Raw genomic sequence first — 43499 nt, forward strand, 5'->3', positions numbered from 1 at the left:
CAAGCGCACAGCTTCCGCCTTCTCTTCGGCAGTAACGATCCGAAATCCCATGATGCTTCCTTAGGTTGATACTCCTACATCATGGTCCATAAATATTGAGCCACAACAGCTTGCCAGCGAAGAGGCCTTTGAGTCCTACGGTGGTTTTCAGCACGCCTTCGCTCTGTAGGAGCTGGCTTGCCAGCGAAGGGGCCATTGAATCGGGCGGTGTCCTTGAGGACGCCTTCGCTGGCAAGCCAGCGCCTACAGGGGGTTGTGGGTGTCGGTTTGGGGAAGCAGTTGCACGCCCAGGTACAGCGCCAGCATGCCGTCCAATCTTAGTGGATCAACCCCGCTCAGCTCGGCAATGCGCTCCATGCGATAGCGCAGGCTGTTGCGATGGATGCCCAGTGCATCGGCGCAGGCCTGGCTCTGGCCGTCGTGTTCGCACCAGCTGCGCAGGGTTGCCAGCAACTGGCCGTTGTTGTCCTTGGCAATGACCTTGCGCAGCGGATTGAGCAGTTCGTCGAGGGCGTCGTCGTTGCGGTGGCGCCACAGCATCACCGGCAGTCGATAGCGATTGAGCGTCAGCAATCGGGAGCACGGCAACACCTCGCGCCCGTAGGCCAGCAAGTCACCGACCCGGCGATAGCAGCGACGCAAGCCCGAAAGGCCATCGGCCTGCCCGCCCACGGCAATGCGCAGGATGTTCCAGCCCAGGCCGTCGAGTTTGTCCAGCAAGCGCTCGTTCTCCACTGTCTGGCTCGCCGGCCGGCACCAGAGCAACGAGGTCTTGGCCGAGCTCACGCACCAACTGTCCGGGTGACGGCTCGTCAACCAGGCGCTGAGGGCCTCGACAGTTTGCCCCGGAGCGTGTTCCAGGCCCAGTTCGAACAGGTATGGCACCCGGGTCATCTGTGGTTTGAGGCCCAACTGCTGCGCTTCATCGACCAGTCGCGGAGCATCTCCGGCTTCGCTGAGCAACAACGCCAGCAGATCATCGCAGCGCTGGCGCCGCCATTGTTGTTCGGCCTGCTGATTGCGCTGGCCCACCAGCATTTCGGCGGTCATGCGCACCAGCTCGGCGTAGGTGCGCAGTTGCTCGGGTTCGCCGGTGATGCCCAGTACGCCGATCAGGCGCTGGTCGAGCATCAGCGGCAGGTTGATACCCGGCTGCACGCCCTTGAGATGAATCGCCGTCTGCGCATCGATCTCCACCACCCGGCCATTGGCCAAAACCAGTTGCGCGCCTTCATGCCGGGTGTTGACCCGCTCCGGCTCACCGCTGCCCAGGATCAAGCCCTGGCTGTCCATGACGTTAACGTTGTACGGCAGGATAGCCATCGCCCGGTCGACGATGTCCTGGGCCAGGTCGTGATCGAGTTCAAACATGCAAGTGATCCTTGAAGACAGTGATGGAACAGGTTGTTCACCCGCACAGGCCTTGGTAACAAACCCTGTGCTCAGGCACAAAGACAGCCACCCTGAGGGTGGTCGAGACTCTGGGGGCGATCAACGTTACCCTTTGCATCGCAAAAAATCATAATAAAGAGAGAGCCGCCATGACACAGAGCGCCGTAGCGTCCGACGCCATCGCTGACGACAAAAACGCCGTCTACAAGCGCATTACCCTGCGCTTGATCCCCTTCATTTTCATCTGCTACCTGTTCAACTACCTCGACCGGGTAAACGTTGGATTTGCCAAACTGCAGATGCTCGACGCGCTGAAGTTCAGCGAGACCGTGTACGGCCTCGGTGCCGGCATCTTCTTTATCGGTTACGTGTTGTGCGGCGTGCCGAGCAACCTGGCTCTGACCAAATTCGGCCCACGGCGCTGGATTGCGCTGATGATGATCACTTGGGGCACGCTGTCCACCTGCCTGTTGTTCGTCACCACGCCGACCGAGTTCTATACCTTGCGCCTGTTCACCGGCGCGGCCGAAGCCGGATTCTTCCCGGGCGTGGTGTTGTACCTCTCGCAGTGGTTCCCGACCTTCCGCCGTGGCCGCATCATGGCGCTGTTCATGTCGGCGATCCCGGTCTCCGGTTTGCTTGGCAGCCCATTCTCCGGCTGGATTCTCAACCACTTCGCCGCAGGGCAAGGCGGGCTTGCCGGCTGGCAGTGGATGTTCCTGCTGCAAGGCATCCCGACCGTCATCCTCGGCGCCGTGGCTTACTTCCTGCTCAGCGACAGCTTTGCCAACGCCAAGTGGCTGACCTCGCATGAGCGCGCCGTGCTGGAAGCCGACCACGCCTTCGATCTTGCGAACAAGCCGAAAACCACGACCGATTCGCTGCTGGCGGTGTTCAAGAACCCGGCGATCTGGGCCTTCGGCCTGATCTATTTCTGCATCCAGAGTGGCGTGTACGCGATCAACTTCTGGCTGCCGTCGATCATCAAGAACCTGGGCTTCAGCGATAACCTGGTCATCGGCTGGCTCAGTGCGATTCCGTACCTGCTGGCCGCGGTCTTCATGCTGATGGTGGGCCGTTCGGCGGACCTGCGCCAGGAACGTCGCTGGCATTTGGTGGTGCCGATGCTGATGGGCGCGCTGGGGCTGTTGATCGCCGTGAACTTCGCCGCCAACCCGGCCATCGCGATTCTCGGCCTGACCATCGCCACCATGGGCGCCCTCACCGGCCTGCCGATGTTCTGGCCGGTACCGACTGCGCTGCTGAGCGCTGGCGCCGCTGCCGGTGGCCTGGCACTGATCAACTCCATGGGGCAGATGGCCGGTTTCCTCAGCCCGTACCTGGTGGGTTGGGTCAAGGACAGCACCGGTTCGACCGATGCGGCGCTGTACCTGTTGGCGGGTGTGATTGTCTGCGGCAGTTTGCTGGCGTTGCGCATGACCCGTACGTTGCGCAACCAGTAATCCCTCTCACGGACGTCGCGGACCTGTCACCGCGACGTCTTTCGATCTTGCAGGTTCAATATCGCGAACTATGCTGACTCGCGAAGTCACAAAGTCGTATCGGATCGGCTCTTTTATTCTGCTTTTAGCCCCCCGAGTTTGTGTAAGCACCTACACGACAAACAGGGGAATATCATGAGTTTGATCAAAGCCGTCGAAGGCGTCTGCGCACGCTTGGCGACAGATGATGGTTGGCACGCGCTTTTGTTGAAGCACGGGCTCGATATCAAGGCCCAATCCTTGGCTGGCGAGTTGAACAAAACGCTGGCAATAGATCGAACGGTCAAAGGGTTCGAGGATTTTTCATCACTCGGCCAGCGCGGCATTGAAGCGGCAAAACCTTCCCACAGTCTTTTTTACCATGCGCTCGCGTCGCCCAACGTCATCACCGCCCCCAACGGCCAGAAGTTGACGCTGTACCCCAGCGCCGCCGATATAGAGGCGGTCTTGAATTATGTCTATGGCGTCAGTCCGCCCTCGCTTGCTGACCTTCAACAACAGGCCGGGGAAGGCACGCCCCTGGCCCTTGTTGTCTTTGCCACTGAATACCGCCCAAGACCGGACACGGTTCATCGAACACAGGCTGACTTGTGCTTTTCGCGTACCGGTATTGCTCGAGTGGGTACCGCACCTGCGCGATACGATCCGGCGCGCCGCGGGTTTCTGCCATGGATGGCCGACGACCCGCAGGCCATTTGCGTAACACCAGCACGCTACAGCCCTTACATCGCCATGCAGAAAAAAGGCGATGAGGGTTCGTTCGGGCCGCTGTCTTTTCAAGACGGCGATGGCGCGCGGAATTTCTGGGTGCCCCTGCAAAAACTGTTCGAGGGCGCCGAGTGCATTGCCGGACTGGAATTGGCAGTGGACATGGAGTGTTTTCATATCAATGAAAAACTCCGTCAATTTCACCTCAAGTTTCCCAATGCCGGCTGGCATGAGCCGGACATCTCTCGACCACCGTTCGTCATGACCGATGATCTTGTTGAATGGGCCAACGAACAGGAATGCGGAAAAGGCCTGATAAGGCCCATCCACAAGGCACGATTGGTGGAAGAGGCCATTTATGAAGGCGAAAACGTGTTTTTCCATGTCCCGCCAAACCCGAGCTTCGGGGGATACATCATTAATCGACGTTACAAACGGCGTGAAGACGGGACCGTACAGGATTTGAATCTGGAGCCAAATGTCGTGGAGATTGTCAAAGCCGGCGACTATCACGCCTTGCACTTCATCGACTTCACTGCTGAAGGTTGGGTGCGGGCTACCTGCCCGCAACTGGAAGCGACGGGAATGGGCAATGCCGTGGCTTATTCACTGGTGGCTGCCCCCGACTTCTACCCTCTGTACACTCAGCGCCAGTTGCTTGAGTGGACCGATCGACAGGACCTTCCAGAGCGTTTGTATGCGCAAACCCTCAAAGTGCTTTCGGACCGGCGATTGGCCGGCAACCCGGGATTGGAGGGCGGTCACTTCCAGTTGGAGGACAACGGAATCACCGCCATCGTCTCGCACCAGGTGGACGGCCTGGAGCAGGTTATCGCGGCTGACGTCGCGTCAGCGCAACGTCAGACCTGGTTATCTGACGCGGCGGCAGCCACGTTCAGCCCAGGCTGGGAAATCAGTACTGAAAACGGGTTCACGCCTAAATCATTATGCGCGTACGAACTGGGCAGCCCCTTTACCGAAGACGTGCGGATTTGCGCTTCCCAGGGCGGCTATTGGCCCGCTGTTTCGCCAGACAACTCAAAGACGTTTGAACCCAAACTCGACTGGATTCCAATCATCCCGCTGACCGATGATGAAACGGGAAAATGGGACGGCGTCAACGGCCCCCGGCTGATTGACGCCGCCAATGGTAAACAGGTTGTGGAATACATCAATTACGAGTTTACCGACTACACCAAAAACGCCCTCGCTGGCTTGCTTTCAGTGTACCCACTGGCACAAACAACGGCCGAGGATTACCAGGCGCGAATCTTGTCCATGCACCATGCGTTCAAAGCATTAGGGGCAATAGAACGAGATGAAAAATCGGCATGGTCGGTATTGTCGTTCATGACGATCACGCGCCCCAATGCCGAACTGGAACAGGCCGAGTCAGAAACAGGAACATCCTTGCACGTGCCTGTTCACTTCTACCGGATCTATAAAAACAACAGGGCAACCACGACGACACCGCCCGACGACTTCACCAAGCGGCATGCTGAAATAGTGGAAATGGTTGACCTGTTTGCCAGCCCCGCCTGGCTTCTGATCAAGCGCGAGCAAGACGCGTGGAAGGCTGTGGAGATTGAGTAAGCATGATGTCGTGATCATCGGTGCCGGCCCCGCAGGTAGCGCCGCGGCCATTCTTTGCGCGCAACAGGGATTGCGCGTGGCGTTGCTGGAACAATCAACCGTTTGCCGTGAACGGCCCGGGGAAACCTTGCCTCCCGGGATCGAGCCATTGCTGGAACAACTGGGGATCGCCGATGAAGTCCTGCAGGGGAATTTTATTCGGCACGCCGGAAACTGGGTGCAATGGGGTGCAGCGCGTCACTTCAGTGCGTTTGGCGGTGAACCCGGTAAACCATGGCGTGGCTTTCAAATTCCCCGTCGCATCCTGGACAACCTGCTGCTCAAAAAAACCCAGGCGTTGGGCGTCACTGTCGTGCGACCTTGCCGCGCCAGAAAGGTCATTCGAAAAAACACTGTCGTCATGGGCCTGGAAACGGACAACGGCGTGTTCCATTGCTCGCACGTGATAGACGCCAGCGGCGCCAGTGGCTGGCTGGCACGGCGACTGGCACTGCCACGTGCTGTTTTTTCACCACGCCTGCTGGCGATGTATGGCTATGCCAGAGGAGCGTCTGCCGTATGTGATGACGCACCCGGCATCATCGCTGACCAGGATGGCTGGTGCTGGATTGCCAAAATAGGTGATGACTCGTACACCTGGACCCGCTTGAACTTCGACAGTCGACAAGCGACGATAATACGAGCGCCTTCGCTGTTCGAACATTTGCATCACGTCGGTGGCGTACGGGGTGCGGATGTCACCTGGCGCGCCTGTCAGCAATGCGCCGGCCCCGGCTACTTCATTGTTGGCGACGCTGCATCGGTACTTGATCCCGGAACGTCCCATGGCGTGCTGAAGGCCATCATGTCCGGAATGATGGCGGCGCACGCCGTCGTCAATATCAGGGATCATCCGATGTACCACGACACGATCCAGCAGCAGTTCCGACATTGGCTGAACAGCTGGTTTGTGCGCGACCTGGAAAAAATGCGTGAGCTGTACGCCGCCCATCCGGCGTCACCCCGGTGGCTGGCGCTTAACCCCGTGGCTGCGGGTCAATCATTCAGATTGATACAGACAAGGCTTATGGTATTTGATTGAGCCTTTCCCACCGTTAAAAGGATTTTTTCATGAGCTACCGCACGCTGGGTCATTCGGGTCTGCACGTGTCCACCCTGACCCTGGGCACCATGATGTTCGGCGAACAGACCAGCACCGAAAATTCCCTGCGAATCATCGACAAGGCCTGGGACCAGGGCATCAATTTCATCGACACCGCCGACGTCTACACCCACGGCCGTTCCGAGGAAATCGTCGGCGAGGCCATCGCCAGCCGTCGCCATGAATGGGTGCTGGCGACCAAGGTCGGCTTCGGCCCCGTGGACGGCGTCCCCAACCGCAGCGGCCTGAGCCGCAAACACCTGTTCAACGGCATCGATGCCAGCTTGACGCGCCTGGGCACCGATTACCTCGACATCTATTACCTGCATCGCGAAGACCACAACACGCCGCTGGAGGTCACGGTGTCGGCCATTGGCGACCTGATTCGCCAGGGCAAAATCCGTTATTGGGGTTTGTCCAACTACCGTGGCTGGCGCATTGCCGAAGTGATTCGCGTGGCCGACCAGCTCGGTGTGGACCGCCCGGTGATCAGCCAACCTCTGTACAACATCGTCAATCGCCAGGCCGAAACCGAGCAGATCACCGCGGCGCAAAATTACGGTCTGGGCGTGGTGCCTTACAGCCCCTTGGCCCGTGGCGTGCTCAGCGGCAAATACGCACCGGACGTCAAACCGGACGCCAACAGCCGGGCCGGGCGTGCGGACAAACGCATCCTGGAAACCGAATGGCGTGTCGAGTCCCTGCGTATCGCCCAGCAAATCCAGGCGTACACCCGGCAGCGCGGCGTCGGCATCGTCGAGTTCGCCATCGCCTGGGTGCTGAACAACAGCGCCGTCACCTCCGCCATCGTCGGTCCGCGCACCGAAGCGCAATGGGATGCCTACACTAAGGCGCAGGCAGTGAAGATTACGGCCGAGGACGAGGCTTTCATCGATTCGCTGGTAACACCGGGCCATGCCTCGACACCGGGGTTCAATGATGTGAGCCATTTTGTGTCCGGGCGTAAACCGTACACCACCTGACACAACCGCACTCTGCGTAGGAGCTGGCTTGCCAGCGAAGGCGTCATCTCAGACAACGCTTCGCTGACTGGAAGACCGCCTTCGCTGGCGAGCCAGCTCCTACGGAGGCCAGTGTTGATCAGTTGGACAGTAATCACCGCCAAAACCACGTATCCTGCGCGCCCTGTTTCACCTCAACCTCGCGAGGACAGCTTGTCTAAAGGTATCGCTCTATCGGTTTCAGCTTCGGTGCTGTTTGCCGTCATGTATTACTACACGTCGCTGCTCACCCCCCTGAGCGGCGTGGAAATATTCGGTTGGCGCATGCTGCTGACCGTGCCGTGCATGACCGTGTTCATGGTGGTGTCCGGCGAATGGAAACGCGTGCTGGAGATCGTTCGGCGCGCCAAGGACAATCCGAAATTGATGGGCGCGTTGATCGCCTCCTCCGCCCTGCTCGGCGTGCAACTGTGGCTGTTCATGTGGGCGCCGCTCAACGGCTACAGCCTGGACGTGTCCCTCGGTTACTTCCTGCTGCCGCTGACCATGGTCCTGACCGGGCGCATCGCCTACGGCGAACGCCTGTCCTACCTGCAAAAAGTCGCCGTGGTGTTTGCCTGCCTGGGCGTGATCAACGAGGTGTATCAGGTCGGCGGTTTTTCCTGGGCGACCTTGCTGGTGTGCATTGGCTACCCGACCTATTTCGTGCTGCGCAAACGCCTGAAGGCGGACAACCTCGGTGGGCTGTGGCTGGACATGGCGTTGACGCTGCCGGTGGCGTTCTGGTTCGTCCAGAGTGGCGCGCAAGGTTTTGGTGTGTTCGACCAGCATCCATGGCTGTCGCTGTTGATCCCGCTGCTCGGCGTGATCAGTGCGTCGGCGCTGGTGGTCTATATCATCGCCAGTCGCCTGCTGCCGTTCAGCCTGTTCGGCTTGTTGAGCTACGTCGAACCGGTGCTGTTGCTGGGCGTGGCGTTGTTGCTCGGGGAAAGTATCAAGGCCGGGGAATGGCTGACCTACATCCCGATCTGGATGGCGGTGCTGGTGCTGGTGTTTGAGGGGTTCAAGCATTTGGTCCGCCAGCGCAGACCTTAACCTCACGCAGAAACAATTGTAGGAGCGAGCCTGCTCGCGATGGTGGGTCAGCTACATAGTTGCCAACTGACACACCATCGCGAGCAGGCTCGCTCCGACAGGTTTAACGTTTTGTTCGATCAGTCCGTGGACAACACACCACGACGCACCTGATCACGCTCGATGGATTCGAACAGTGCCTTGAAGTTGCCTTCGCCGAAACCGTCGTCGCCCTTGCGCTGGATGAACTCAAAGAATACCGGCCCCATCAGGGTTTCAGAGAAGATCTGCAATAGCAGGCGTTTGTCACCTGACTCGGACGAACCGTCCAGCAGAATGCCCCGCGCCTGCAACTCGCCCACGGGCTCGCCATGGTTCGGCAAACGGCCTTCAAGCATTTCGTAGTAGGTGTCCGGCGGCGCGGTCATGAAGCGCATGCCGATGCTTTTCAGGTGATCCCAGGTCTTGAGCAGGTCATCGGCCAGGAAGGCAACGTGCTGGATGCCCTCACCGTTGAACTGCATCAGGAACTCTTCGATCTGCCCGGCGCCCTTGGATGACTCTTCGTTGAGCGGGATGCGGATCATCCCATCCGGCGCGGTCATCGCCTTGGAAGTCAGGCCGGTGTACTCGCCCTTGATGTCGAAGTAGCGGATCTCGCGGAAGTTGAACAGCTTCTCGTAGAAATTGGCCCAGTAGGCCATGCGACCGCGATACACGTTGTGGGTCAGGTGATCGATGATCTTCAGGCCCGCACCGACCGGGTGACGATCAACGCCTTCAAGAAATACGAAGTCGATGTCATAGATCGAGCTGCCTTCGCCGAAACGGTCGATCAGGTACAGCGGCGCGCCGCCGATGCCTTTGATCGCCGGCAGGTTCAGTTCCATCGGGCCGGTTTCGATGTGGATCGGCTGGGCACCGAGTTCGAGGGCGCGATTGTAGGCTTGTTGCGAATCCTTGACGCGAAACGCCATGCCGCACACCGACGGGCCATGCTCGGCGGCAAAGTACGAAGCCACGCTGTGGGGTTCGTTGTTGAGGATCAGGTTGATCGCGCCCTGGCGATACAGGTGCACGTTCTTGGAACGGTGGGTCGCGACCTTGGTGAAGCCCATGATCTCGAAGATCGGCTCCAGGGTGTTCGGGGTCGGCGATGCGAGCTCGATGAATTCAAAGCCCATCAGGCCCATTGGGTTTTCGTATAGATCGGCCATGGTTGGCGCCTCATCATTCTGGTCAATTAACTAAAGGTTAGTTGCTGGCAATGCGGAGGCCGGAGGGAGGCGCACAGGAGATGCCCCGCACGCTGCGGGCGAGGAAGTCACCGTAGATCAGTTGAAACCCGAATATCTTCATTGTCGACCCAAGGCTCTGACGGGCGAGGCTTCTGCTGCCAGAAGACGATTATTATTGTATGCGTAACCAGATTCTACACAGCGTAAAACGGTTTGTCCGCCCTCAGTATCAAATCCCCTTTTCAATGACCCGTGCAAGGGCTTTCAGACACACCGCCCACACCGCAGGTTTTGACAGAGTCAGGCGGCCGATCACATCGATCCAGCGCCTGCGATTGGCAGATGACGTATCACTGGCGCCCCTCCATTCACCCTGCCACAGCATTGGCTTCGATCAATTCGGCCGAAAGTCTCGATCTGCGTTGTGCGGCATAACTGCCCACGGCCAACTATCATGGCCCTTACCTGAACTCTTTATGGGAGGCGTATTGCCCTGCCAGTATTAGAGAGCCTTACTTCTTCGTGACAGGACTCGCGAATGCCACTGAAAGCCAAAATCCGCAGTCGCAGAGCAAAAGTGGCGGTCACCTTGCTCAGTGGCTTGCTCCCGGTGGTGCTGGGTGCCGCGATCCTCTATGTGCAAGCGGGGCGCGCGCTCAAGCACAGCACCGAAGTCATTGCCGAGGAAGCGATTCTTCAGTTCGACCTGATGCTCGATAACACCGCACAGGCTGCCCGCGAATTACTGCCGCTGGCCGGCCAGAAATGCGCCGAGGTCAACCTGGCCTTGCGCGAACAGGTCACCCGCCGACCGTTCGTGCGGTCAACCAATCTGGTGTGGGACAACAACCTCTATTGCAGCTCGCTGTTCGGCAAGTTCGAGGAGAAGGTCAACCCCGGTGACTACACGCAAGGCGCCTTGTGGCTGATGAACGGCAACCCGGTGACCCCCAATACCGCGTTGCTGGTGTACCGCCTGAGCGAAGGGAAAAAAGGCGCACTGACGACCCTGGATGGTTATCACTTGAGCAACGTCCTGCGCCTGATCGGTCGCAAGACCTTGCTGTTGTTGCAGGTGGGCCCGGACTGGATGTCCGCCGATGGCATGGTCCACACCGGCGCCCCGCCGGTGCCGCCAATTGCGTCGACCCGATTGACCTCCGAACACTATGCGTTCGCCGTGGAAGCCGGGTTTCCCAGAGGTGAGATCTGGCGCTACATGAGCAGCGAGTACCCACCACTGTTCAGTTTGCTGTTGTTCTTCGGGGTGATCGCCGGCTCTATTGGGCACTTCCTGCAAAAGCGCTCATTGGCACCCACCCAGGAAATGCAACGTGCGTTGCACGCTTCAGAGTTCATTCCGTATTTCCAACCCGTGGTGCACGGCAATGATGAAAGCTGGTCAGGCGCTGAAGTGTTGATGCGCTGGAAACACCCGAAGGAAGGCCTGGTGCGCCCGGACCTGTTCATCCCGTTTGCCGAGCACTCGGGGCTGATCGTGCCGATGACTCGCTCCTTGATGCGCCAGACCGCCGCCCTGCTCGGACCGCAATCAGCGACTTTGCGCAAGCCGTTTCACATTGGCATTAACATCACCGCCAGCCATTGCCGCGATCTGGCATTGATCAAGGATTGTCGCGAGTTTCTCGACGCCTTCGAACCGGGCTCGATCCATCTGGTGCTGGAGCTGACCGAGCGCGAACTGATCGAGCCCACGCCCATTACCTTGCAATTGTTCGAGCAATTGCGTGAACTGGGGGTGAAAATCGCCATCGACGACTTTGGTACGGGCCACTCCAGCCTTGGCTACCTGCGCCAGTTCAATGTCGACTTCCTGAAGATCGACCAGAGCTTTGTCGCGATGATTGGCGTCGACACCCTTTCCAGCCACATTCTCGACAGCATCATCGAGCTGGCGGTCAAACTCGACCTCGCCCTCGTTGCAGAAGGTGTCGAAACCCGCGAGCAAAGTGAATACCTGCGCGCGCACCAGGTTAACTTCCTGCAAGGTTATCTGTTCGGCAAACCCATGCCTGGTGCGGAATTCATTAGTGCATTAAGCGACCATTAACTAGCCGATTTAACCGACAAAACAACGATCAAACGCACCAATTTGAATCAAAATACTACATTAGTTACATGATGAAAAAGACAGGATTTACTCTTAGCCAATTAACTACTACAATTTTTCATGCCTGCGCTAAATTGGCAGGCGAGCCACTATCACCGAGTCGCTTCAAGGCTCTTGGCTTATAGCTTTGTTTGCGGTTGGTATCAGCCAAACACACTATTGGAGTAAAGATATTGTCCAGACTCGCTGAATTCCGTGCAGCCGAAAAGGCCCTTCAAGAACAGCTCAAGCAGCTGGAGTCCTTGAAGAACGACGCCGGGCTCAAGAAAGAAATCGAATTCGAAGAGAAGCTCCAGGGTTTGATGAAAACCTATGGCAAGAGTCTGCGCGACATCATTGCCATTCTCGATCCGAACCCGGCAAAATCCGGCCTGCAGCAGGCTGCAGCACCTAAAACCCGCCGCGCCCGTGTGGTCAAGGTTTACCAGAACCCGCACACCGGCGAACTGATTGAAACCAAGGGCGGCAACCACCGCGGCCTGAAAGCCTGGAAGGAACAATACGGTGCAGCCACCGTGGATTCCTGGCTACGCGGCTAACTCTTGCAGCACCTCAAAAAAGCCCTGCGTATGCAGGGTTTTTTCGTTTGCGCATCTAAATACCGAGTGGGTACAAGCAATTTTTAACGACCCATCAACTTTGTGCTTAATCCATTTGGGTATCTAAAAATTTCTTCATGCATCGAAAAAGCACTGACCCATATTAAAGTTTCAAGCTGTTTCGGGCCGCGTCTATTTCTGCCTGGCTCGCTTTATAAACCTCAGCCTGCCCGGCATAGGAAAGAACATAGGCTTTATCGGCATCCACCGCGGCCACCAATGTTTGAGAGAGTACGTGCGTTCCGTTTTGCGTGACGGTGCAGGTTGTTTCCAGTGCAGCCAAACCACTCAAGGTAGTCGAATGAATTCGCGTGCAGACACTTTGATACCCGCCCTGAAAGAAGTCCTTTTGCACTGACTTTCGCATTTCCAGGAGTACGCCTTCGAGGTTGACCTGATGATCGCTTTGCACAGGACTCATCGTCAGTTCCATCACCATGACCGGCGTTCCATTCTGATCATTTTTCACCGCCCGCTGACGACTGACGCCAGACGTTGCTTCGGGCACCACCTCGACTTGCCAGCCTTCGGGCCAGCTCACCACGGGCGCATCGGCGCGGGCAACGCCAACCGCCGAACACACGCCGAGCAGGATCAACAGCACTTTAAAAGATCGAATCATTGCAATGGGCACTCACGGATCAAGCCGTAAAGTCTGGGCCCAGGCCGGCTGTCAGGCAATAGCCGTCTGTTTCGGTTTGGTGATGTCAGAACCCTTGCGTATCATTGTCGCCATTCGTTAGCCCACATATTGACCGGAGGGCCCCATGAGCCTGCACGAATTGAACACCTTTCCCGGCGTCACCGCCCAACCGGACGCTGCGACGAAGAATTTCGTCTTCAACCACACCATGTTGCGTGTGAAGGACATCACCAAGTCCCTGGATTTCTACACCCGCATCTTGGGCTTCACGCTGGTGGAAAAACGCGATTTCCCGGAAGCCGAGTTCAGCCTGTACTTCCTGGCACTGGTGGACAAGAACCAGATTCCGGCCGATGCCGCCGCACGCACCGAGTGGATGAAATCGATCCCCGGCATCCTCGAACTGACCCACAACCACGGCACCGAAAACGACGCCGATTTCGCCTACCACAATGGCAACACCGACCCACGCGGTTTCGGCCACATCTGCATTTCGGTCCCGGACATCGTCGCCGCCTGCGAGCGCTTTGAAGCGCTGGGCTGCGATTTCCAAAAACGCCTGAGTGATGGCCGCATGAAGAGCCTGGCGTTCATCAAGGATCCGGATGCTTATTGGGTCGAGATCATTCAGCCAGCGCCGCTGTAAGCTTCACCGCAAGTCCCCTGTAGGAACCGGCTTGCTGGCGAAGGCGGCGGCACATCCAGCATCGTTGGTGACTGGAATACCGCTTTCGCCGACAATCCGGCTCCTACAAAGATTGCGTACACAAAAAACCCCATGACCATTCATGGGTTTTTTTGTGTTTCAAGCGTCGGGATTTATGCCGGGGCAGACGTGCGGATCAAGTGATCGAAGGCACTCAGCGAGGCCTTGGCGCCCTCACCTACTGCAATCACGATCTGCTTGTAAGGCACGGTGGTCACGTCGCCGGCGGCGAACACGCCCGGCACCGAGGTTTCACCGCGAGCATCGACGATGATCTCGCCACGCGGCGACAACTCGATGGTGCCTTTGAGCCAATCGGTGTTAGGCAGCAGACCGATTTGCACGAAGATCCCTTCCAGTTCCACGCTGCGCAGTTCGTCACTCTGACGGTCCTTGTAGCGCAGCCCGTTGACCTTCTGACCGTCGCCGGTGACTTCAGTGGTTTGTGCACTGGTGATCACGGTGACGTTCGGCAGGCTGTGCAACTTGCGTTGCAATACCGCATCGGCGCGCAACTGTACGTCGAACTCCAGCAGGGTAACGTGGGACACGATACCGGCCAGGTCGATGGCTGCCTCGACGCCGGAGTTACCGCCGCCTATCACCGCCACGCGCTTGCCCTTGAACAGCGGACCGTCACAGTGCGGGCAGTACGCCACGCCCTTGTTGCGGTATTGCTGCTCGCCCGGCACGTTCATTTCTCGCCACCGAGCGCCGGTCGCGAGAATCACGGTCTTGGCCTTGAGCGTCGCGCCGCTGGCGAAGTGAACTTCGTGCAGCTCGCCGTTCTTGCCGGTCACGAGTTTGTCGGCACGTTGCAGGTTCATGATGTCCACGTCGTATTGCTTGACGTGCTCTTCCAGCGCCACGGCCAGCTTCGGTCCTTCGGTTTCCTGCACCGAGATGAAGTTCTCGATGGCCATGGTGTCCAGCACCTGCCCACCAAAACGCTCGGCTGCGACACCGGTGCGGATGCCTTTGCGAGCGGCATAGATCGCCGCAGAAGCACCGGCCGGGCCACCGCCGACCACCAGCACATCAAAGGCTTCCTTGGCGCTGATTTTCTCGGCCTGGCGCTCGATACCGCTGGTGTCGATCCTGGCAAGGATTTCTTCCAGGCCCATACGGCCCTGACCGAAGTTCACGCCATTGAGGTAGATGCTTGGCACGGCCATGATCTGACGCTCATCGACTTCGGCCTGGAACAGCGCGCCGTCGATGGCGACGTGGCGGATGTTCGGGTTCAGGACCGCCATCAGGTTCAGTGCCTGGACCACGTCCGGGCAGTTCTGGCACGACAACGAGAAGTAGGTCTCGAAGTTGAACTCGCCTTTGAGCGAGCGAATCTGCTCGATCACCTCGACACTGGCTTTCGACGGGTGACCGCCGACTTGCAGCAAGGCCAGCACCAGGGACGTAAATTCATGGCCCATGGGGATACCGGCGAAGCGCAGGCTGATGTCGGCGTCCGGGCGATTGATCGAGAACGACGGCTTGCGTGCATCGTCGCCGTTGTCGAGCAGGGTAATCTGGGTGGAAAGACTGGCAACGTCTTTCAACAATTCGAGCATTTCCTGGGATTTCGCACCGTCGTCGAGGGAGGCAACGATCTCGATCGGCTGGGTGACCCGTTCCAGGTACGATTTCAACTGGGCTTTAAGATTGGCGTCCAACATACGGGCGATTTCCTTTTACTGATTCATTTAGAGCAGGCAAAAAAACGCCCGAGCGAATCTCGCCCGGGCGTTTTATTGGGCGGTGCAGCTTACCGAGTCGGTGCGGTGTCCCGCCCTGATACAGCGATCACAGTCTTAGATCTTGCCGACCAGGTCCAGGGACGGAGCCAGCGTGGCCTCGCCTTCTTTCCACTTGGCTGGGCAAACCTGGCCTGGGTGAGCAGCAACGTACTGAGCAGCCTTGATCTTGCGCAGCAGCTCGGAAGCGTCACGACCTACACCGCCATCGTTCAGTTCAACGATCTTGATCTGGCCTTCAGGGTTGATCACGAAGGTGCCACGGTCAGCCAGGCCAGCGTCTTCGATCAGCACGTCGAAGTTGCGGGAGATGGCGTGGGTTGGGTCGCCGATCATGGTGTACTGGATCTTGCCGATGGCTGGCGACGTGTTGTGCCAGGCAGCGTGGGCAAAGTGAGTGTCGGTGGAAACGCTGTAGATCTCGACGCCCAGTTTCTGGAAAGCGTCGTAGTTGTCAGCCAGGTCTTCCAGTTCGGTCGGGCAGACGAAGGTGAAGTCGGCTGGGTAGAAGAACACCACCGACCACTTGCCTTTGAGGTCAGCGTCCGAGACTTTTACGAAGTCGCCATTTTTGAATGCGTCAGCTTTAAACGGTTTAACTTGGCTGTTGATGATAGGCATCGTTGACTCTCCGTCAGGGGTTAAGAAGTTGATGGAAAGAACTTTACCTATCCGCTCGCTCGATAGCTCATTGGCAAACCTGATGCCGCTGATTGGCTTTCGCTATTAGCCGACAGTATTAATAGAAGAAAACGATCTCTAGAGGCCCACAGACTTTTCTGCGAGACGCGCCATGCCGGGAAATGGATGGGTCTCGACGTAGCGCATGGCTGACTTCATGTCCTTCCAACCCACATACGTCATCAAGGACTTCAAATCCCAGCCACTCTGATGTGCCCAGGTCGCAAAGCCACGGCGCAAGGAATGGCTGGTGTAGAGATCGGCCGCAATGCCCGCGCGCTGCAATGCCTGGCGCAACAGTGGAATCACGCTGTTGGCGTGCAACCCCTCCTCACCCAGATTGCCCCAGCGGTCGATGCCACGAAACACCGGCCCGCGCACGAGTGCAGCCTCAGTAATCCAGTCGATATAAGCCTGTACCGGACACAAACGCTGCAATGCCGGTGTCTGGTAAGTCTTGCCCAGATTATCGCGATCACTCTTGCTGCGTGGCAGATAGAGGCTGATGCCAGAATTGGCATTGGCTTGTACGTGCTCAACCTGTAGCCGGCACAACTCGTCGCTGCGAAAGCCGCGCCAGAAACCCACCAGGATCAGCGCCATGTCGCGCCTGGCACGCAGCAAGACCGGGCGGTCATCTTCGGCCCTGGCGGTTTGCACTTCCAGCGCCAGACGACTGACCACTTGCTCCAGATGCTGGAGTTGCAGGGGCACGGCTTGTTTCTCCTGCACCGGATGCAGCGCACGGATGCCCTTGAACACTTTGCGCACCACCGGCGCCTTGGTGGGGTCGGCAAAACCCTGGCTATTGTGCCATTGCGCCAACGCCGACAAGCGCAGTTTCAGTGTATTGATCGACAACACGCCGGCATGGGCCACCAGATAGCGCGCCACGCTGTCGCTGGTGGCCGGGAGAAACCCTCCCCAGGTGACCTCAAAGTGCTCGATGGCCGCACGATAACTGCGGCGCGTGTTGTCGCGCGTCGCCGCTTGCAGGTAACGATCCAGCTCAGTCATGGTCATGAACCTGTTTTGACAGTCAGTTGTAGGAGCAAGCTTGATCGCGAAGGTCGTTAACGATGACGCGTATAGGCAGGTGGCACACGGCGCTATCGGGTTTTCGCGAGCAGGCTCGCTCCTACAGGGTTTGTGTACCGAATGAGCCGGCGGAATACCTTTAAACGGCTATCACACGGGGTAATACCAGTATATCCCGTGTTAATTACATTCAGTATTTAACTTTTTTTATCAAATGGTACAATGTTTATTTTCGTGGTACGTACCACTATTCAAAATCCCTGGAGATCTCATGGCACGCGGCGGTGTAAATAAAGCGGTGGTTCAAGCCGCACGATTGGCAATCCTCGCTCGCGGCGAAAACCCCAGCATCGATGCCGTACGCATCGAAATGGGCAATACCGGCTCGAAAACCACGATTCATCGTTACCTCAAGGAACTCGATGACCGGAACGAACCCAGCGAAGCGCCAGCAGCGCCCATCGACGACGAACTGATGGCGCTGGTGGCGCGGCTCGCCCAAAGGCTCAAGGAACAGGCGCAAGAGCCCATCGACCAGGCGCGCTCGCAATATGAAGAGCAACGCAAGGCGCTGGAAATCCAGTTCACTGAGGCACAAGAAGCCAATAGCGAACTTCACCAGCAATATGAATTTCAGAGCCTGGCGCTGACGCAGGAATCCGAGGCCCTGCAAGACACCCGCGCCATGCTGCAAACGGAGCAGACCCGCAATGCGGGGCTGAATCAGGCGCTGGCCGATTTTGAATTGCGCCTGAAGGACAAGGACGAGCAGATCCGCTCCCTTGAAGAGAAGCACCTGCACGCGCGCGACGCATTGGAGCACTACCGCAATGCAGTCAAGGAGCAGCGCGAACAGGAAATCAGTCGCCACGAAGGCCAGGTTCAGCAACTGCAGATGGAACTGCGCCAGGCACAACAAAGCGCACTGGTACGCCAGGACGAAATCACCCAACTGCACCGCGACAACGAACGCCTGCTGACTGAAAACCGCGGCACCCTGCGCGAGTTGAGCCTGCTGCAAGAACAACTCAAGCAAAGCCATGTGCGCCAGGACCAGTTACTGGAGCAAACCACCCGCGTCGACGGCGAGCGCACCCTCCTCCAGGAACGCTTGCGCGTTGCCCTGCTGGAAAGTCAGGCGCTCAAGCAGAACGTCGATGAGCAGTCGCTGATCAACAAGTCACTGGAAATCGATTTGGCCAAGACCCGGACGGACCTGGAAGAACGCGTACGTCTGGCCGCCACCCTGGCGGCAGCGGCAGACGCAGCGAAGGAAGGTTAACGAGCGACCGGTGTACGCAGGGTGACGAACTCTTCGGCGGCCGTCGGGTGCACACCGATGGTTTCGTCGAAGTCGCGCTTGGTGGCGCCAGCCTTCAAGGCAATCGCCAGGCCCTGGACGATTTCACCGGCGTCCGGACCGACCATGTGGCAACCCAGAACCTTGTCGGTCTTGGCGTCCACCACCAGTTTCATCAGCGTGCGCTCCTGGCATTCGGTCAGGGTCAGCTTCATCGGCCGGAAGCGGCTTTCGAAGATCTGCACCTCGTGGCCGGCTTCACGTGCCTCTTCCTCAGTCAAACCGACGGTGCCGATATTCGGCAGGCTGAACACCGCCGTCGGGATCATCTTGTAGTCCACCGCACGATACTGCTCTGGCTTGAACAGGCGTCGCGCCACCGCCATGCCTTCTGCCAGCGCAACCGGCGTCAACTGCACACGACCAATCACATCGCCCAGCGCCAGGATCGATGGCTCAGCGGTCTGGTACAGTTCATCGACTTCGACAAAGCCTTTCTTATCGAGTTTGACCCCAGTATTTTCCAACCCGAGATTGTCCAGCATCGGACGACGACCCGTGGCATAGAACACGCAATCGGCTTCCAGTTGGCGACCATCCTTGAGGGTGACTTTCAGGCTGCCGTCAGCTTGCTTGTCGATGCGCTCGATATCGGAATTGAATTGCAGGTCCATGCCGCGCTTGGTCAACTCTTCCTGCAGATGCTTGCGCACGGCAGCATCGAAGCCACGCAGGAACAGTTCGCCGCGATACAACAAAGTGGTCTCGGCGCCCAAACCGTGGAAGATCCCGGCGAACTCGACCGCGATGTAGCCCCCGCCCACCACTAGCACCCGCTTGGGCAGCGCTTTGAGGAAGAACGCCTGGTTGGAGCTGATGGCATGTTCGTGTCCCGCAATCTCCGGAATCTGCGGCCAGCCGCCGGTGGCGATCAGGATGTTTTTAGCGCTATGGCGCTCGCCATTGATCTCGACCGTGTGCGGATCGACGATCTTCGCGTGCCCCTCATGCAAGGTCACGCCGCTGTTGACCAGCAGGGTGCGATAAATGCCATTCAGGCGGTTGATCTCGCGGTCCTTGTTGGCTATCAGCGTCGGCCAGTCGAACTGCGCCTCGTCCAGGGTCCAGCCAAAACCGGAGGCTTGCTCGAAGTCTTCAGCGAAGTGCGCACCGTAGACCAACAGTTTTTTCGGCACGCAGCCGACGTTCACACAGGTGCCACCCAGGTAGCGGCTCTCGGCCACAGCCACTTTCGCGCCAAACCCGGCTGCAAATCGCGCCGCCCGCACACCGCCGGAACCGGCGCCAATCACATAAAGGTCAAAATCGTAGGCCATTTTCAATCTCCTCGGCAGGCCACCAGCATACCCGCAGACATTTGTGGGGCAAGCGCTGCAATCGATATGGGGCCGGAAAATGAAAAAGCCACCCGAAGGTGGCTTTTCAGTACAACCCGGGTGATTGGCTATCAGTAAGCCTTGCCGGTCTTGTAGAAGTTCTCGAAGCAGAAGTTGGTCGCGTCGATGTAGCCTTCGGCGCCACCGCAGTCGAAACGCTTGCCCTTGAACTTGTACGCCATCACGCAGCCGTTCTGGGCTTGCTTCATCAGGGCGTCGGTGATCTGGATTTCGCCGCCCTTGCCTGGCTCGGTCTGTTCGATCAGGTCGAAGATGTCCGGGGTCAGGATGTAGCGACCGATGATCGCCAGGTTCGACGGTGCATCTTCCGGCTTTGGCTTCTCAACCATGCTGTGTACGCGGTAGATGTCGTCGCGGATCATCTCGCCGGCAATGACGCCGTACTTGTTGGTCTCTTGCGGGTCGACTTCCTGGATGGCCACGATCGAGCAGCGGAACTGCTTGTACAGCTTGACCATCTGGGTCAGTACGCCGTCGCCTTCGAGGTTGACGCACAGGTCGTCCGCCAGTACCACGGCGAACGGTTCGTCACCGATCAGTGGGCGACCGGTAAGGATCGCGTGGCCCAGGCCTTTCATTTCGGTCTGGCGGGTGTAGGAGAACGAGCACTCATCCAGCAGCTTGCGGATGCCGACCAGGTATTTTTCCTTGTCGGTGCCTTTGATCTGGTTTTCCAGCTCGTAGCTGATGTCGAAGTGGTCTTCCAGGGCGCGCTTGCCACGACCGGTGACGATCGAGATTTCGGTCAAGCCGGCATCCAGGGCTTCTTCGACGCCGTACTGGATCAGTGGCTTGTTCACCACCGGCAGCATTTCTTTGGGCATGGCTTTAGTCGCTGGCAGGAAGCGAGTACCGTAACCGGCTGCTGGGAACAAGCATTTCTTGATCATATAAGTCCTTGAAAGGGCTGTGTGTACGAGTTTCGGCGCAGTCTAATCAGGCCGCGAGCACCTTACAATGCCCCGCGCTGGCTAACTGATGCCAACATAGAGAATTATTCTTGCCGATAGTTCCCTGCCGGTTGCACAGGTGAGTACGCAACCCCTTATGCATAGCAGAGACTTGCACAAATGCACGGTTTTCTAATGCGTTCAATGAACCACCCTATACCCATCGGCACCCGTTGAGTACGTTTGGCGGTATCATGGCGCGATTGAACCAGACAACGAGGCAAATAGATGTCGGAAGCAAAAAGCGTCAACGGTTTCCTGATCAACAAGGTCAAGGACGGTCAATGGTGGGTGGCCAGTGTTGCCGGTGAAAACATCGCTGGCCCGTTCCCGTCCGAAGCCCTGGCCATCGAAGTGGCTTCTGTGCTGGAACTGGAGCACCCGGAACCCAAGCGACGCGGCAAGGACAAGAACTGACCGACGCCCGTTTCGAACAGCCCTGTCATTGCACAGGGCTTTTTTATGCTTGCCTGAAAAGAAGTGGCCCATGGCTATAACCTTTTCAATCCGGCGCTGTCACAGCCTTTGCCCTCCCCCTGACGATGATCAAGCCATGAAAAAGATTTTGCCTTTGCTAGCGGTATTGGCCCTGAGCGGCTGTGCAACGTCGGAAGAAACCTACCTGAACAACGGCGAGCAAGGCCTGACCATCGATTGCTCCGGCGAAGCGAACTCCTGGGCCGATTGCTACGAAAAAGCCGACGCCTCTTGCGCAGGCACCGGCTACCGGATTGTTGGCACCGATCGCACGCCGCCCCTCAAGGAAAGCGACAAGACCCTGGGCGCCGATGTTGGCAACTACAAGGGCCGCAGCGTGGTGGTGGTCTGTAAGTAAGGCGCCCGACGCTACAGGTGAATTTCGGCGAATTTGATCCCGAGCCCGCGTAGCGTTTCGATCAATTCGTCAAGTTTGCCGAAAGACTCGACTTCGTCGTTGTCATCCACCAGGAAGTAGCTGCGCCCGGCGCTTTTCTTGAAAAAAACGATCCACTCTCCCCGGTCCGCCGGGTTCTGAATCACGTGCGTCGCACAGATTTGTCCCTCTGCATGGCGCTCTCGGACCTGCTCTCGCTTCATGTTCGACTCCAGAAATGACGACGCCGCCCAGGCAAGGCCAGGGCGGCGTCGGTGCTGATGGTCGACAGTCTATCAGCCGGAAATGCACTCATTGGCAGCATTCTGTACGTCCTTCGGCCGCACCGGGACGTTGGACATGCTCTCGTGCAGCTTGATGCTGCTACCGCCAGAACGCTCTTCAATGTCGAACACCGCAGACGGCCCCGAGGAAAACTTCAGCGGCACGATCACACGCAAGCCATCCTTGTGCGGTTCAATCTGCAAGGGGCCGCGACTTTCCGCCAGTTTGTCGCTGAGGCATTGCGCATATTCGTGGGGTTTCTTGCCAGAAATCACGTTCATTGTCGGCAAGGTCTCGTTGATTTGCGTGACGTTCGCGCAACCATTCATCGCCAATGCCATCGCCAGTACCCAAAAACCCCACTTCATACGAAACCTCCAATAAAGACCCTCGGACAGCGCTGGGTCGATTTTTCTCCGAGACAATGGCTTTATCGCTCATCAAGAGTGAAATAAGCGTTGAAAATTGCCAAAGCGGGCCTTCACAGCCGGATAATAAGGCGTTCGGGCTGATAAACTGCGCCAATCGCCCATGCCATCGTTTTGATTTTGTAGAAAAAGCCCTTCTGGAGGCGCCTCATGAAATTTATTCACCAGCGCGAGCACCTCAATGAAGACGACATCGTCGTCATTCAATGCTCGCAAATGTGCAACATCCGTTTGATGAATGACGCCAACTTTCGCAGCTTTAAAAATGGCGGTCGTCACACCTATCACGGCGGCGCATTCGACACCTTTCCGGCCCGCATTACCGCGCCGAGCACCGGGTTCTGGAACATCACGATCGACACGGTCAACCGCCGCGCCATCAGCGTGACCCGCAAACCGACCCTGACACATTCGATCAAGATCATTCGCCGCTCCAGCACCAAACTCAGCTGAGCAACGCACCCGACGCAACAGACAGGCAGATACAACCGTGGCCCAAACGACCAAGTACGTCATCAAATACAAACTCAACGGCGAGCGCCGCTTCGAATTTGCCCAGCTTGAAAACGGCACCGCTGAAGAAGCCAAGGCCGCATTGGATGCCATTCATGGGCAGGACGACGTGATTAGCGAAATCAGCGTCAGCAAAGCGCTGTAACGCCAGCCGATATGACAATGGACGTCGCCAGGCGCTCAAAATTCCACAGCAAGCACCGGAGTGCTTGCCTGATGGTTGCCCTCTAGACTGCCACCTCGAAGACAAGAGGCCCGGCAATGAGCGAGCACTATCTGGACAGGCTGGACTGGCTGCAACTGGAACAACAGCTGGATCAGGACGGTTACACCGTGATCCCGTCGTTACTGAGCCACAACGCCTGCGGCCGGGTCAGCGCCTGGTATCCCCAGGCGGAGCTGTTTCGCTCGCAGGTGATCATGGCGCGCCACGGGTTCGGTCGGGGCGAGTACAAGTACTTCGGCTATCCCTTGCCGGATCTTGTGGGCCTGTTGCGCAGTACGCTCTATCCGCGGCTGGTGCCGATCGCCAATCGCTGGCAAAAACAGATGGGCACGCCGGTTCAATTTCCTGAAACCCACCAGGCGTTCCTCAACCGTTGCCATGCCGCCGGTCAGAACCGTCCTACTCCGTTGTTGCTGCAATATGGTCCGCAGGACTACAACTGCTTGCATCAGGATCTATACGGTGAGCATGTTTTCCCACTGCAAGTGGCGATTTTGCTGTCAGACCCGGGAGAAGATTTCACGGGGGGTGAATTTGTCCTCACCGAACAGCGCCCGCGGATGCAGTCACGCCCGATGGTCATCGGCCTGAAGAAAGGTGACGGGCTGATCTTTGCCGTCAACCAGCGGCCGGTCAAAGGTGTTCGCGGCTACTACCGCGTGACCCTGCGCCACGGCGTCAGTCGCCTGCACAGCGGCAAACGGCATACCCTTGGAATCATTTTTCACGATGCGTCTTGAACCCATGAATCCACTGACCTTCGATCTGTTTGCCGATGCTGAGCCCGAGCAGCAACCCCGGTGCGAACAGATCGGCGAACAGTCCTACGTACTGCGAGGCTTCGCCCTGCCCTGGCTGGAACGTTTGCTACCTGCCCTGGAGGTTGTGTTGGCAGCCGCGCCGTTTCGGCAGATGGTCACGCCCGGCGGCTTCACCATGTCGGTCGCCCTGAGCAGTTGCGGTGAACTCGGCTGGACCACCGACCGTCGCGGTTATCGATACACCCGCCACGACCCCCAGACCGGCCAGCCCTGGCCGGCGATGCCCGAAGTATTTTTCCTGCTGGCTCAAGCGGCGGCGCAGGCGGCGGGATTCAGTGACTTTGTGCCTGACTCCTGCCTGATCAATCGCTATATCCCTGGGGCAAAAATGTCTTTGCATCAGGATAAAGACGAACATTCCTACGCCGCGCCCATCGTTTCGGTATCGCTGGGTTTGCCCGCGATGTTCCTGTTCGGCGGTTTCGAACGCAGCGACAAGAGCCAGCACATTCCCCTGCTGCATGGCGACATTGTGGTCTGGGGTGGCGTCGATCGCCTGCGTTATCACGGCGTGTTGCCGATCAAGGACGGCCATCACCCGAAACTGGGCGAGCAGCGCATCAATTTCACCTTCCGTACGGCCGGACAATTAACCTGAATTTGACCGCAAGCACCGGAGTGTATGGGAACTGCTCCGTGGTTAATGTGCAGGCACCCCCTCAAAGGACATGACGCCATGACCCCCCAATCGAGCAAGATCACCATCGAAAACGATCCCCGCTGGGCCGCAGTCGTCGCCCGCGATCCCAGGGCTGACGGGCAGTTTGTCTATGCGGTTAAAACCACTGGCATCTACTGCAATCCCAGCAGCCTGGCGCGCTTGCCCAAGCCACAGAATGTCGAATTCTTCGACAGCGCCGAACAGGCCCAGGCGGCGGGTTATCGGCCGAGCAAACGGGCCACCAAAGACCAGAGCGAACTCGCCGCGCAACATGCCGCGACCGTGGCCGCCGCGTGCCGCCAGATCGAAAGTGCAGAGTCGTTGCCTGCCTTGGCGAAATTGGCCGAGGCCGCCGGTATGAGCAGCTTCCACTTCCACCGCGTGTTCAAAGCCGTCACCGGCCTGACACCCAAGGGCTACGCCGATGCGCATCGTTCACGCAAGGTCCGCGAGCGGTTGGCGGATGGTGGTTCAGTGACCGATGCCCTGTATGACGCCGGGTTCAACTCCAACAGCCGGTTTTACGAAGCGGCAGACCAACTGCTGGGCATGAAACCTACGGACTACCGCGCCGCCGGGCAAAACAACGACATACGTTTTGCCGTCGGCCAGTGTTCGTTGGGGGCGATTCTGGTGGCGCAGAGTGAGCGCGGGGTTTGTGCGATCTTGCTGGGCGATGATCCGCACCAACTGGTCCAGGACCTGCAAGACAAGTTTCGCCGCGCCAACCTGATCGGTGCCGACCATGAGTTCGAGCAACTGATTGCCCGAGTGGTCGGTTTTATCGAAGCACCGGCGATTGGCCTGGATTTGCCGCTGGACGTACGTGGCACAGCGTTTCAGGAGCGTGTCTGGCAAGCCCTGCGGGAAATTCCGGTGGGCAGCACCGCCAGTTACGCCGACATCGCCCAGCGCATCGGTGCGCCAAAAGCTGTTCGTGCCGTGGCCCAAGCCTGCGGCGCGAACAGCCTGGCGGTGGCGATCCCGTGCCATCGGGTGGTGCGCAGCGATGGCAATCTGTCGGGCTATCGCTGGGGTGTCGAGCGTAAACGCCAGTTGCTGGAACGCGAAGCGCCGTGATCAGCGATTCACATCCACCACCACGCGCCCGCGCAATTGCCCGGCCAGCAAGCGCGGCGCGGCTTCGATGGCATCGATCAAGCCGATTTCATGACTGATCAGTGGCAACAGGTTGATGTCCAGGTCCTGCGCCAGGCGGTTCCAGGCCTCCACGCGCTTGGCCTTGGGCTGAGTCACGCTGTTGATGCCGGCCAGGGTAATGCCGCGCAAAATGAACGGTGCTACCGAGGCCGGGAAGTCCATGCCTTGGGCCAAGCCGCAGGCGGCGACGGTACCATTGGCCTTGGTGCTGGCACAGGCGTTGGCCAGGGTGTGGCTGCCGACCGAATCGATGACCGCCGCCCAGCGTTCTTTCGCCAACGGCTTGCCTGGCTCGGACAGCGTGGCTCGATCGATGATGTCGCTGGCACCCAGTTGCTTGAGGTAGTCGTGCTCCGAGGTACGCCCGGTGGAGGCGACCACCCGGTAACCGAGTCGGCTCAACAAGGCGATGGCGAAACTGCCGACGCCGCCGTTGGCGCCGGTCACCAGAATCTCACCCTGCTCGGGCTTCACGCCGTTGTGTTCCAGCGCCTGGATGCACAGCATCGCCGTGTAACCCGCGGTGCCAATGGCCATCGCCTGGGCTGCGGTAAAAGCCTTGGGCAGCGGAATCAACCACTCACCGTTCAGGCGTGCCTTTTGCGCCAGACCGCCCCAATGCCCTTCCCCAACGCCCCAGCCATTGAGCAGCACTTGGTCGCCAACCTTGTAGTCCGGATGCTCGCTGACTTCGACGACACCGGCCAGGTCGATGCCGGGTACCATCGGAAATTTACGCACCACCGGGCTGCTGCCGGTGATCGCCAGGCCATCCTTGAAGTTCAGCGTGCTGTACGCCACGCGCACCGTGACATCGCCGTCAGGCAGCTGATCGTCCTCAATCTCTTGCAGGGTGGCCCGGTAACCGCTGTCGTCTTTGTCGATCAAAATGCCCTTGAACATTACGGCCTCTCAATGGAATCAGTCTGGTGGTGGTACGATTGAAATAACACATGGCAACCGTTTGCCGTACTCGACTTTAAGCCAATCGGGCAAAGCGCCGTGCGTTTTGATTGACGGTGGCTATGCTTTTTTCGCAGCCCTGAAGCACCGCAATACACTGCCTTGTCGAGGGAGCCGACGGGGACGGTGGCGGAAAAGACGACTGGCCTTGCGCCAGTCGTTTGCGTTACAAAGCCAGTTCTACCGTCCCTGCCCGGACAATGTCGGAGAGCACAGCACATGAACCCATGGCCAGATACCCGCATTCTCGACCTGCTCGGCATAGAGTTGCCGATCATTCAGGCGCCGATGGCCGGTGCTACCCATTCGTCCATGGTCATTGCTGCGTGCAATGCCGGCGGGTTGGGCTCGATGCCGGCGGCGATGCTCAGCACCGATCAACTGCGCGACGAACTGAACACCATCCGCCAGCACACCCGGCACCCGATCAACGTCAATTTCTTCTGCCATCAACCGCCAGCCGCGGATGAGCAACGCGCTCAGGCCTGGAAACACCTGCTGCAACCCTACTACCAGGAACTCAGCGTCGATTTTGATGCGCCAACCCCGGTATCCAACCGCGCGCCGTTCGATAACGCGGCTTGCGAAGTGGTCGAAGCGTTTCGCCCCGAAGTCGTGAGTTTTCACTTTGGCCTGCCGGAAAAAGCCCTGCTCGATCGAGTCAAGGCCACCGGTGCAAAAGTGCTGTCCTCGGCCACCACCGTCGCCGAAGCCGTGTGGCTGGAGCAGCATGGCTGCGATGCAATTATCGCCATGGGTTCCGAGGCTGGGGGCCATCGCGGGATGTTTCTCAGCGATGACCTGAACAGTCAGGTGGGCACGTTCGCCCTGGTGCCGCAAATTGTCGATGCGGTCAGCGTGCCGGTGATTGCCGCCGGCGGCATCGCAGACGCACGCGGCGTCGCTGCGGCGTTCATGCTGGGGGCTTCGGCGGTGCAAGTGGGGACGGCGTATCTGTTCACGCCGCAGGCCAAGGTCAGCGCGTCTCATCACGCAGCGTTGCGCACTGCCAAAGAAAGCGAGACGGCGATCACCAACGTATTCACCGGCCGCCCGGCCCGGGGCATTCTCAATCGGGTGATGCGCGAACTCGGGCCGATGAGCGCTCAGGCACCAGCGTTTCCCTTGGCCGGTGGTGCACTGATGCCATTGCGAGCCAAGGATGAAGCGGATTTCAGCAACCTCTGGGCCGGCCAGGCGTTCACCCTCGGGGTCGAATTGAGCACCGCAGCCCTCACTCGGCAATTAGCCGAGGATGGCTTGGCGAGGCTGCTGCGTCGCACCTGAGCGCCACCAGCGTTAAAGTTGTATACAATTTTGTGACAGCACATTCCGTTTAAGGGCAAATCGCTATATATTTCGGTACATAACGAATCACCCCCTGCTGCATTTGCCTTTAACGGAGCCGTTTCATGACCATTCGTGCCTCACGTTTTGCCCCCACTTGCCTGGTGAGCCTTCTCGCTGTCTTCACCTTCGGCTCGGCCCAGGCGGACGAAGTCCAGGTGGCGGTCGCTGCCAACTTCACCGCGCCGATCCAGGCCATCGCCGCTGATTTCGAAAAAGACACCGGGCACAAACTGGTCACCTCCTTGGGTGCCACCGGCCAGTTCTACACCCAGATCAAAAACGGCGCGCCGTTCGACGTGTTCCTGTCCGCCGACGACAGCACCCCGAAAAAACTCGAGGCTGAAGGCGACACCGTGAAGGGTTCGCGCTTCACCTACGCGGTCGGCACCCTGGCACTGTGGTCGGCCAAGGAAGGCTACGTCGATGCGAAGGGCGACGTGCTGAAAAAGAATGAGTACCAGCACCTGTCGATCGCCAACCCCAAAGCCGCACCTTATGGCATGGCAGCCACCCAGGTGCTGGCCAAGGAAGGTCTGACCGACAAGGTCAAGGACAAGATCGTTGAAGGCCAGAACATCACCCAGGCCTATCAGTTCGTTTCCACTGGCAACGCCGAACTGGGTTTCGTCGCCCTGTCGCAGATCTACAAGGACGGCAAGATCACCAGCGGTTCGGCCTGGATCGTTCCAGCCAGCCTGCACGACCCGATCAAGCAAGACGCCGTGATTCTAAACAAGGGCAAAGACAACCCGGCCGCCAAAGCATTGGTTGACTACCTCAAGGGGCCGAAAGCGGCAGCCGTTATCAAGTCCTACGGCTACGAAATCTAAATGTCGCTATCAAGTGCCGATTTTTCCGCCATTTGGCTGACCCTGAAACTGGCGTCCCTGACGACCGTCATCCTGCTGATTGTCGGCACTCCGATTGCGTTATGGCTGTCGCGCACCCGCTCCTGGTTGCGCGGCCCGGTCGGGGCGATTGTCGCCCTGCCCCTGGTCCTGCCACCGACAGTGATTGGCTTTTATCTGTTGCTGGCGCTCGGCCCTCACGGGTTCATTGGCCAGTTCACCCAATCGCTCGGTCTTGGCACCCTCACGTTCAGTTTTGCCGGGTTGGTCATCGGCTCGGTTTTGTATTCGATGCCGTTTGTTGTCCAGCCGCTGCAAAACGCATTTTCCGCCATCGGCACGCGCCCGCTTGAAGTGGCCGCGACGCTGCGGGCCAATCCCTGGGACACGTTTTTCAGTGTAACCCTGCCCCTGGCCCGCCCCGGTTTCACCACCGCCGCCATTCTCGGCTTCGCCCACACCGTCGGCGAATTCGGGGTGGTGCTGATGATCGGTGGCAACATCCCCGAGAAAACCCGCGTGGTCTCGGTGCAGATCTACGATCACGTCGAAGCCATGGAATACGCCCAGGCCCATTGGCTGGCCGGGGCGATGCTGGTGTTCTCGTTTGTCGTGTTGCTGGCGCTGTACTCCAGCCGAAAAACCAAAGCAGACTGGAGCTGACCGATGATTCTTACGCGCCTGAAACTGGACTACCCAGGCTTTGCGCTGGACGTCGACCTGCAACTGCCAGGCCGCGGCGTCACGGCGCTGTACGGTCATTCCGGCTCGGGCAAGACCACTTGCCTGCGTTGCATCGCGGGCCTGGAGCGGGCCGATCAGGGCTTTATCCAGGTCAACGACGAAGTCTGGCAAGACAGCGAAAACGGCGTGTTCGTCGCGCCGCACAAGCGCGCACTGGGCTACGTGTTCCAGGAGGCCAGCCTGTTTCCCCATTTGTCAGTGCTGGCCAACCTTGAGTTTGGACTCAAGCGTATCCCCAAGTCGCAGCGTCGGGTCGACATGGCCCACGCCACCGAGTTGTTGGGCATCAGCCATCTGCTCGACCGGCACCCACAACACCTTTCGGGTGGCGAACGGCAGCGCGTCGGCATGGCCCGCGCCTTGCTCACCAGCCCGAAACTGTTGTTGATGGACGAGCCACTGGCCGCGCTGGACGCCCAGCGCAAAAGTGAAATCCTGCCGTACTTGCAACGCTTGCACGACGAACTCGACATCCCGGTGCTGTACGTCAGCCATTCCCAGGATGAAGTCGCGCGATTGGCCGACCATATCGTATTGCTCAGCAGCGGCAAGGCCCTGGCCAGCGGCCCGATCGGCCAGACCCTGGCACGCCTCGACTTGCCCCTGGCGATGGGCGATGACGCCGGCGTGGTGATTGAAGGGCAAGTCAGCGCCTATGACGCTGACTATCAATTGTTGAGCCTGCGGTTACCCGACACCCACCTCGACATTCGTGTTCCACACACACTCATGGAGATAGGTCAGGCACTGCGTTGCAAAGTCCAGGCGCGGGACGTGAGCTTGAGCCTGCACAATGCCGAACACAGCAGCATTCTCAATCGCCTGCCGGTCACCGTTGTCAGTGAAATGAATGCTGACAACGCCGCCCACGTGCTGATTCGCCTGGACGCCGCGGGCACGCCTTTGCTGGCGCGGATCACGCGTTACTCCCGCGACCAATTGAACATCCATCCTGGCCAGCCACTCTGGGCACAAATCAAAGCGGTCGCGGTGCTGGCATAAATCCGGCGGCACGACTGCACCGGCACGGGGTCAATGGCTGTAATGACCCTTGTCCGGGATGATCGCCATGTCCGAAGTTTTGCCGCGTGATCTGCATTATGTCGATGACACCCAGCCGGGAATCAGCCGTCGGAAGCTACGCGGAAAATTCGCCTATTTCGAGCCCAACGGCCAGCGCATTACCGACCCGGACGAAATCAAACGCCTCAACGCACTGGCGGTGCCGCCGGCCTATACCGAGGTGTGGATCTGTGCTGATCCACGCGGGCATTTGCAGGCTACCGGCCGCGATGCCCGAGGGCGCAAACAATACCGGTACCACGTGCGCTGGCGAGAAGTACGCGACGCCGACAAATACCTGCGCCTGCGTGACTTCGGGCTGGCCTTGCCGAAGCTGCGCAAACAGCTGGAAGCGATCCTGGCGGCACCGGGCTTCAGTCGCGACAAAGTCATGGCCACGATCATCACCCTGCTCGATTCGACACTGATCCGTATCGGCAACAGCCAGTATGCCCGGGACAACCGCTCCTATGGCCTGACGACCTTGCGCAGCCGTCATGTCGAAATCAACGGCAGCGCCATCCTGTTCCAGTTCCGCGGCAAAAGCGGCGTTGAACACCAGATCACCGTAAAGGACCGGCGCCTGGCGCGGATCATCAAGCGCTGCCAGGAAATCCCCGGGCAAAACCTGTTCCAGTATCTCGATGAAAACGGTGAGCGGCACACCGTCAGTTCTTCCGACATCAACAGCTATTTGCAAACGCTCACTGGCGCCGACTTCACCGCCAAGGACTACCGCACCTGGGCAGGCAGCGTCCTGGCCCTGGCCATGTTGCGCAAGCTGCACTGGGAGCCGGAATCGGAGGCCAAGCGACACGTGGTGGAAATGGTCAAGAACGTGGCCCGGCAACTGGGCAACACGCCGGCGGTGTGCCGCAAGTGCTATATCCACCCGGCCGTGCTGGACGGCTTCCTGCTGGGCGAGCTGGCCAAACTGCGCAGCCCTCGCGCACGCAAGGGGCTGTCGACTGAAGAAGTCGGCCTGGCGTTATTCCTCGAAGGTACGCTGGCGGTTTCTGAACCGACGAATTGACCTGTCTATTTTTTGCACGATCACCAAGGGCTTCTATAGTTGATCTGAACACGAATCGACTACGGACACGCCATGGAAGACATTTTCGTCGTGAAGCGTTGCAACAAGATCATCATCCATGGTCGCCGCGCCGGAGAAAGTGGTCACTCGCCTGCCGATGCCTGCGTCTGGTACCGCATCGCCGATACCCGGACCCAAGGGTTCATCGGCGACGGCTACGATGTTGAAGAAGACGCGCTGCGTGTTTGCCGGCAATTGAACGCAAAATCACACGTGACAGCTCGCCAGATTTGACGACTGCCAGCCTTTTTTAACGGGTCTATACTCAAATGGCTGAAGGATCAGCGACCCCAACGGCAGAAAGCTCGCTCCACGCGGGCTCTTTGCTGACACACCAGATGTCTTGAACGGAGGTGTTTCCCATGTCCGAAAAAGAGTCCATCACCACCCTGCTCACCTTGCTGGACTCCCGTCAGGCGCGCCTGGCAGCGGCGTGCAAGGAGATCGCCGATTGGGTCGATCATCAAGGCGGACACCCCACTGCCCTCAGAATTCGTGATCGCTTGAACGACATCGAGAAGGACACGCCGCTGATCCGGCATACGCTGTCGTCTCTCAAGCCTGCCGATCGGCCACTGCCTCGGTTCAGATGATCTGTCGCGGAGTGACTGTGCAAGCAAAGGCCCGATTCGAGCAGCGTGATCGGTGACGGCGACGTCTCCGATCCTTTGGGCTGCCTGCCAAATTTCCCTCCTGAAAAAATCCCGACCTGGCGCCTTAATACTTCCCACCTCTAATGGAATCGAACGTCGCCGCTCGCGTGGGGTCAACCGATCACACGTCACCAAGGAGACGTTTCAATGGTCACTCACTTCAAAATCGGCGGACAACTGGCCTGTGGTCACAAAGGCACCACCCTCGTATCAACCCGCGAACTCAAACGCGTGAAATGCAGGAGTTGCCGCAACACCGAGGCCTTCAAGGAAGCTCGCAAGACCGAACGCAACGCTGCCCGCCGCGCAGCCCGCAAGGCCAAAGCCGTGCACACTGCCATTAACTGGCGTTCGGCTTGGACCGAGCGACTGACCGCTATGGCCGGCTTGCAACGCCTGCCACGGGGTTTTACTCACCAGGCTTTCGTTTAGGCATTAGTTGCAGTCAGCAAACACTCGACGGAATTTCGATATCCATGAGCCCTGGCCTGCGCCAGGGCTCAATCGGAGTGAAAAGACATGAACAGCCAAATCTTGATGCTCATCGCCCTGTTGAGCCCGGCTCTGGCGCTGGCTCAAGGATGCGATGTGGTCACCCGCGCCGAGAGCGCATCCGTGCCGGCGATCGAAACCCATTCCTGCTATGAGTTCGAGGGTATGCCGCAGGATTCGATCAATTGGTCGTGCAGCAACGAGAGCAAGGAGATGCTCAGCACCACCAAGAACAGCGTCGGACAGTGCCCCGATCACTATCAGGCGACTTGCCTGGGCACATTGACGCAAGAAGCCCTGGCCAACCCACGGTCCATTAGCAAAGACAAAAACAGCCGCTCGACCAACATCCCCAACAACGCCCAGATCATTACGTACTACTACGACACTGAACACCTGGCCCAGGCCAGAATCGATTGTGAAACCGGCGGCGGACACTGGAAGTCGAGATAGCCTCGGTCGGTTGTTTGACGCGTCATTTGCTGGGGCGCCCCGCCCGGGATTTCAGTGACTACGTGCATCGCACGGTGGCCACAGGGATTTGGCAAAACGGACGTCCGACGTAACGCATTGGCGAGAACAAGGTTCGTCGGCTAGGGTCTCTTGCGTATCGAATCGCCGCACCTTCATTGGCAGGAGCCTGATCAAGGAGGAACCCATGACACCCAATCGTACTGCCGAGCAAACCTATCGCCAGTGGTCCAGCCCGATCCTGCTTGAACTCAAGGAACGAGAACATCAACTCAACCCGTCAGATCGTCAGGCACTGGAAAACGTGCTGCTGGAAAGACGACTGATCAACCTCGGCAATCCGGACGGCAACGACCGGCGCAAGGCTGGGCCAGCGTCCTGAGAAGAATCAGGCAGCCGGCAATCAAGATAGAAACAATGCAGCCGGAACAAAAAAGGGTTTGCCCGCAAACCCTTGATCCGGACGCCATCCGAGCGAACGCGCCACTCGCGTGCAAAGCCCGCCCTCCTTCCGCAAAAATCCTTTTTTGATAATTATTGATTTCCCGACGCCCTCCGTTCTCGGCTTTAAATGGTCCTCTAATTGGCTAAACCAAAACATGGAGGGATTCCAGGATGCTGATAAAAATCGAAAAGGCGAGCAAGCCAGAGGCCTGGAATGTGTGGATGAACGAGTGGTGCGTCGAATTTCGCAGCTATGCGCAAGCACTGGCGTTCGTGAGCAGGCTCGAAGGCCGGATCAATGCGCCACACCACCTTCCGGCCAGCATCGACAAACGGATATTGGAACCGTCCTGACCACCCGCCTCTACTGATAGTTGGCTAGCACCTTGCTTTTGCCTCTTTTGTAATAACGGGCTTTCTCGCCACGCTTACTCAGTTCATGTTGGAACTGGATTTGGGCATGATTACAGCGTTCCTGTAACGACTCTCCTTCGCCTGAACGTGCGCCCCAAAACGTGGAAAATCCCCAAAGTTGGGGTGCGCTGATTCCCAATTGCTCAATCGTAAATCTGTGATGGTTGCCTACAGGCCTTCGCATATTCTTTTTTGATAATTATTGATTTCAATAATTCGCCAGTCGCCGCTTTAAATACACCTCGAAGCGGGTCGGCCAGGGTGAGGCTAACAGGTGACACCTTTAACGGACGCTTCAAATGCGGCCCAATCTGCATTTGAGGAGGCTGACCTACTTCACCATGTGTACTTTTTGCCCCGCCTCTTCCCCCAGGAGAGGCGGGGATTTTTTTGCCGTTAAAACCAACTATTGCGTTCGACTTCCAGTTCCTGGCGACAAGTCTTGAGTTGAGCGTTGTATACCTCCGACTGCTGCTGCACTTTGCGTGCGACCTGCATCAGCCAGGGTTTACTGCGATAGGAGTTGCGGCTGTAGCCACCACGTCCCTCGTGGTAAGCCAGATATTGATTGTAGGTGTCCCATTGCGAGATCCCGAGTTGGCGGCGTGTGCCCGTGGCGTACCAGCCGATAAACATGATCGCGTCGTCGAAGCTGTCGCGCGAACCGCCATTGCCCGTGTCACTCCTGTACTCGCCCCAGACGGGGTCCTGAGCCTGTGCATAGCCGTAAGCCGAGCTGACGCGCCCCCAAGGAATCACCCAGAGCAAATAATCGCGTGGCGGCAATGCATCCGCCACGAAGCTGCTTTCCTGTTTCATGATCGCCATGGCCACATGCAGGGGCGTGCCAAACTCTTTCTGCATGTCCACCGAGTCTTCGTACCAGCGGGGATATTCACGGTAGATGTTGCAAAGGTTGTTTTGATCTTTCGGTGGCGACGTCGTGCAGCCCGTCAACACTATAAACAACAACGCCAGAAGCAACACAGGTGCCTGTTTCATTCATCGTCCTCAAAAAACAAGGGCAATAGATGCCCTTCGTTTGCTGCAAAAAACCTGACCACGTCAGGCGCAGGCAAAAACGTCAGAAGACCTCTATCTCGACCGCGTCACTCTTTCAAGCAATGGCTTTGTAAGTCCCTGTTGCAGCATGACCCCGCAAGGTTCGTTAGTTCAGTCACGGCCAGGGATTTCATGTTCGAAGCAAGCCTGTTTGTGCAAGCACAGTTGGGCATCGGGTATGTTGACCGACGTCAACTCGTCAACTAACGAGGGATGGCAACATTGTCTGCAGTAGAAATAAAACCGGCTTTTAGCCAAAAAGCGCGACACGACAAGACTGTCTATCGTTCGTATACCGGTAAACAACCTGATCAGATATCCCAATGAAAGACACCCTTCGCTACGCGCACTACCTGCAGAAGCTCGGAGCCGGTCGCCGCGAAATACCCATGCGCGAACTTGTCTCGGCACCGGTTCGCGATGCCGATGGTCATTGGCGGGCCGCGCCCCACCCGGCAGCAAAACTGCGCCCGGGCGAGATAATCGCCATCCTCAAGCCTTATCTTCAGGTGCGGCTAATGGAGCAGCTTCGCGCCGTGGTACCACTCGCGCTGTACCTGGTGCTGTTCCAGATCATCATCCTGCGTCAGTTGGTCGAGGACTCGCTGCTGGTCGCCGGTGGCCTGTTCGCCGTGATCGTCGGCCTGATGCTGTTCATGGAAGGGTTGAAACTTGGCCTGATGCCGTTCGGCGAAATCATTGGCAGCAACCTTCCGCGCAAGTTATCCCTGCCCGCTGTGCTGCTGGTGACCCTGCTGTTGGGCGTCGGAGTGACGTTCGCCGAACCCGCCATTGGCGCCCTGCGCGCTGCCGGACAGAACGTCAGCGCACAGCAGGCGCCCTACCTCTGGGCGATACTCAACCAGTGGACCGGCGAATTGGTGCTGGTGGTCGGAGCCAGCGTCGGTCTGGCCGCCGTTATCGGAACGTTGCGCTTCCTCTACGGCTGGAGCCTGAAGCCGTTGATCTATTTATCGCTGACACCGGTTCTACTGCTGACGGTGTATATGTCGAGTGATCCGCAGCTTGCAAAAGTGATCGGCCTGGCCTGGGATGCGGGCGCGGTCACGACCGGGCCGGTCACCGTACCCTTGGTGCTCGCCTTGGGGATCGGTATCGCGGCTGCTGCCGGCAAGGGCGGCTGCGGACTTTCCGGATTCGGTATTGTCACGCTGGCTTCGCTGTTTCCTGTCATTGGCGTGATGCTGCTAGGCCTGTACGTGGCGGCTATTTCGTCACCGGCAGCGATCATCGCAGCCGCACAGGCCGCTGCCGGCGCCGCACAAATGGCTACGCCTTGGCACGAGGTCAGTCCGGGACTCGACATTGTTTCGGGAATACGAGCGATCGTGCCGCTGGTGATCTTCCTGCTGATGGTGTTGAAACTGTTGCTGCGCCAGAACCTGCCACGACGCCGCGAGATCTTCCTCGGCATCGCCCTGACCGTGGCGGGCATGTGCCTATTCAATCTCGGGCTGACCTACGGTTTGTCGAAGCTGGGCGGGAGTGCTGGCTCGCTGATACCGGCAGCTTTCATGCAGACACCCGGCGCGGACGGTTCCCCGCTCTACAAATATGAGGTGGGCCTGGTGCTGGCCCTGGCGTTCGCCTGGACGCTCGGGTACGGGGCGACCGTCGCGGAACCCGCGCTGAATGCGCTCGGTGTCACCGCAGAGACCCTCACCAACGGCTTTATCCGCAAGCGCAACCTGATTCGTGCCGTCTCGATAGGCGTTGCCTGCGGCATTGCTATTGGTGTGGCCAAGTTGGTGTTCGGCCTGCCACTGGTCTGGCTGGTGATACCGCCCTACCTGTTGGCTGCGGTGCTGACGTTTTTTTCCACCGAAGAGTTCGTCAACGTAGCCTGGGACAGCGCAGGCGTCACCACCGGGCCGATCACCGTGCCACTGGTTCTTGCCATGGGATTGGGGCTGGGAAATGCCACCCACGCCGTCGAAGGGTTCGGCATTCTTTGCATGGCCTCCGTGGGCCCGATCATCAGCGTCATGCTGCTCGGGCAATGGACGCGATTCCAGCTGTGGCGACAGACAAGGGCCGCCACGGAACAACCGGACAATCAATTGTTGGGCACAGGAGAAGCAGGATGAAAGCTGACGGGATTACCTACCTTACCGACGTTGCACTGATCACCTGCATCGTGCCTGTCGGACGTGCCGACACGGTGATCCAGGCGGCCCAGGGCATGGGCGCGCCGGGCGCAATTGTCTATCACGCCCACGGCATTGGCCCCCGTGAGCGGCTCGGTCTGCTCAGCATCGCCATCGATGCCGAAAAAGAAGTGGTCAGCCTGCTGGTCGCGACCGACTACCAACACGCGGTCCTTGAAGCCATCTATCACGCGGCCAACCTCAATGTTCCCGGTGCCGGGATGGTCTACGCGACCCCGGTGGAAAAAGTCGCCACCTACATCCCCCGCGACATGCTCGAACAAGGGAGCGTCTCATGAGCTTCTCAATCCCGGGCATACCGGGCGCAGCCGCCAAACTCATAACCTGCGTGCTGCCCGACGATGGCACAGAGCGCACATTGCTGACGCTGCTGCGCGAAACCCATGGCATCACCCGCGCAGACACCGTCAGTTGCCGCGGCGTGGCGGTCCTGCAAGCCGCCAAAGCCCCGCACACCGAAATCCCGGAGTCCGCGCTGACCCGAGTGGTTAACGTCGTAGTCGATGAAGCCCAGGCTGAAACGGTGTTTGACTTCATCTGCGCACATGTCGGGTTGACCGAGTCCGGCAGAGGTATGGTGTATCAGGTCGCACTGAATTTCGCGACGCCACTGGCGATACCTGCGGGTACCGTGCTGGCGCGGACTTTACGCTTAGGGTAGTGGCAGGGGTATACCCGCATTCGCAAAGTGAAGATCTCATCCACCAAATGAATGGCAGGCCTCTGCGAAAATTACGGGCAGAACAAACAAGGGTTTGCATTAGCTTTCGCCCGCAAACCCTTGATTTAAGATGGTGCCCGAAGCCGGAATCTAATTTAAGCAATAAACACCAATATTCATTGATTAAAATCCTTAAACGCGCAAACCGATGTACTAACTGATGTACTTTTTTGGCGCTGCTGGAGTCATCCGCCCACGATTGACGAATGCTACGCTGAAAACTCCACGGAGGATTTCGCGATGCCCCACTCTGACCTGCTCCCTTCCCTGCTGTACAAGCTCAACGAAAACCAGCTCGCCCTGGAAGCAGCCATCATGGAGCTGTCGAACTGGGTCGAGCAGCGCGGATCGGCCGATGTCGCCGACAACGTACGCGCGGCCTTGGAAGCCATCGACTAGAACGAAGAATTCATCAAGATGACGCTCGCGGTGATGATGACTCCGGATTGATCAGCGTCGCATTTCGTCGCCACTATTCGCCAACTGGTCACGCGTCGATTACTGTACATCCAAACAGTATCAGTAAGGCACGATCATGGACCCCTACCAAATCGAAGACACGAGCGAATGGGTTGGCAGCCCGACCCGGCTCGAAACCGTCAAACACTACGCGAGCATGCTCGAGGAAGACATCCAAGAACTGAAGCGTAAGCTGGAGGCGGCAAAGGCGAACATTGCCAGCCTGGTGGAAATGAACGACCAGCTCACTGTCGAATTACAAAAGAAGCGGACATGGATGGCCAGTCTGGAAGCGGAGACCACCGAACAGCTGTCTGAAATCAACAGCCTCAGACTGGTCCTCGATCAAAAAGAACGGATCATTCGCCAGTTGGAAGCGGACAGAAAGAAAGGCTGAGCATGTGCGGGGCGATCTTCCCAATACCATGGCATCCACGACTTTGTAGCGGCACTCAGCCTGCCCAACGCCTGGTCAATTTCCAGTGGTTTAGTTCGGTGCCTTTCCAACAAGTCTATGTTTTGCAATTGACAGCAGGTTAGATATAAATCGCTTATTTTCAATCCATCCACTTAACAACCAAGACGCGACCAAGCAAAAAACAATCGTCAAGACACTAATAAGCGCAGCATTTAACAAGGAGTTATATACGGCTTTCTGCGCAACCCCCAAAACGAATAGTAGAATGGGAAAATGAATAACGTACAGGGTGTATGAATAGCCCGAATGTCGGTAAAAACACTGTGGGAAAGATGTGCAACCACCCATAATCAATGCAAGAAAGCAAGCAAACCACAAGCCGGACACTACCCTAAATGGATTTAGCGTGGCGTAGTCCACAGCATTTCCGGTCGGATTGTCATACAGAGCTAATACCACTATAACAACAAGAGCAAGACTCGCAATTACGAACAACGCCCCGAAAGCTAAATTATGCATCTGCTCTCTGCGCTGATGAATCATTGCCAGACCAAACCCAGAAAACCAAACAGGTGCTAATGTAAAAAACAATGTGTTTTTGTACGTTACAAAAATAGCTAGCCCAAGAATAAGGCTCGAAACCACTTTCCTGCTTGGCCATAGAAATACTGACGCGATTATCACGTAGTACCAAACTTCAATTGAGAGACTCCAAAGCGGGCTATTCGCTGAGGGGGTTTCTGTTTTAAAACCGTTGAGAAACGCCAGAGCACCCCACATATCCGAAGGGCGTGATGCAAACTCTGTTCGCACAAAATCAATACCGGGCATAGCGAGTAGCGAGTTGGTCCCTGACGGAAACATATAAGGCGCCACCAAAGAAAGCAGCACCACTAGAACCAGTGAAACCATCAGTGGCGGGTATATTCTAATAGCTCGATCTCTTGAATATTGCTTAAGGCTAAAAATGGAATTTTTCGATATGTTATTGCAAACCGATTTCCCTATCAAAAAGCCACTTAGCACAAAAAACACCATAACAGCCATTTGTGATAAGAGAACAACAACGGTGAACCAAGAGTTCATTACCGGCAGAAGGAGAGTTTGAAAGGTGTGCCCAAACAAAACCATAATCGCAGCGAGAGCGCGCATAGAGTCAAGCTGCTTTGACTGATCCGAGGTCATTCGGGACATAAAATTATTATTAGCCTTTTATCAACATCAGTGCACTTAAGACTCTAACGATTGCTTGGAGAGCCCTCCCTGTAGGTGGTGAAGTATGCGGCAATCTCCCCCCAGTACAACAGTCAAATATCTAGCATTTCGCCGTAATGCCATTCAACGGGATACCCTTCTAGCGTAGGCCTGGCAGGCTGCCAACGCTATCAACCCACTCCGCCAGCGCTTTATTTCGAGAGTCGACCACAGGCTAGCGCCATTACCTCATTGCGTCAGGGTTGATACCTAATCCGTCGTATGCCTTTTCGCAGGTCACTCCACGGGCTCTGGCTTGGTCAGCAATTGCAGCCAAGTCGCCCGCTCGCTGGTCAGCGCGCTTGAGCACGTCGGCAAGCACCATTGCGGCGCGGGAAGCTGCCTGGCTTGCGGCGGCAGTGCAGGAATGGCCGCTGGCTTGACTGGTTGCGAGTCGGTTGGCAAGGCTGTCGGCTGCCCCGCGCAGGCTGTCAGCAGAAGTGCGAGCGGCAGCAGCATCAGCCGTCGCTTGATCGATGATGCGTTGGCCATCTTGGACCGCCTTGTTGATTGATTGTTGGTAGGCCTGCTCTTTGGTGCGCTCGGCGGCCTCGTTGACGGCTTTCGCCTGGGCGTCCCGGGTGTCGCGGTCATCCCACTTGACCTGCCACTTTTCGTCGGTGACGGTCACGCCGTGATGATAGATACCGAAAAGCGCGGCGGCCACCAATAGCACCGCACCTATATAAGGAAGGATTCGCAGCCAGATCGTCATGCTGCTGCCACTCCTATGGCGATCGCCTGAGTTCCGGTCTTCCCGGCAAAGAGTGCGGCATCGGCGGCGCGGCGCCGCGTCAGGCCACGCATCGGACGGCCGGCGGCGCGGTTCCAGCGGCCGAACTGAGCCATGGACCCTTCCATGTCGCCGGCGTTGATCAGCTTTAGAAGGGTCGAACCTTCGAAGTTACCGGCGCCCAGGTTGTAAACGAAGTCGACAAGCGCGTCGAACTGGCCCTGTGTCAGCGTTTTGGTGACTGCACATGAAACCACCATCTCGCGTGAAGCAAGGTCGGTAAGCAGCTGTGCGTCAGCCTTGGCCTGCGTCCAAACAATCCCGTTGGCAACCTCAGGTCCGGTATGCCCCCATCCGATCGTCCACGGCGCGCCACCAGTAGCAGGGTCTGGATATGCGCTCAGCGAGCAGTTTTCGAAATACTTCAGCACCGCGATACCGTTTTGTGATGTGCGCATTATTCAAACTCCAGAGACAAAAACGCCGGCTTGCTTGCCGGAGCTGGGAAGGATCTGCAGCAATTGCTGCGCGGTGATCGACATACTTTTCTCCAGACGAAAAAAAGCCGGCAACGGGGCCGGCTCAAAAGATTTTTTCAGAAGGTGCTGGGCAGAAGAGCGTTACTTAATGACTTCCGTCGGCAGTGATGTAGGGGTGGTGGCGGCTTGCCCCTCCTCCAACCTATCGATGAGTTTGCGACCAAGCGTGATCCCAGGCTTCTCGATGAGGTGATAAGTGACCCACGAAATGCCTGCGGAAATCACCAGGACAACCAAAAAGAACAGAAGACTTTCCTTGTTCCCTCCACCAAACAACGCAGTCACACCAAGCATTCCGATTAGCTTGAGTACTGCTATGTGGATCAAATACATGCTGAAACTCAGCTTGCCAAATAAGACGGTAACTCTATTTACGAGAACCTTAACCGGGTTATAGGCAAGGAAAATAGCAAACAAGGCAAATAGACATCCCGCTATCACATGATGTGAAATCAACGACTGCGATTGATACCAAAACTCAGCGAGCAGCACCACGAATGCTGCTCCACCTATTGCAACGTATTTCTTGCCCAAGGACTTATGCTGAGATAGAAACAGATACGCCATGATTCCGATAATAAATACTGGCACTTGGCTTAAGAAATTGTAAAAAGAAAACACATCAGCAATCAAATATTTTTGATTTTCGCCATAATCAAAAACGTGTGAAAAAATCCAGCCATTATATTGTTGCAAGTAAAGGCAGATAATTAAAATCAGCGCAAGCCAGGAGAACCTTCTTACACACATCAGGGCAGGAAAAATAAGGTAAAACGTCATTTCGACGGCCACGGACCATCCACCCGGTACCACAGAGTTTATTGTCTCCGGATGAAAGCCATGCAGAAATAAGGCGGTAACAGGAACGAACCACCACTCTATTCCATTAGGTGCCCAATATGTCGGTAACGTCCCATTCAGATAAAGAAAACCGGCGATAGCCACATAGAACATCGGGGCAATGCGAAAGAACCTCCGAATGTAAAAATTACGTATCGGGTTGCATTCGTCGCTTTTTCTGGCTGCCCATGACATACAGAGAGTAATAGCACTAGCTATATAAAATAGCTGAACCCCTCTTGCACCTTCGTTCATCAACCACGTAAGCAGTGAGCTATTTGGTTTCACACTCTGAGATGAATGAACCAGTACAACCAGAATAATCGCCAGCCCTCTGAGAGCGTCTATATAGGCATACTTATAAGTATCTTTCGCTACCATTCGAACCAGCTCACTTAACCGTTGCCAATGCCAGCATTATCCGCAACGCACGAAATATTCGCTAGCCATCATCACCTGAAACTGACCATCACCTGAAAATCTGTGTTGACGGCCATAGCTTGAGGGCCCAGCCAAATTACTGGCCAGGCCTTTGGCACGCATGCGTAAGAGTTGATCTGGGCAGCGGTCAGTCACCATCGATCGTGTCCCCGGTATAGGGTGCACGAACCTGGTGATCGATCATCCATTGCAGCACCTCGGGATCATCTGCGTCTTTTTCGACCCAGTCGATTGCGTTGATGGCGCTTTGTGGGCTTCCAGAAATGCCGACGATTTCGTCATCCACTCTGTAGACATAGACTGTGCTCATCAGATTTTGTCAGTCGAACTGAGGAAGTGCTAAACAATGTACTAAAAATTTGCGGTAGTTGGTGAAAGAGCGCGAAACTCGACGCAATAAAAAAGGTTCTTCACGGAATCCCGGGAAACACAGAAACAAGAACGCCGATTTGATTGATGATGTTCGTGCGAGCAAACACATCTAACAAACCGGCGTTCTTATGCGCGATATTAATACTTTCCTTCCGTTTT

The 43499-nt window shown here is 57.5% G+C and carries 49 protein-coding genes; 32 read left to right on the forward strand and 17 right to left on the reverse strand.

Annotation, left to right across the window (positions count from 1 at the left end):
- Window positions 1-243: 243 nt before the first annotated feature.
- On the reverse strand, window positions 244-1371 hold the full coding sequence (locus J1D76_RS26450; RefSeq protein ID WP_421141271.1) for a sugar diacid recognition domain-containing protein: 1128 nt from the start codon (window positions 1369-1371) through the stop codon (window positions 244-246).
- Window positions 1372-1541: 170 nt separating this feature from the next.
- Here J1D76_RS26450 and J1D76_RS26455 point away from each other — a divergent pair, with 170 nt between their 5' ends.
- From J1D76_RS26455 to rarD, 5 genes are all read left to right on the forward strand, one after another.
- Window positions 1542-2855, forward strand: coding sequence for an MFS transporter (locus J1D76_RS26455; RefSeq protein WP_421141272.1), 1314 nt, complete (start codon window positions 1542-1544; stop codon window positions 2853-2855).
- A gap of 174 nt (window positions 2856-3029) precedes the next feature.
- Complete coding sequence (locus J1D76_RS26460) at window positions 3030-5195, forward strand: hypothetical protein (RefSeq protein ID WP_421141273.1); 2166 nt, start codon at window positions 3030-3032, stop codon at window positions 5193-5195.
- Window positions 5188-6276 carry an NAD(P)/FAD-dependent oxidoreductase gene (locus J1D76_RS26465; RefSeq protein ID WP_421141275.1) on the forward strand — a complete coding sequence of 363 codons (1089 nt, stop codon included), beginning with the start codon at window positions 5188-5190 and terminating at the stop codon, window positions 6274-6276. Before J1D76_RS26460 ends, J1D76_RS26465 begins: the two co-directional genes overlap by 8 nt.
- 29 nt (window positions 6277-6305) lie before the next feature.
- The gene (locus J1D76_RS26470; protein WP_421141276.1) at window positions 6306-7319 is read left to right on the forward strand and encodes an aldo/keto reductase; all 1014 of its coding nucleotides are present in this window, start codon (window positions 6306-6308) and stop codon (window positions 7317-7319) included.
- A 192-nt stretch (window positions 7320-7511) separates the two neighbouring features.
- Complete coding sequence (gene rarD / locus J1D76_RS26475) at window positions 7512-8393, forward strand: EamA family transporter RarD (RefSeq protein ID WP_421141277.1); 882 nt, start codon at window positions 7512-7514, stop codon at window positions 8391-8393.
- 119 nt (window positions 8394-8512) lie between these two features.
- On the opposite strand, the gene hppD is transcribed toward rarD, so the two are convergent.
- Complete coding sequence (hppD, locus tag J1D76_RS26480; RefSeq protein WP_421141278.1) at window positions 8513-9589, reverse strand: 4-hydroxyphenylpyruvate dioxygenase; 1077 nt, start codon at window positions 9587-9589, stop codon at window positions 8513-8515.
- A gap of 559 nt (window positions 9590-10148) precedes the next feature.
- Here hppD and J1D76_RS26485 point away from each other — a divergent pair.
- Together J1D76_RS26485 and J1D76_RS26490 are read left to right on the forward strand one after the other, a co-directional pair.
- The gene (locus tag J1D76_RS26485; protein WP_421141279.1) at window positions 10149-11681 is read left to right on the forward strand and encodes an EAL domain-containing protein; all 1533 of its coding nucleotides are present in this window, start codon (window positions 10149-10151) and stop codon (window positions 11679-11681) included.
- 233 nt (window positions 11682-11914) lie between these two features.
- A complete protein-coding gene (locus tag J1D76_RS26490) occupies window positions 11915-12280 on the forward strand; it encodes a histone-like nucleoid-structuring protein, MvaT/MvaU family (RefSeq protein WP_008075430.1) in 366 nt (121 codons plus the stop codon).
- A gap of 163 nt (window positions 12281-12443) precedes the next feature.
- On the opposite strand, the gene J1D76_RS26495 is transcribed toward J1D76_RS26490, so the two are convergent.
- On the reverse strand, window positions 12444-12962 hold the full coding sequence (locus J1D76_RS26495; protein WP_421141280.1) for a DUF4946 domain-containing protein: 519 nt from the start codon (window positions 12960-12962) through the stop codon (window positions 12444-12446).
- Between the two features lie 145 nt (window positions 12963-13107).
- Between J1D76_RS26495 and gloA the strand changes: the two genes are divergently transcribed.
- Window positions 13108-13629 carry a lactoylglutathione lyase gene (gene gloA, locus J1D76_RS26500; RefSeq protein ID WP_421141282.1) on the forward strand — a complete coding sequence of 174 codons (522 nt, stop codon included), beginning with the start codon at window positions 13108-13110 and terminating at the stop codon, window positions 13627-13629.
- Between the two features lie 173 nt (window positions 13630-13802).
- Here gloA and ahpF read toward each other — a convergent pair whose 3' ends face one another.
- From ahpF to J1D76_RS26515, 3 genes are all read right to left on the reverse strand, one after another.
- Window positions 13803-15365: an alkyl hydroperoxide reductase subunit F gene (gene ahpF / locus J1D76_RS26505; RefSeq protein WP_421141283.1), complete on the reverse strand. Its 1563-nt coding sequence runs from the start codon at window positions 15363-15365 to the stop codon at window positions 13803-13805.
- A gap of 135 nt (window positions 15366-15500) precedes the next feature.
- Window positions 15501-16064, reverse strand: coding sequence for an alkyl hydroperoxide reductase subunit C (gene ahpC, locus J1D76_RS26510; RefSeq protein WP_010460707.1), 564 nt, complete (start codon window positions 16062-16064; stop codon window positions 15501-15503).
- A gap of 138 nt (window positions 16065-16202) precedes the next feature.
- Window positions 16203-17141, reverse strand: coding sequence for a site-specific integrase (locus J1D76_RS26515; protein ID WP_421141284.1), 939 nt, complete (start codon window positions 17139-17141; stop codon window positions 16203-16205).
- Window positions 17142-17433: 292 nt separating this feature from the next.
- Here J1D76_RS26515 and J1D76_RS26520 point away from each other — a divergent pair, with 292 nt between their 5' ends.
- Window positions 17434-18444, forward strand: a complete 1011-nt coding sequence (locus J1D76_RS26520; protein WP_421141285.1) for a DNA-binding protein — start codon at window positions 17434-17436, stop codon at window positions 18442-18444.
- Here the strand turns inward: J1D76_RS26520 and gorA are convergent.
- Both gorA and galU read right to left on the reverse strand, forming a co-directional pair.
- Window positions 18441-19799: a glutathione-disulfide reductase gene (gene gorA / locus J1D76_RS26525; RefSeq protein ID WP_421141286.1), complete on the reverse strand. Its 1359-nt coding sequence runs from the start codon at window positions 19797-19799 to the stop codon at window positions 18441-18443. The genes J1D76_RS26520 and gorA overlap by 4 nt on opposite strands.
- A gap of 131 nt (window positions 19800-19930) precedes the next feature.
- Window positions 19931-20770, reverse strand: a complete 840-nt coding sequence (galU, locus tag J1D76_RS26530) for a UTP--glucose-1-phosphate uridylyltransferase GalU (RefSeq protein WP_003182953.1) — start codon at window positions 20768-20770, stop codon at window positions 19931-19933.
- Window positions 20771-21058: 288 nt separating this feature from the next.
- On the opposite strand from galU, the gene J1D76_RS26535 reads away from it, so the two are divergent.
- Together J1D76_RS26535 and J1D76_RS26540 are read left to right on the forward strand one after the other, a co-directional pair.
- A complete protein-coding gene (locus J1D76_RS26535) occupies window positions 21059-21247 on the forward strand; it encodes a hypothetical protein (RefSeq protein ID WP_103393192.1) in 189 nt (62 codons plus the stop codon).
- Between the two features lie 136 nt (window positions 21248-21383).
- On the forward strand, window positions 21384-21665 hold the full coding sequence (locus tag J1D76_RS26540; RefSeq protein WP_421141287.1) for a hypothetical protein: 282 nt from the start codon (window positions 21384-21386) through the stop codon (window positions 21663-21665).
- A gap of 11 nt (window positions 21666-21676) precedes the next feature.
- Here the strand turns inward: J1D76_RS26540 and J1D76_RS26545 are convergent, their stop codons facing one another.
- Both J1D76_RS26545 and J1D76_RS26550 read right to left on the reverse strand, forming a co-directional pair.
- The gene (locus J1D76_RS26545; protein WP_421141288.1) at window positions 21677-21907 is read right to left on the reverse strand and encodes a hypothetical protein; all 231 of its coding nucleotides are present in this window, start codon (window positions 21905-21907) and stop codon (window positions 21677-21679) included.
- Window positions 21908-21979: 72 nt separating this feature from the next.
- Entirely contained in the window at window positions 21980-22336 is a 357-nt protein-coding gene (locus tag J1D76_RS26550; protein ID WP_421141289.1) for a hypothetical protein, read from the reverse strand.
- Between the two features lie 210 nt (window positions 22337-22546).
- Between J1D76_RS26550 and J1D76_RS26555 the strand changes: the two genes are divergently transcribed.
- The 5 genes from J1D76_RS26555 (at window position 22547) to ada (ending at window position 25697) form a co-directional block, all read left to right on the forward strand.
- Window positions 22547-22849 (forward strand): DUF1883 domain-containing protein, encoded by a 303-nt coding sequence (locus tag J1D76_RS26555; protein WP_007912251.1) that lies wholly within the window; start codon window positions 22547-22549, stop codon window positions 22847-22849.
- A gap of 37 nt (window positions 22850-22886) precedes the next feature.
- Entirely contained in the window at window positions 22887-23054 is a 168-nt protein-coding gene (locus J1D76_RS26560) for a hypothetical protein (protein ID WP_007985513.1), read from the forward strand.
- A 116-nt stretch (window positions 23055-23170) separates the two neighbouring features.
- Window positions 23171-23875 carry a 2OG-Fe(II) oxygenase gene (locus tag J1D76_RS26565; protein WP_421141290.1) on the forward strand — a complete coding sequence of 235 codons (705 nt, stop codon included), beginning with the start codon at window positions 23171-23173 and terminating at the stop codon, window positions 23873-23875.
- Window positions 23865-24554, forward strand: a complete 690-nt coding sequence (gene alkB / locus J1D76_RS26570; protein ID WP_421141291.1) for a DNA oxidative demethylase AlkB — start codon at window positions 23865-23867, stop codon at window positions 24552-24554. Before J1D76_RS26565 ends, alkB begins: the two co-directional genes overlap by 11 nt.
- 78 nt (window positions 24555-24632) lie before the next feature.
- Window positions 24633-25697, forward strand: coding sequence for a bifunctional DNA-binding transcriptional regulator/O6-methylguanine-DNA methyltransferase Ada (ada, locus tag J1D76_RS26575; protein WP_421141292.1), 1065 nt, complete (start codon window positions 24633-24635; stop codon window positions 25695-25697).
- Here the strand turns inward: ada and J1D76_RS26580 are convergent, their stop codons facing one another.
- Window positions 25698-26681, reverse strand: a complete 984-nt coding sequence (locus J1D76_RS26580) for an MDR family oxidoreductase (RefSeq protein WP_421141293.1) — start codon at window positions 26679-26681, stop codon at window positions 25698-25700. It lies immediately after the preceding gene.
- A 279-nt stretch (window positions 26682-26960) separates the two neighbouring features.
- On the opposite strand from J1D76_RS26580, the gene J1D76_RS26585 reads away from it, so the two are divergent.
- The 11 genes from J1D76_RS26585 (at window position 26961) to J1D76_RS26635 (ending at window position 34252) form a co-directional block, all read left to right on the forward strand.
- Window positions 26961-28028 (forward strand): NAD(P)H-dependent flavin oxidoreductase, encoded by a 1068-nt coding sequence (locus tag J1D76_RS26585; protein ID WP_421141294.1) that lies wholly within the window; start codon window positions 26961-26963, stop codon window positions 28026-28028.
- 125 nt (window positions 28029-28153) lie between these two features.
- Window positions 28154-28921, forward strand: coding sequence for a molybdate ABC transporter substrate-binding protein (gene modA, locus J1D76_RS26590; RefSeq protein WP_421141295.1), 768 nt, complete (start codon window positions 28154-28156; stop codon window positions 28919-28921).
- The gene (modB, locus tag J1D76_RS26595; RefSeq protein ID WP_421141296.1) at window positions 28922-29602 is read left to right on the forward strand and encodes a molybdate ABC transporter permease subunit; all 681 of its coding nucleotides are present in this window, start codon (window positions 28922-28924) and stop codon (window positions 29600-29602) included. It begins immediately after the preceding gene.
- A 3-nt stretch (window positions 29603-29605) separates the two neighbouring features.
- Window positions 29606-30685 (forward strand): molybdenum ABC transporter ATP-binding protein, encoded by a 1080-nt coding sequence (gene modC / locus J1D76_RS26600; protein WP_421141297.1) that lies wholly within the window; start codon window positions 29606-29608, stop codon window positions 30683-30685.
- A gap of 67 nt (window positions 30686-30752) precedes the next feature.
- Window positions 30753-31778, forward strand: a complete 1026-nt coding sequence (locus tag J1D76_RS26605; protein WP_421141298.1) for a DNA topoisomerase IB — start codon at window positions 30753-30755, stop codon at window positions 31776-31778.
- A 72-nt stretch (window positions 31779-31850) separates the two neighbouring features.
- Entirely contained in the window at window positions 31851-32072 is a 222-nt protein-coding gene (locus J1D76_RS26610; RefSeq protein ID WP_421141299.1) for a hypothetical protein, read from the forward strand.
- 128 nt (window positions 32073-32200) lie between these two features.
- Window positions 32201-32431, forward strand: coding sequence for a hypothetical protein (locus tag J1D76_RS26615; RefSeq protein ID WP_421141300.1), 231 nt, complete (start codon window positions 32201-32203; stop codon window positions 32429-32431).
- 207 nt (window positions 32432-32638) lie between these two features.
- The gene (locus J1D76_RS26620) at window positions 32639-32923 is read left to right on the forward strand and encodes a hypothetical protein (RefSeq protein ID WP_421141302.1); all 285 of its coding nucleotides are present in this window, start codon (window positions 32639-32641) and stop codon (window positions 32921-32923) included.
- 87 nt (window positions 32924-33010) lie between these two features.
- Window positions 33011-33436: a hypothetical protein gene (locus tag J1D76_RS26625; RefSeq protein ID WP_421141303.1), complete on the forward strand. Its 426-nt coding sequence runs from the start codon at window positions 33011-33013 to the stop codon at window positions 33434-33436.
- A gap of 205 nt (window positions 33437-33641) precedes the next feature.
- Window positions 33642-33836 (forward strand): hypothetical protein, encoded by a 195-nt coding sequence (locus tag J1D76_RS26630; RefSeq protein ID WP_421141304.1) that lies wholly within the window; start codon window positions 33642-33644, stop codon window positions 33834-33836.
- 233 nt (window positions 33837-34069) lie between these two features.
- A complete protein-coding gene (locus J1D76_RS26635) occupies window positions 34070-34252 on the forward strand; it encodes a hypothetical protein (protein ID WP_421141306.1) in 183 nt (60 codons plus the stop codon).
- Between the two features lie 456 nt (window positions 34253-34708).
- Here the strand turns inward: J1D76_RS26635 and J1D76_RS26640 are convergent, their stop codons facing one another.
- Window positions 34709-35314 (reverse strand): hypothetical protein, encoded by a 606-nt coding sequence (locus J1D76_RS26640; RefSeq protein WP_421141308.1) that lies wholly within the window; start codon window positions 35312-35314, stop codon window positions 34709-34711.
- A 383-nt stretch (window positions 35315-35697) separates the two neighbouring features.
- On the opposite strand from J1D76_RS26640, the gene J1D76_RS26645 reads away from it, so the two are divergent.
- The 5 genes from J1D76_RS26645 (at window position 35698) to J1D76_RS26665 (ending at window position 39140) form a co-directional block, all read left to right on the forward strand.
- A complete protein-coding gene (locus J1D76_RS26645) occupies window positions 35698-37482 on the forward strand; it encodes a DUF1538 domain-containing protein (RefSeq protein WP_421141309.1) in 1785 nt (594 codons plus the stop codon).
- Window positions 37479-37841, forward strand: a complete 363-nt coding sequence (locus tag J1D76_RS26650; protein WP_421141310.1) for a P-II family nitrogen regulator — start codon at window positions 37479-37481, stop codon at window positions 37839-37841. The genes J1D76_RS26645 and J1D76_RS26650 overlap by 4 nt, the downstream gene beginning before the upstream one ends.
- The gene (locus J1D76_RS26655; protein ID WP_421141311.1) at window positions 37838-38224 is read left to right on the forward strand and encodes a hypothetical protein; all 387 of its coding nucleotides are present in this window, start codon (window positions 37838-37840) and stop codon (window positions 38222-38224) included. The genes J1D76_RS26650 and J1D76_RS26655 overlap by 4 nt, the downstream gene beginning before the upstream one ends.
- Window positions 38225-38524: 300 nt before the next feature.
- A complete protein-coding gene (locus J1D76_RS26660) occupies window positions 38525-38683 on the forward strand; it encodes a hypothetical protein (RefSeq protein WP_421141313.1) in 159 nt (52 codons plus the stop codon).
- Window positions 38684-38819: 136 nt separating this feature from the next.
- Window positions 38820-39140, forward strand: coding sequence for a hypothetical protein (locus J1D76_RS26665; RefSeq protein WP_421141314.1), 321 nt, complete (start codon window positions 38820-38822; stop codon window positions 39138-39140).
- 90 nt (window positions 39141-39230) lie between these two features.
- On the opposite strand, the gene J1D76_RS26670 is transcribed toward J1D76_RS26665, so the two are convergent.
- The 5 genes from J1D76_RS26670 to J1D76_RS26690 all read right to left on the reverse strand — a co-directional run bounded on the left by J1D76_RS26670 (window position 39231) and on the right by J1D76_RS26690 (window position 43278).
- Window positions 39231-40313 carry an acyltransferase family protein gene (locus J1D76_RS26670; protein ID WP_421141315.1) on the reverse strand — a complete coding sequence of 361 codons (1083 nt, stop codon included), beginning with the start codon at window positions 40311-40313 and terminating at the stop codon, window positions 39231-39233.
- Between the two features lie 286 nt (window positions 40314-40599).
- Complete coding sequence (locus tag J1D76_RS26675) at window positions 40600-41130, reverse strand: DUF2514 family protein (protein ID WP_421141316.1); 531 nt, start codon at window positions 41128-41130, stop codon at window positions 40600-40602.
- Window positions 41127-41606, reverse strand: coding sequence for a lysozyme (locus J1D76_RS26680; RefSeq protein ID WP_421141318.1), 480 nt, complete (start codon window positions 41604-41606; stop codon window positions 41127-41129). Before J1D76_RS26680 ends, J1D76_RS26675 begins: the two co-directional genes overlap by 4 nt.
- A 162-nt stretch (window positions 41607-41768) precedes the next feature.
- A complete protein-coding gene (locus J1D76_RS26685) occupies window positions 41769-42908 on the reverse strand; it encodes an acyltransferase family protein (protein ID WP_421141319.1) in 1140 nt (379 codons plus the stop codon).
- Between the two features lie 187 nt (window positions 42909-43095).
- The gene (locus tag J1D76_RS26690) at window positions 43096-43278 is read right to left on the reverse strand and encodes a hypothetical protein (protein WP_421141320.1); all 183 of its coding nucleotides are present in this window, start codon (window positions 43276-43278) and stop codon (window positions 43096-43098) included.
- Between the last annotated feature and the right edge of the window lie 221 nt (window positions 43279-43499).

The organism is Pseudomonas sp. NFX15 (genome assembly GCF_049132105.1).
Classification (GTDB): Bacteria; Pseudomonadota; Gammaproteobacteria; order Pseudomonadales; family Pseudomonadaceae; genus Aquipseudomonas.

What these genes read in the sequence shown, in the direction of transcription:
- J1D76_RS26680 (WP_421141318.1), bottom strand. Translation starts at nt 41,606, where the DNA reads ATGCGCACATCACAAAACGGTATCGCGGTGCTGAAGTATTTCGAAAAC.
- J1D76_RS26615 (WP_421141300.1), top strand. Translation starts at nt 32,201, where the DNA reads ATGTCCGAAAAAGAGTCCATCACCACCCTGCTCACCTTGCTGGACTCC.
- J1D76_RS26605 (WP_421141298.1), top strand. Translation starts at nt 30,753, where the DNA reads ATGTCCGAAGTTTTGCCGCGTGATCTGCATTATGTCGATGACACCCAG.
- J1D76_RS26470 (WP_421141276.1), top strand. Translation starts at nt 6,306, where the DNA reads ATGAGCTACCGCACGCTGGGTCATTCGGGTCTGCACGTGTCCACCCTG.
- gorA (WP_421141286.1), bottom strand. Translation starts at nt 19,799, where the DNA reads ATGGCCTACGATTTTGACCTTTATGTGATTGGCGCCGGTTCCGGCGGT.
- J1D76_RS26540 (WP_421141287.1), top strand. Translation starts at nt 21,384, where the DNA reads ATGAAAAAGATTTTGCCTTTGCTAGCGGTATTGGCCCTGAGCGGCTGT.
- J1D76_RS26630 (WP_421141304.1), top strand. Translation starts at nt 33,642, where the DNA reads ATGACACCCAATCGTACTGCCGAGCAAACCTATCGCCAGTGGTCCAGC.
- J1D76_RS26670 (WP_421141315.1), bottom strand. Translation starts at nt 40,313, where the DNA reads ATGCGCGCTCTCGCTGCGATTATGGTTTTGTTTGGGCACACCTTTCAA.
- J1D76_RS26455 (WP_421141272.1), top strand. Translation starts at nt 1,542, where the DNA reads ATGACACAGAGCGCCGTAGCGTCCGACGCCATCGCTGACGACAAAAAC.
- alkB (WP_421141291.1), top strand. Translation starts at nt 23,865, where the DNA reads ATGCGTCTTGAACCCATGAATCCACTGACCTTCGATCTGTTTGCCGAT.
- J1D76_RS26580 (WP_421141293.1), bottom strand. Translation starts at nt 26,681, where the DNA reads ATGTTCAAGGGCATTTTGATCGACAAAGACGACAGCGGTTACCGGGCC.
- ada (WP_421141292.1), top strand. Translation starts at nt 24,633, where the DNA reads ATGACCCCCCAATCGAGCAAGATCACCATCGAAAACGATCCCCGCTGG.
- J1D76_RS26495 (WP_421141280.1), bottom strand. Translation starts at nt 12,962, where the DNA reads ATGATTCGATCTTTTAAAGTGCTGTTGATCCTGCTCGGCGTGTGTTCG.
- ahpF (WP_421141283.1), bottom strand. Translation starts at nt 15,365, where the DNA reads ATGTTGGACGCCAATCTTAAAGCCCAGTTGAAATCGTACCTGGAACGG.
- J1D76_RS26675 (WP_421141316.1), bottom strand. Translation starts at nt 41,130, where the DNA reads ATGACGATCTGGCTGCGAATCCTTCCTTATATAGGTGCGGTGCTATTG.
- J1D76_RS26460 (WP_421141273.1), top strand. Translation starts at nt 3,030, where the DNA reads ATGAGTTTGATCAAAGCCGTCGAAGGCGTCTGCGCACGCTTGGCGACA.
- modB (WP_421141296.1), top strand. Translation starts at nt 28,922, where the DNA reads ATGTCGCTATCAAGTGCCGATTTTTCCGCCATTTGGCTGACCCTGAAA.
- gloA (WP_421141282.1), top strand. Translation starts at nt 13,108, where the DNA reads ATGAGCCTGCACGAATTGAACACCTTTCCCGGCGTCACCGCCCAACCG.
- modA (WP_421141295.1), top strand. Translation starts at nt 28,154, where the DNA reads ATGACCATTCGTGCCTCACGTTTTGCCCCCACTTGCCTGGTGAGCCTT.
- J1D76_RS26655 (WP_421141311.1), top strand. Translation starts at nt 37,838, where the DNA reads ATGAGCTTCTCAATCCCGGGCATACCGGGCGCAGCCGCCAAACTCATA.
- J1D76_RS26625 (WP_421141303.1), top strand. Translation starts at nt 33,011, where the DNA reads ATGAACAGCCAAATCTTGATGCTCATCGCCCTGTTGAGCCCGGCTCTG.
- J1D76_RS26550 (WP_421141289.1), bottom strand. Translation starts at nt 22,336, where the DNA reads ATGAAGTGGGGTTTTTGGGTACTGGCGATGGCATTGGCGATGAATGGT.
- J1D76_RS26665 (WP_421141314.1), top strand. Translation starts at nt 38,820, where the DNA reads ATGGACCCCTACCAAATCGAAGACACGAGCGAATGGGTTGGCAGCCCG.
- J1D76_RS26585 (WP_421141294.1), top strand. Translation starts at nt 26,961, where the DNA reads ATGAACCCATGGCCAGATACCCGCATTCTCGACCTGCTCGGCATAGAG.
- J1D76_RS26640 (WP_421141308.1), bottom strand. Translation starts at nt 35,314, where the DNA reads ATGAAACAGGCACCTGTGTTGCTTCTGGCGTTGTTGTTTATAGTGTTG.
- J1D76_RS26565 (WP_421141290.1), top strand. Translation starts at nt 23,171, where the DNA reads ATGAGCGAGCACTATCTGGACAGGCTGGACTGGCTGCAACTGGAACAA.
- J1D76_RS26690 (WP_421141320.1), bottom strand. Translation starts at nt 43,278, where the DNA reads ATGAGCACAGTCTATGTCTACAGAGTGGATGACGAAATCGTCGGCATT.
- ahpC (WP_010460707.1), bottom strand. Translation starts at nt 16,064, where the DNA reads ATGCCTATCATCAACAGCCAAGTTAAACCGTTTAAAGCTGACGCATTC.
- J1D76_RS26520 (WP_421141285.1), top strand. Translation starts at nt 17,434, where the DNA reads ATGGCACGCGGCGGTGTAAATAAAGCGGTGGTTCAAGCCGCACGATTG.
- J1D76_RS26635 (WP_421141306.1), top strand. Translation starts at nt 34,070, where the DNA reads ATGCTGATAAAAATCGAAAAGGCGAGCAAGCCAGAGGCCTGGAATGTG.
- J1D76_RS26545 (WP_421141288.1), bottom strand. Translation starts at nt 21,907, where the DNA reads ATGAAGCGAGAGCAGGTCCGAGAGCGCCATGCAGAGGGACAAATCTGT.
- J1D76_RS26535 (WP_103393192.1), top strand. Translation starts at nt 21,059, where the DNA reads ATGTCGGAAGCAAAAAGCGTCAACGGTTTCCTGATCAACAAGGTCAAG.
- hppD (WP_421141278.1), bottom strand. Translation starts at nt 9,589, where the DNA reads ATGGCCGATCTATACGAAAACCCAATGGGCCTGATGGGCTTTGAATTC.
- J1D76_RS26515 (WP_421141284.1), bottom strand. Translation starts at nt 17,141, where the DNA reads ATGACTGAGCTGGATCGTTACCTGCAAGCGGCGACGCGCGACAACACG.
- J1D76_RS26485 (WP_421141279.1), top strand. Translation starts at nt 10,149, where the DNA reads ATGCCACTGAAAGCCAAAATCCGCAGTCGCAGAGCAAAAGTGGCGGTC.
- J1D76_RS26650 (WP_421141310.1), top strand. Translation starts at nt 37,479, where the DNA reads ATGAAAGCTGACGGGATTACCTACCTTACCGACGTTGCACTGATCACC.
- modC (WP_421141297.1), top strand. Translation starts at nt 29,606, where the DNA reads ATGATTCTTACGCGCCTGAAACTGGACTACCCAGGCTTTGCGCTGGAC.
- J1D76_RS26645 (WP_421141309.1), top strand. Translation starts at nt 35,698, where the DNA reads ATGAAAGACACCCTTCGCTACGCGCACTACCTGCAGAAGCTCGGAGCC.
- J1D76_RS26660 (WP_421141313.1), top strand. Translation starts at nt 38,525, where the DNA reads ATGCCCCACTCTGACCTGCTCCCTTCCCTGCTGTACAAGCTCAACGAA.
- J1D76_RS26555 (WP_007912251.1), top strand. Translation starts at nt 22,547, where the DNA reads ATGAAATTTATTCACCAGCGCGAGCACCTCAATGAAGACGACATCGTC.
- J1D76_RS26450 (WP_421141271.1), bottom strand. Translation starts at nt 1,371, where the DNA reads ATGTTTGAACTCGATCACGACCTGGCCCAGGACATCGTCGACCGGGCG.
- galU (WP_003182953.1), bottom strand. Translation starts at nt 20,770, where the DNA reads ATGATCAAGAAATGCTTGTTCCCAGCAGCCGGTTACGGTACTCGCTTC.
- J1D76_RS26610 (WP_421141299.1), top strand. Translation starts at nt 31,851, where the DNA reads ATGGAAGACATTTTCGTCGTGAAGCGTTGCAACAAGATCATCATCCAT.
- J1D76_RS26685 (WP_421141319.1), bottom strand. Translation starts at nt 42,908, where the DNA reads ATGGTAGCGAAAGATACTTATAAGTATGCCTATATAGACGCTCTCAGA.
- J1D76_RS26620 (WP_421141302.1), top strand. Translation starts at nt 32,639, where the DNA reads ATGGTCACTCACTTCAAAATCGGCGGACAACTGGCCTGTGGTCACAAA.